Genomic DNA, 57,671 nt, shown 5'->3' with positions numbered 1-57,671 from the left:
CCGCGCTGCCAGGCCAGGGTATCGCGCTGCGCCGCACGACTGCGCAGGAGCACCGGCTCCAGGGCAGCGGAACTGCCACCACCGATAGTGAGAAGCATATCGCCGGCAAAGAGCTGCTGAAATTCCGCATCTGTCATGAAATTCGTATCAGGCTCGGAGACGGTGTGAGCGGCCACATCCGAGGGCCGATACAACTGCCGGGGATTGATGACACTGACAATGCGCACACCATAACCTTCTTTCTCCAGCACTTCCCGAGCCGCAAATACCGGCAGCAGGACCATATCACCGGTCACAGCCAGGGTCACGGTGCCACGCTTGCCCGCCGATCCTTCGTACAGCACGGCGGCACCCTTACGCACTGCCGTACGGGCCTGGGCCATATCCAGATGCACCGGCAACGGGCTTTTTGAGGCAATGAGGATCATCACCTTGTTGACGCTGTTCACCGCATATTCATAGGCAGCCTGGATGACGTTGGCATCCGTGGGGTAAAGCAGGAATACATTGCCGTTGCGCATTTGCGCGGCAAAGTAGTTTTCGATTTCCGGACGTTGATGGGTCCAGCCGTTGCGCCCCTGTTCCAGTGCCCCTGCCGTGAACATGCAGACGGCAGAGGGCGTGGTACGACGCAGTTCCGCCATGGCCTGGCCTACGGTCTGCATGATCGGCCAGCCGTTGATGGCAAAGGATTCATAGGACAGCCACAGGGAACGACTGCCAAACAGCGCCAGTCCCGCCGCCAGTCCCGCACAGGCATCCTCGTTGAGGGGTTCATAAACCTGCCCGCCCGGCTGCTGGTTGTAGAGGGGGTCTTCCGTGGGGTGACGGATTTTCAGGGCGTCATTGATGTTTTTCATGGCCGAGGCTTCATTCCCATCGGCATTGCTCACCACAAAGCGCCGATCCTGCTGCCCTAGCCAGGCAACCAGAGCACCCATGGCGGTGGCGGGTACCGCCTGTTCGCCGACGGCAAAGTCCTGCAAAGGGAATTCACCCAGGCGGGCGATTTCCAGCACATGCTCAGTGACCGCCGTCTGTGCCGCAGGTCCACCCCCGGCGCGGGAGAAATTGTCGCGGACCAAAGCCCAGGCTTCCGGACTCAATGCGCGTTTTTCCAGGGCCGCCTTGATTTCCGGGGACTCGAAAGTGTCCTTGGGATACAGGTTATGGGATTTGGCTCCGGAAACATGCACCCCGGCACCCTTCAACTGTTTCAAAATGAATGCCGTGTGCCGACCCGTCAAAGCACCTTGCGCCGCCTTGGCCGCGCCACTGAGCACAGCCTCCATGAAAGCCATCCGTTGTCCGAAGGAAAAGCGCGTGGAGTCGACATAGGCGCCTTCCTGCCCGGCATCATCATAGTCCTTGGCATCGATCAGGATGACCTCATCAAAATCATGGGCTCGCCAGTAGGCCACCATTTCTTCATTGCTCATCAAGGAAACCATGGAATGATGTTCCTGACTGAAGCCGTTCCAGACCAGGATGGGTAGGTAATTGGTCACCTGGGGATAGGCAAAATGGAAATGTTTCATGGAACTCAGCACATAGGGCTCACCAAAACCGCCATCACCGATGGTCACCGGAAACAGGGTGCCCGGATGCAGCAGTGCGCCAGCCATGGCAAAGTGCTGCCCCTGTCCCAGCGGTCCGGCGGGCGCCAGCAGACCCGGGATGGCACCGGACAGATGACCGAGCAGGCCATGCTGTTCGCGGAAACGCGCCATCATGTCGTTCATGTTGTGAATGCCCATGGCTTCGAGGGAGCTGTCGAGGAACATGGCACTGTAAAAGCCCGGAGCATGATGCCCAACTTCAGTGACAATGTTGGTATGCCCGAGCATGACCATGGCGGCATAGGCCTCGGCACTGGAAGCAAAGCCTCCCGGGTGACCGGAAGACTTGGCCGTACATACTTGCAAGGTACAGTAGCGCAGGGCATCCGCCAGCAGCAGCGACTGATATACGGCTTCCCGAGCCTGAGGATTGGTAACGCCCTTCTGACCCGCAGCAATGGCCGATGCTTTGCCATACTGATCAAAATCCGGCCAGTTTTCACCAAAGTAGAGCATCCCCGCACAAAAATCCGGGGCGTTGGCGGGCAAATCCTGTTGCTGGGTCATAACGGCGTTCCTATAGAGATCAAAATTGTTTCCACTCTAAGCAGGATCACTGGAATCCGCAATAGCATTGGCTTTTTGTCTACCCCATTGTTCGACCAGGAAGCGTGCCGATCAACGCCGTTACTGGGCCTTGCCGGATTGCAGCCGGAAAGACTATCAGATCAATCCTCGTCTTCACCCTCATCGCCTACCCGGCGCTCCCCCTTCAGGGCAATATTGAGATTTTTCAGCTTGCGGTACAGGTGCGTACGTTCAAGACCGACCACTTCGGCGGTACGGGCAATATTCCAGTCATTCCGCGCCAGATGATATTCGAGAAAGGCGCGCTCGAAGCGTTCCCGGGCGCGTTTCAGGGTGCCGCCAAAATCTTCTTCATCAAAGCTGCTGTTGGCAAGGGCCATCCGGTTATCCAGACCGAGGGCACCCTCGATTTCCTCGGCACTGATTTCCGGGCCTTCCGCCAGAATCAGCAGGCGCTCGACCAGATTTTGCAGCTCGCGGATGTTACCGGGCCAAGGATAATGGTTGAGCACATCCATGGAATCGGGGGAGAAGCGCCGCCCGGGCAGGCCATCCCGTGCCCCATAAAAATGCACAAACTCTTCAATAAGTACGGGAATGTCCGGGGTTCTGGCCGCCAGTGGCGGGACGCGCAGGGGCAGGGCACTGAGGCGGTAGTAGAGATCACTGCGAAACTGGCCGTTTTGTACCGCCTGGGACAAATCCTGGGCACTGCCGGCAATGACGCGCACATCCACGGGAATCGGGGTGGTTCCGCCCACCCGGATGATGCGCTTTTCCTGCAGGGCCGAGAACAGGCGGGCCTGGGTTTCCAGATCCATATCGGCAATTTCGTCAATGAACAAGGTGCCGCCGTGCGCCACCTCCAGACGGCCACGAATCAGCTTGCCTTGGGTTTCGTTACCAAACAGCTCAATGGCCACATTGGGTCGGGCAATGGCCGCCGCCCGCAGGTCCACAAAAGGCCCCTGGGCCCGGCGACTTTGCCGGTGCAGATAGCGCGCCGCGACTTCCTTGCCGCTGCCAGCCTCACCCAGTAACAGGGCCCAGGAATCCACGGCAGCAACCCGGGTGAGTTGTTCACGAAACTGACGGATGGCGGTACTCTCACCGCTGGGCCGATCCACCCAGCCGGTTTGCGCGCGCAGATCGCGGTTTTCCCGCTGCAGACGGCTCGCCTCCAGGGCATGGGCCACGGTCAGCAGGGTTTTGTCCAGAGATAGGGGTTTTTCGACAAAATCATAGGCACCCAGCTTGGTGGCCTGCACCGCCGTTTCGATGGTGGCGTGGCCGGACATCATGACCACCGGCTGCTCCAGACCTGCGTCCGCCCAGCGCCGCAACAAGGTAATCCCATCTTCGCCCGGCATCCAGATATCAAGGAGCACCAGATCGACCATCTGGTCGCGCAAAAACGTCTCGGCAGCGGCGGCACTGCCCGCCGTTTCTACCTGATAGCCCTCATCTTCGAGAATATCTGCCAGGGTCTGGCAGATATCGGGTTCATCATCGACGATCAGAATCTTCAATCTTGCCGCTTCCATGCCACCTCCAGAAAATCCAGCTCAAACCAGGGGAAAATCCATTACAATGCGTGCGCCACCATTAAGGCCCTGATTGTCGGCCACAATCACGCCACCATGTTCTTCGACAATGCGACGGACAATGGCCAGCCCCAAACCTGAGCCTTTGACCTTGCTGGTCACATAGGGCTCAAAAACTCTTGCCAGCAGATCGGCGGGAAAACCGGGACCATCATCACTCACGCTCAACTCTAGCATCTTTGCTGGACCGCTGTCCGTCAAGCCGGTATGAATCACAATATGTTTGCCTGTCGCCGGGGTTTCTTCCTTGCCTTGCAGGGCGTCCAGGGCATTGCGCAGTAAATTGTTGAGAATCTGTCGCAGACGGTGCACGTCAGCCCGGACCGGCGGCAAATCCGCCCCCAGTTCGGCACGGATTTCTATACCATTCTCCTGGCCACGATAGAGGTCCATGACATCCAGAATCAACTGATTGATATCCAGCGGCCGCATTTCGATTTGCGGTTGCCGGGCATATTCGGAAAAGGCATCTACCAGCACTTTCAGGGCATCCACCTGATGAATGATGGTGCGTGTCGCCCGATCCAGGGTTTCTCCTTCGTCGCCCAGTTTTTCCAAGTACTTGCGCCGCAGCCTTTCGGCGGAAAGCTGGATGGGGGTCAGGGGATTTTTGATTTCATGGGCCAGGCGCCGGGCCACTTCGCTCCAGGCAGCGCTGCGCTGGGCAGAAACCAGGGTGCTGATGTCATCAAAAACCACGACAAAGCCCTTGCTGCCGGCGTCATCGGAAAATTGTGCACCATGCACAATCAGGGTTTGCGGACCATCGCTACGCTCCAATTGCAGCTCTTTCTGCATGGCGCTGCGCGGATGTTCCACCCACTCCGTCACCAGCTTCCAGAGGGGTTCGAGAATAGCCCCGTCCTGCAGTTCCGCCAGAGCACTGCCCCTGGCTAAATCTTCCTGCAAAATCTGGGCGGCGGCGGCATTCACCTCAGCCAGACAGTTTTCGCCATCAAAAGTAAGAATTCCGCTGGAGAGCTGGCCCAGCATGGTTTCCAGATAAAGGCGACGCTGTTCGGCCTGTTCCTGGGCGGCGGCAGCCTGCTGCTTGGCCCGGGCGAGTTGCCGGGTCATATTGTTGAAGGAGTGCAACAACACACCTAACTCATCCTGGCTGGCAATGGTCTGCAGGGGGATGAACTCGCCCCGGGCCACCGCCTGGGTACCCGCCGCCAGCCGGGCAATGGGTGCGGTCAGGCGCCGCGCCAGATGCAGGCCCATCCACACCGCAGAGAGCACCGCCAACAGGAGGGCCACGGCGAGACTGAGCTGAAAGGCCGTTTTCATGGGCTCACGCATCAGCATCAGTTGATGATATCGGGTATACGCCACCTGCACGGCTTCTGCTGCCTTGGTGAGTTGCTCCGGAATGGGCTGTTCGACATAGAGCATCCGGTTACTTTGCCCCAGATGGGGACTGAGCACCGGAATCAGCGCCTTGACCAGTAAACTGCCATCCGCTTCGGGTTCAATGTTGGCCGTGGGTCGGCCTTCTTCCATAGCCAGGATTTCCTGACGCGGCAAGCGTGGCGCCAGGGACAGGTTATTACTGCTGGTGGCAATAATCCGGTTGTCGCTAGAAAACAGGGTCACGCTGCTCAAATGGTATTGATCCCGCAGAGCAATGACGGTGAGGATGGCATTACTGTCCGATTCACCCACCAGCGCCTGGGCAATACTTTCGGCTGCCAGCAGCGTCGAATTGCGATACCGGTCAATGCCCGCCTTGGCCACATTCAGTGCCTGGTCCAGGGCGCTTTGCACAGCGGAACTGAACCAGGAATCGACGCCCCGGTTCAGATACTGCCAGGAAAACCCGAACACCACGGCGGCGGGCAGAAAACTGAGCAGGGTAATAATCACCACCAGACGGGTAGCCAGCTGACTACCCACCTCCCCGCGCCGCAGCCGAATCAGCAGCGCCACCACCGACACCAGTACCAGAATCAGTAAAAAGAGCACAATACCTGCTGAAATCACCAGCATGGGCACAAAATAACGGCTTAACGGCCCACCAGCACTGGTGAAAAAGTTGATCGCCAGAAAACCCAAAATGGCCAGAAGGAGTAAAATAGCTCCCCAGCGGGGACCCACCCGCTGCTTTTCCGGTGCCGCTCCGGCATTGAGGGCACGCAACCAGTTTCTCAGCTTGAAAGGGGGGCGCTGACGATCCATGGGGACTCCAGTTTCCAATGATCCAGAAGGGCGCGCAGGCGCAGCGGGAGCGGCAAGGCCTGAATATCCACATAAACCCGCAGGGCCACCTGGCCCCGCGCCGCACCCTGCTGCAAAGGCAGGATAAAGTCATGAATCTGTTCTAAAACACGGACCAGATCTTGCCAGTGATGGAAGAGGCGGAGCGCACCCGCGCCATTGCTCAAGGCATATTCATTGGTGAGCGGATAATAATGTATCTGCCAGCGCTCTTCCTTTTGGGCATGGGTTCCCAGCCCGGAAATGAAAGAAAAGGGCTCCGGCTCCCGCCATTGTACCTTGATGACCCAGATGATGGTCTGCCCCTGATCGAGGATGTCCTGCAGCAAGGCTTCCTTGCTGATCTGCACCTGGGCACTGATATTGACCCGGTTCATTTCCGGGATGGCCTGCAAATGTTTCACGTGAAACGCGGTGTCCGCCAACGCCCAGCCGGGGCCAAGGCAAAAAAACAAGCCCAGAACAAGGCTTGACCAGAAAGCTCGGTTCCCCCTGGCTGCGGTCCTTCCCCGGGCCATAGCGACAGCCGGCGAAAAAATCATTCGGCTTTTACCAGCAGTGCATAGTAAAAACCATCCATATCCTGCTGACCGGGCAAGTGCTGGCCGGTGAGGGGATGGTACTGCTGGCGGGCATCCTCGTGTCGCTCCAGAAAAGCGCGAATCTGCAGCAAATTTTCTTCCGGCAGAATCGAACAGGTCGCATATAGCAGACGCCCACCCGGACGCAGACAAGTCCACAAGGCGTCGAGGAGCTGGCGTTGCTGGGCTACGGCATGCACTACATCCTCTTCCTGCCGTCGCAGGCGGATATCGGGATGGCGGCGAATCACGCCAATACCCGTACAGGGAGCATCCAGAAGAATGGCGTCATAGAACTCGCCATTCCACCAACTCTGCGGCTCTCCAGCATCGGCTACCTGTAAGTGAGCAATAGCGCCTTGCCGGTAGAGCGCTTCCCGCACCCTCTGCAAACGCTCTGCAGAGCGATCCAGGGCATCCAGGCGGCGCGCGCCCACTGCCCAGAGATGGGCAGTTTTTCCGCCAGGGGCCGCGCAGGCATCCAGCACCCGCTCCTCACTCTGGGGTGCCAGTATATGAGCAGCCATCTGGGCGGCCGCATCCTGAACAGCCACCCAGCCAGCATCCCAGCCCGGTAGGGTGGCGACCGGAATACTTTCGGGCAGACAGAGGGCGGCTTCACTCCATTCGACCCCCCGACAGGACAAACCCTGGGCTGCAAGCGCCTCGCGATAATCTTCTGGACTGATCCGCAGGGTATTCACCCGCAACCAGAGCGGGGCCGGTTGATTATTGGCGGCGGCAATCTCCGGCCATTCCTCAGGGTAGGCCGCGCGCAGGCGTGCCGCCAGCCAGGCTGGATGACCCAGATCTGGATCGGCCAGCTGCCTTTCCAGGGCCTCGCGCTCACGCAGAAAGCGCCGCAGGACGGCATTCATCAATCCCTTGGCCCAGGATTTCTGCAGCGTTTCGACCATCTCTACCCAGTCGTTCACCACCGCAAAAGCGGGTCGTTGACCATGGCGCAATTCAAAGAGCGCCAGATGCAGCAGGAATCCCAGATCGCGGTCTTCTTCGCGCCAGCTTTTGCGCAGCAACAAGCCCGATAATTTTTGTAGTAACAGATATTCCCGCAAGGTCCCCAATACCAGCCACTGCAAGGTCGCCCGCTCCGGGCCACTGACCGGGCTTCCGGCCAGCGCCTGGTCAACTTTTTCGCCTTCATCCACAGCCGCCAGCACCTGAATGGCGGTGCGCCGCAGCAATGTCCCATCGGCCATACCGGTATTACGTTTCGGCGTTGTTTTTTTACTCATCCTAACGATTCTCCCCTGCTGGGATGATAGCCTCGGATAAAATCACCCGCCGCGAGCTTCCCTTTACCCGCCGGTTGCAAGAGCAATAATTCGAGCTGCCCTTTCCCGCAGGCTACCCGGAGGCTCTCCTTGTGAATGGCGGTAATACTTCCGGGGGGCAGGTCTGCCGGCTCGTCCAGAGGCCGCGCCTGCCAGACGCGCAGACTTTTTTCACGGAACTGGGTGTGGGCCACAGGGCTGGGATTGAAGGCGCGGATTTGCCGATCTAGTTGTGTGGCGGGCAACTGCCAGTCCAGCAAAGCTTCTTCTTTTTTGAGTTTACGGGCATAAGTCATCCGGCTTTCATCCTGCTGGACCGCCACGGAACGGCCCGCCCAGAGATCATCCAGCGCCTGGCGGAGGGCGGTCTTACCCAGCACGGCCAAGCGGTCATGGAGACTGGTCGCCGTGTCATCGGGATGTATGGGGCAAGTCAGCACATGCCGCACCGGTCCGGAATCCAGTCCGGCCTCCATCTGCATGATGGCCACGCCAGTTTCCGTATCTCCGGCGGCAATGGCCCGGGCGATGGGCGCCGCACCCCGCCAGGCGGGCAGGATACTGGCGTGGACATTGAGAGCACCGAAACGCGGAACATCGAGAATGGCCTGGGGCAGAATCTGTCCATAGGCCACCACAATCAAAAGATCCGGCTGCAAGCTGCGCAGCAGTTCCAGAGATTCCGGAGTTTTGCAGGACTCCGGCTGGAATACCGGGATACCGGCCTCCCGGGCCAGCTGCTTGACCGGACTTTCCTGCAAATGACGGCCACGCCCGGCGGGACGATCTGGCTGGGTGAACACCCCCACCAGGGTTTCCGGTCCGGCCAGCAATTCCTCCAGGATCATACGGGCGAATGCCGGAGTCCCCGCAAATACCAGGCGCTTACTCACTTTGCCGCGCTCGCTTTTCCGCCTTGCGGCGGATCAGATTCTGTTTAAGACGTGAGAGATGATCCACGAACAGGGTGCCGTTCAGATGATCAATCTCATGCTGTATGCACACAGCCAGCAAGCCATCCGCCTCCAGTTCAATGGTTTTTCCTTGCACTGTCAAAGCCCGCAGGGTGATTTTTTCCGCACGCCGGACCGTTTCCAGTACCCCCGGGACCGACAGGCAACCCTCTTTCATTTCTTCTTCACCACTGCGGGCGATAATTTCTGGATTTACCAGTACCATCAGATCATTGCGATTTTCCGAGACATCCACGACAATCAGTCGTTGTCCGGCCGCCACCTGGGGGGCGGCGAGACCGATACCCGGGGCGTCGTACATGGTTTCCGCCATGTCATCGGCGAGTTGCTGGACCTGTTTATCCACCCGGACGATGGGCTGCGCCATGTCCTTGAGGCGGGTATCGGGAAATTCGAGTATTTTCAGAAGGGACATATTACCACCAATTGATGTCAGGACTTTCCGGCAAAAAACGTATCTTGGACTAATACTATCCCTTGCGGAAGTCCAGTGGAGATCATTACATGCACAAACATAGATGGCGCACCCTTGTTTTCAGCCTCGGTATAAGCGCCCTGACCCCGGTCATAGCCCAGGCAGCACCTGCCAGCATACAACTGCGTACCCAGCAAACTTATACCGTCAAGCCCGGTGATACCCTATGGGGCATCGCTGGTCATTTTCTGGTACACCCCTGGCAGTGGCCGCAGATATGGCACAAGAATCCCTACATCAAAAATCCCAACCTGATTTACCCTGGCGATCGGATTGTGCTGCGCTATGGCGCCAATGGTGAGCCTGAGCTCAGCCTCGAATCACCCTTCAGCAGCGGCTCCCATTTTGTGGAACTGCGCCCGCAGATGACGTCAGAACCTGTACCTTCGGTGTCTACCGGCGAAGTCATGCCCTTTCTGGGCAGCCCCGGCGTCATCGCCAGTAAAAAAGACTTCGCCAAACTGCCCTATCTGGCAGCTGCGGCCAAGCAAAGGCCTACCTATGTGACCGGCAATACGCTGTACACCGTCGGATTGAAAAATGTCGCTGTTGGCAAACACTTCCAGATTGTCGCTCTGGGGCCGGAGTTATTCCAGGCCAAAACCCATCGCTCTTTGGGTTTTGCTCTGGAAGATCTGGGCGAAGTGACGGTCACCCAAAGCGGCCACCACGCGGCGGTGCAGATCACCAAAGTTCACCGGGAAATTGATCTGGGTGAACGCCTTGTGCCTATGGCTAAAACCGCTATCCCCCATTATTTTCCGAGCGCACCGCAACAATCCATAGAAGGACACATCATCGCGCAACTGGAGAGTAATCCGGCGCTCACCGTTGGTCAGGTCGTCGTCATCGATCAGGGCAGCGACAATGAACTCAAGCTCGGTAATATCCTGCAAATCCAGCGTGGCGGTGCGGTAGCGCGCAATGCCGTTACCGGCAAGCCCTTTGCCCTTCCCGCCCAGACCATCGGTAGCCTTATGGTTTTTCGTTTGTTCCCGCACGTATCTTATGCGGTGATCACTACGGCCAGTCGTGACATCACTGTGGGGGATGAAATCCACAGTCCCGGTCAGACTACTGCTTCTGCAGCAAAATAATGTCTGATGCGGCCTGGTTGGCGCTCTGCCGAATATCCGGTCTGGGACCCCTTCGGCAGCAGGCCTTACTGGCGCGTTTCACCACGGCCGCCGCCTGTTTTCAAACGGGTGCCAGTATGTTGCAGGACCTGAGCTTGTCGGCAAAACAAATTCAGGCCCTGCAAAAGGAACCTGAAGATTTGCTCACGGCTGCCGATTGCCGCTGGCTGAATAGTCCAGATACGGATTTATGTCGCTGGACGGATGCTGACTACCCGCCCTTGTTGCGACAAATCCCTGACCCACCACCACTCCTGTTTATCCGTGGTCAACGTTCCTGTCTGGGACAGCCCATGCTTGCCATTGTCGGCAGTCGTTCGGCCAGCGCGAGCGGGGCTATCACGGCGGAGGCTTTTGCCCGCAGTCTGGGAGAATCCGGCCTGTGCATTACCAGCGGTCTGGCCCTGGGCATTGATGCGGCAGCCCATCGCGGTGCTTTGGCCAGTGGCACCGTAGCAGTCCTGGGCACGGGCGCTGATCTGATTTATCCCCGCGCCAATCTGCAACTGGCCCATCGCCTCATCGAGCACGGCCTGATTATCAGCGAGCAAGCTCCTGAAACCGGTCCCCATAGCGGTCTTTTTCCGCGCCGCAATCGCATCATCAGCGGCCTCAGCCTGGGCGTACTCATTGTCGAGGCGGCCGAAAACAGCGGTTCGCTGATAACCGCCCGACTGGCCATGGAGCAGGGGCGAGAAGTGTTTGCAGTTCCAGGCTCAATTCATTCTCCTTTATCCAGAGGCCCCCATCGTCTGATTCGCGAAGGCGCCAAACTGGTGGAAAGTGCTGAGGACGTGCTCAGCGAGCTGGGTCCGCTTTATGGAGCCTTACGTCAGGCGCGGCCCGTTGCAGCTCCGGATAACTGGACACCTGAAGACCCCCGCCAGGCCCGGGTTTGGGCCGCTATGGACTTTGATCCGCTGAGCGCCGAAGAAATTGCCACGCGATGTGGATTGACGCTGGGCGAGCTTTCGGCCATCCTCTTGGAAATGGAAATATCAGGTTATCTTACGGCCAGCCCCGGCGGCCGGTTCTGTCGCCTCCCTCCGGTATCCTGAAGGCTCTGGCATGGAAGACGTTATAGACATTATCAGTTACCTACTGGACCATCTCGACGACGAGGATGACGACGTTATCGAAGATCATCTGCGTGCGGTGGGTTTTCCCGATGCGGATATTCAACGCGCCCTCGACTGGATGGAAGGTTTTGCCGTGGAAGAGCAGGACGACACCAGTCCCCGGGCCTTGCGCGCCTATCATCCCTATGAACTGCAGAATCTTTCCGTAGCGGCGCGGGGGCAACTGCACGACTGGGAGCGCCTCGGCGTGATCAATGGCGCCATGCGGGAACGCATCATTGATCGCTTGCTGGCCCTCGATCTTGAGGATATGGATATGGAAACCCTCGACTGGGTAGCCTTCATGGTCATGGCCAATGATCCTGGCCCTGAAGCCTATTGGGTGGATGCCTTGTTGGATACCGACGGAACCCGGATACTGCACTGATCTATGGCTCATCAACTCGTCATCGTTGAATCTCCCGCCAAAGCCAAAACCATCCAGAAATATCTGGGGGATGATTTTGAGGTGCTGGCTTCCTATGGACACGTTCGCGATCTGCGCCCCAAAGAAGGGGCTGTTGATCCCGAACATGATTTTGCCATGCGCTACGAAGCCATTGAACGCAATGAAAGGCATGTAGAAGCCATCATCAAGGCACTGCGCAAAGCCGACAAGCTCTGGCTCGCCACTGACCCGGACCGCGAAGGTGAGGCGATTTCCTGGCACCTGGTCGAGCTTCTGCGGGAACGCCAGCAACTGGGTAAAAAGCCGGCGCAGCGCGTGGTTTTCCACGAAATTACCAAAAAGGCCGTTCAGGAAGCCATCGCCAATCCCCGCGAAATTGCCATGGACCTGGTCAACGCCCAACAGGCCCGCCGCGCCCTGGATTATCTGGTGGGCTTCAATTTATCGCCGTTGCTGTGGCGCAAGGTGCGTCCCGGTCTTTCAGCCGGGCGTGTACAAAGTGCGGCCCTGCGCTTGATCTGCGAACGGGAAGATGAAATTGAAGCGTTTGTCAGCCAGGAATACTGGACCATTGCGGCACGCCTGCAACACCAGGACAGCGACTTTGCCGGCCGGCTGACCCACTGGCAGCAGAAAAAACTCGAACAGTTTGATATCACCCGGGAGGAGCAGGCCGAAAGCATGCGCCAGGAGATGGAAGCCGACATCCTGCGGCAACCCCTGCAGGTGCGTGAAGTCGAGCGTAAAAATCGCCAGCGTCAGCCTGCGGCGCCATTTACCACTTCCACCCTGCAGCAGGAAGCCTCGCGCAAGCTCGGTTTCAATGCCAGCCGGACCATGCGCGTAGCCCAGCAATTGTATGAAGGCATCAATATCGGCAGCGAAACCGTCGGCCTCATCAGTTACATGCGTACTGATGCTGTCAATCTTTCAGAAGAAGCCATTACCGAGATTCGCGGATTCATCGGCCATCAGTACGGGGATGAATTTGTCCCCGAAAGCCCGCGTCGCTACAAAACCAAAACCAAAAATGCCCAGGAAGCCCATGAAGCCGTGCGCCCCACGGATATCACCCGCACCCCCGACAAACTGCAAAACATTCTCGACAAGGATCTCTGGCGCCTGTATGACCTGATCTGGAAACGCAGTGTGGCCTGTCAAATGGCCGCCGCCCGTCTGGACATGGTCGCCGTGGATATGGATGCCGGCACCCACTGGACCTTGCGCGCCAATGGTTCCACCGTTACTTTTCCAGGATTCATGGCGGTGTATCAGGAAGGTAAGGACGAGAACGACGAAGACGATAACCATCGGCTTTTACCACCCCTGAAAAAAGGCGATCAACCCCAGGTACATGGCATTGATCCGGAACAGCATTTTACCGAGCCGCCGCCGCGCTACAGTGATGCTACCCTGGTGAAAACCCTGGAGGCCCATGGCATTGGTCGGCCTTCCACTTACGCCAGTATTATTCAGACCTTGCAGAATCGCGAATATGTGGAAACCGAGCAGCGCCGTTTTCGTCCCACCGATCTTGGTCGGGTAGTCGGCCGTTTTCTCTCCAACCACTTTGAACGCTATGTGGATTATAATTTTACGGCGGGCATGGAAGACCAACTGGATGCCATCTCCCGAGGGGAAAAACAGTGGCAGCCGGTGCTCAACGAATTTTGGGGCCCCTTTCGCGCCTTGCTGGACGAAAAAGCCAGCGTCAGCCGCGCCGAAGCGACCAGCGAGGCCCTGGATGAAGCTTGTCCCCAATGCGGCAAGCCCCTTTTCCTGAAGCTTGGTCGGCATGGTCGTTTTGTGGCCTGTTCCGGTTATCCTGATTGTAATTACACCCGCCCTGTGGACGGGCCTCGTGAAGCTCCCGAGCCGGTGGGCCGAGACTGTCCGGACTGTGGTAAGCCTCTGGTTTACAAGACAGGACGCTATGGACGATTTATTTCATGCAGTGGTTATCCCGAATGCAAGCATATTGAACCTCTGACCCAACCAAAATCTTCCGGTGTCGCTTGCTCTCTCTGTGGCGAAGGTGAGCTGGTGGAAAAACGCAGCCGTTATGGCAAGGTGTTTTATTCCTGCAACACCTATCCTAAATGTACGTATGCTGTTTGGGGTCCACCCGTTGCCAAAGCCTGCCCGCGTTGTGCTTGGCCCATCATGATCGAAAAAAGTGGCAAGCGGCTGGGCGAACAACTTGCCTGCCCACAGCCTGAATGTGGGTTTCATTTTCAGGTGACGGCGAGCGAAGCCGAAATCGCCGACCTCCTGGCAAATTACACCCCCCCGCCGCCCCGGGAAAAACGTGCCACGCCCGCAAAAAAAACAGCACCAGCACGTAAAGCTCCCAAGAAAGCGGCGAAAAGTACTGCCAAGGAAACCAGCACCACTACCGGGGCCAAAAAATCGGCCTCACGAAAATCGGCAAAGACGACAGCCACCACCGAAAAGGACAAATCCGCAAATCCCGCGCCACGGAAGCGCGCCAGCAAAAAAGTAACCAGCGCATGACTTACGTTGTCACCGAAAACTGTATCCAATGCAAATATACGGACTGTGCCGAAGTGTGTCCCGTCGAGTGTTTTCATGAAGGACCCAATTTTCTGGTCATTGATCCCGACGAATGTATTGACTGTGCCGCATGTATTCCCGAGTGTCCGGCCGATGCCATTTTTGCCGAAGATGAAGTCCCCGAAGACCAACGGGATTTCACCGCCATCAATGCCGAGCTGACCAAAAAATGGCCCGTTATTTTACGCAAGAAAAGCGCCCTGCCCGATGCCGAGGCCTGGAACGGGAAGACCGACAAACGACCCCTTCTGAAAGAGGCGTAAACAGACCCCATGAAATGTTTCACGTGAAACATGTCAGCCAAAATACCTGACCAAGACCATCCTGCACCAGCCCCTCTCCGTATAAGTGGGGGTGTATTTACGCTCTCGGTACTGGAACTGGACCAACAGGATCCCGCCTTGCTGAAGGCACGCATTGATGAAGAACATCGTCGCCACCCTTCAGCAGTCGCTTTTCACCAGTCCTCACCTTTAGTGCTGGACCTTCGCGCCACTCCCGAAGCTGGTGCCCTGACAGAAATCATCACCGTCCTCCGGGAATCAGGATGGTTGCCCGTAGGCATACGCAATGCCTCGGCTACGCAACAGGCACTAGCCCTATCACTGCATTTGCCCCTATTAAGGGGACAAGCGCAGGCATCACCCGCAGAGGCACCCGCCCAAAATATCTCTCCGCCAGCCGATGTGCGAGGCGGATTGCTGATTGATCATCCCGTGCGCAGCGGCCAACGTAATTATGCCCGCAACGGCGATCTGGTTTGTTTGGCGACGGTCAATGCCGGTGCGGAAATCATTGCCGACCGCAATATTCACGTCTATGGACCGCTCCGGGGCCGCGCTCTTGCGGGCGTTAATGGCGATGAAAATGCCCGTATTTTCTGTATGTCCCTGGAGGCGGAACTCGTCTCCATTGCCGGTTTGTACCGGACCCTGGAACGCGACCATCCCCTCTGGGGAAAAGCCGCACAGATTTACAGCCGGGATGAGCAACTGCATATTACCCCCTTAAATTCATAATGATCGGGAGAAACAAACGTGGCCAAAATAATTGTCATCACATCCGGCAAAGGTGGGGTAGGTAAAACCACCACCAGCGCAGCTTTTGCCAGCGGTCTGGCCTTGCGCGGCTTTAAAACCGTGGTCATCGATTTTGATGTGGGTTTGCGTAATCTCGATTTGATCATGGGTTGTGAGCGCCGGGTGGTGTACGATCTCATCAATGTCATTCAGGGTGAAGCCAAACTCCAGCAAGCCCTAATCAAAGACAAGCACTGCGAAAACCTCTATGTGCTCCCCACCTCGCAAACCCGGGACAAGGACGCACTCACCGTGGAAGGCGTCACCAAGGTCATGGACGAACTGCGTCAGGACTTTGACTATGTGGTATGCGATTCTCCGGCAGGTATTGAATCCGGCGCGCTCATGGCCCTGTATCATGCGGATGAAGCCATTGTCGTGACCAACCCCGAAGTTTCTTCCGTACGCGACTCCGACCGTATCCTTGGAATTCTGGCCGCACGCTCCCGCCGCGCCGAACAGGGCGAAGAGCCGGTCAAGGAGCACTTGCTTCTCACCCGCTATTCACCCAAACGGGTGGAAGAGGGAGAAATGCTCTCGTTGGAGGACGTCAAGGAATTGTTACGTACGCCGCTGCTGGGGGTCATTCCAGAATCAGAAGTCATACTACAAGCCTCCAATCAGGGGATTCCCGCCGTCCATATGGGCAATACCGATGTAGCAGAAGCCTACAAGGATGTGGTCGCCCGCTTCCTTGGTGAAGAAAAACCCCTCCGATTTATTCAGGCTCCGAAAGTGGGGTTTTTCAAGAAACTGTTTGGAGGCTGATATGTCCATATTAGATTATATTCTCGGTTCCCGTAAAAAAACGGCCAATGTGGCCAAAGACCGTTTAAAGCTCATTCTTGCCCATGAAAGAGAGGAAGGGGGCCCTGATTTTTTGCCCGCCCTGCAAGAAGAATTACTGACGGTGATTGCCAAATATATTCCAGTAGATAAAAACAACATCAAGGTCAGCATGGAAAGAAAAGGTGACTTTGAAGTTCTGGAGCTGAATATTCTCTTTCCTGACCAGCATTAAGAAATTTGCACTAAACAAGTTGGCCTGCATGGCAAGTGCCAAACAAATAGTTTACCCGCAGTCCGCATGAAAAGCTGGCAGGCCAAACCTGCTTAAAATCTCTTTTAAAACCAAGGAGTCATCATGAACGATGCATCTAAAAAACCGATTGAATTGGTAGCCACCACAACTGCAAAAAAAGCAAAAAAATCTGACACGAACTCGCGGCGCCAATTCTTGCAAGCAATGGCTGTAGCATCAGCAGGCGTCGCACTACCTGGTGTGGCTCTGGCAGAAACAGCAAAACCTGTGTTAGACCAATCGCCCGAACCCGTTAACATTGATACACCAGAGGCAGCACTGGCCGCTTTGATGGACGGTAACCGCCGCTTCAGGTCCGGGAAAATGGTTTCCTGCAAGGCACCCATCGGTGTGCTGCTGGAAGAAACTGTCAACAGACAAACACCCTTTGCAGCAGTCCTTTCCTGCTCAGACTCCAGAGTGCCTATTGAGTCCATATTTGATCAGGAATTGGGACGCGTTTTCGTTGCCCGCGTTGCTGGCAATATCGCGACCCCGGAAATGGTAGCCAGCCTCGAGTATGGTGTGGCCGTCCTTGGCACCAAGTTGATCATGGTAATCGGTCATAGTAACTGCGGGGCAGTCAAGTCGGCAATGACAGATTTCGATGCGCCCGGTCAAATCACTTCACTCTATCAATTTATCCGTCCAGCAATCCAGGAGTCTGGCCAGCATCTTGGTGCAGCCATCCATGATAACGCGAGAATTCAAGCAAAACTGCTGGCGAAATCCTCACCTCTCCTAGCGAAAAGCATTTCCGAGGGTACTCTTCGAATCGTCCCTGCTTACTACAGCCTCGCCACGGGTGAAGTAACGGTTCTCAAAGCCTAAAGAAGCACCCTTTTCCAGACCAGCATTGATTTTGAATATGGTGGTACCACTACAATTTCAGGAGAGAGTCTCATGCGGATGGTCAATGCGTATCTCAATGTCATCCAGAATAATTACTTCCAGTTTCAAGGACGGATGCATCGGGCGGAGTTCTGGTGGTTTGCCCTGATGAATTTTTTGGTCGCTCTGGGTATAATTATCATCATTATCATGTTACTCAAGATGAAAAATACCGGTATCATCCTTTTGGGTATTTATTATCTGGCATTATTGCTACCAACCCTGGGTGCCCAGGTCAGAAGATTGCATGATATTGGCCTGTCAGGATGGTGGCTGCTTATCGGACTGGTGCCCTATGTAGGCGGCATTGCCTTGCTGATCATGGAAATTTTACCGTCAAAGCCGAGCGGTGAAAAATATGGTCCCTATCATGATTCCGTAGCTTAATTGGTCCTAGCTCCTTTTCGAAAAAAGTCACATTAAACTATATTTCCAGCCTGCGCTTACACACAGGCTGGATAAATTGCAATATCAGCGCAACAAAATTTGAACGCCATACTTCCTATGCGCGCAAATGATCCAGCCACTGGCTCGAAATCCGTTCCAGCAAGCGATTCTGACTTTGTCTGGCGGTAAGATTATCCAGATCCACCCAGGCTAAGGGTTGGTCCTGGCCGGCGCAGGAAAATACCGCTTTGGTGCGTTTGCCGGTTTCCGGATCAATTTGCCACTGCAAACATTGGGCGCAGACGCCTTTAAGCATACACTGCATGGGGCTGCCTACCGTGGCTACCGCTTCCAGGTCTGCGCGGAAGAAATGACCCAGAGTTCCCTTCAGTGCTTGCTGGAAACCCTTCAGCAAACCGGTGGAGCCCATGACCATCAGGCGATCCACCTGCGCGAGTGAAAGCCCGAATGTTAACGCCTGTTGACCAGGTAGTTCACCGGCACCGTAAGCCCGTAATAACTCGACCATATCACTGGCTTCCACGCTCAGGTCCTGGGGGCGATGGCTCTCGATGAGAGGACCGCTACCCGTACACCAGATAATCTGATCGGCCGCCTCTTCCAGTTCTGCCTGATTATCCAGTTCGCTGGCCTTTCCCAGGGCGGCGACATACAGAACCCGATTACCCGCAGCACGCAGCGCGGGACCGATATCCAGCATGACCGCAGCACCCCAGCGTCCCGCCACCACCAGAATGGTTTTATCCTGGGGAATATCGGTGGGGGCGCCGGTGGGGCCCATCAAAATCAGAGGATCTCCCGGCTCCAGACTGCCCACCAAACGCGGACCCGTCCCCCACTGCAAGACCATCAGGCGAATGGCATCACCCTCCACGCCGGCGCCACTGACCGTCAAGACGGGTATCTGCAAACGGGTGCCCTGGAGCACCGGGCTATGCGTCTCAAAAGTCTGCAGGCGGAAAAACTGACCCGGACGGAAATTGCGTGCGGCCAGGGGTGCCTTGATCCACATTTCCGTCACCGCCGGATTACTGCGGTCCACGCGCAGTACCCGCATGCTCAGAAGATCCCGGAGGGATTCCTGAAAGGCGTCCAGTCCTTCTGCACCCTTCGGAGCAAGGACGGCCAGGCTTTGCATGACCTGGGGATAACTAGCCTTGGCGGAAGCAATAGCCTTGACGACACTGCCATGAAATACCGGGTGGGTATCGCCGATAAAGCTGACCCGATGGGATTGCGCATCGGTATAGGACGTAAATGGTCCGGATTCTGGTGCTTTGCAGTGTTCGGCCACCTGCACCGCTTGCAGGGCACTCTTGCCGTGGGCCACATGGGTCTGGAAGTGATCGCCGTCCAGTTGCAAAGTGCCGGGATATTCCCTTTCGTAAATGGTGTTGGGGACAGTCCCTGCCGCAATGAACACGGCCCGGGCGGACAAGCGGACTTCCTGATCACTGCTCAACCAACGGCCTTCGGCCTCGCGCATCTGCCGGAAAACCATCTGGGCAATGTGCCCATAGCCATCCAGTTCCGCCCGCAATGGGTCCAGACCTTCGGCGTAGTACAGCCCTTCTTCCATGGCCTTGATCAGTTCTTCATGATTGCGGGTATAGGCCGGAGACTGGCGCATACCCTTGCGATAGGCCAGGGTGACCCCACCCCAGGACTGAATCAGCGGCACAAAATCCGGAGCTTCTCCGGCTGTCTGGGCCCGCGTCCGTTCTTCACGGACCAAACGCCCGTGGGCGAGAAACTCTTCCATAATTTCCGTATCCTCGGCAGAAAGTCCGGCGCGCATTTTCTCTTCGCCCAGGCGCTGGCACATCTGTTCATAGCGGTCCAGGACTTTTTCCACCTGACGGATGTAATAGGCCTGCACTTCGGTGGCCGTATCCACTGCGGTGAGTCCACCGCCAATGACCACGGCGGGCAGACGCACCTGCAAATTGGCGAGGCTGCTCTTTTTTCCGGCACCGGTCAGTTGCAGAGCCATGAGGAAATCGCTGGCCTGACGCATGCCCCGCGCCAGACTTTCTCCCATGGGCACCACCCTGGGCAAACCCGCACCAGTGGCAATACACACATGATCAAAACCCAGCGACCAGGCATCTTCCAGGGTGATGGTACCGCCCAGACGCACGCCACCGAAGATCTGAAAGCCAGGACGCCGCGCCAAGGTCAGATAAATGAGTTTGAGAAAGTTCTTGTCCCAGCGCACCGTGATGCCATATTCGGCTACACCGCCAAAACCCAGCAAAATCCGGTCATCCAGATCTTCCTGCAAGGTGTTCCAGTCACGAATGGGTGCGCTCAGCCAGGCCTCGGGGAGGGGTTCGATTTTCAGGCCGTCAATACCCACCACGGCGCAGCCTTCCTGAAGCAGATGATGGGCCATGGTGAAGCCCGCCGGGCCCATGCCCGCCACCAGCACCTTGCGGCCATTGTAAGGTTGTGCAGCAAATTGTACGGCCCGCAGAGGATTCCAGCGGGTCAGCAAATCATAAATCTCAATGCCCCAGGGCAAATTCAGAACATCCGTAAGAATCCGGGTTTCAATCTGGGGAATATTGACGGGATCCTGCTTCTGATACACACAGGCTTTCATGCAGTCATTACAAATCCGGTGGCCGGTGGCCGGAACCATGGGGTTGTCCACCATGGCCATGGCCAGTGCAGCGAGGTTCAGGCCATCGCGCTTGAGTATCTGCATTTCCGAGATTTTTTCTTCGAGAGGGCAGCCCGTCAGCGTCACGCCCAGGGGATCGACCTTCAGACCCAGTTCCGGGACGCCCTTTTTCTCAGGAAAACCCCGGGAACAGAAATCACCATCATGATCGTGGCAATACAGACAATAATGGACTTCACTCTGGACACTGCGCGAGTCCATGCGTAAATCCGTCAGATGGAAGCTGTCGCGGCGACGCAGGGTACCATCCGGCGCCACGTAGGGAGCTCCCGGTACCTGATCCAGTTTTTTCAGGGGCACGAGGGCTTCATGGTCCACCCGTTGCGGCAGCCTGAAACTCGACCAGCCCGTCACCGCCAAGGCTGCCTGGGGATTCTGCAAAATCAGGGCACACCATTGGGTCAGGCGCTGTATGTCCTCGGCATGGACGCTTTCATCCTGGAGCCATTGTTCGCCGAGTCGGGAAATCGCCCATTCCCGGTCTTCCTCGGGCCAGGCCCGTTGGCGAATCTGACTATCCAGCCACTGATCCAGATCGGCAAAGGTTTCGGGAAATTCGCCCCGATAGCGACGGGCGCGGCGCAGCACAAAATGTTTTTTGAAATCCATGACCACATCATGGCTGCGGGTTTGCGCCTGCAATTCGGAGACTTCTTTCTCCAGGCTGAACAGGCCGGCAATGAACTTTTCCAGATGGGGGGCGAGCTGCAGCAGGAATTCGCTTTGTTCCTTGCTGGCCGGGAGCACACCCTGGGCACGGTAGGTGCACAGCGCATCGGCCAGCTCCGGGTCAGAAGCCTTGAGATTCTGCAGAAACACCTGATCGAGGCGGGCAATCCCCGCATCTGTAAAAAGTTCTTTATATTCAAAACCTACTAGATTCAGCACCCTATTCTCCCATTCGCGCAGGCCCAAATAGGTGGCCCACTTTCATCAAACTGTCACATTTTGCTGGCATTATAGACCCATGTCACGTTTTCAGGATGATTTTATGCCTCAATACCGCAGTATTTTCCTGTCCGATGTTCACCTCGGTACCCGAGGCTGTCAGGCAGAAAGTCTGCTGGACTTTCTGCGCCATAATTCCTGTGAGCAATTATATCTGGTGGGCGACATCATTGATTTATGGCGCCTCAAGATTCGCTGGTACTGGCCGCGCAGCCACAACACGGTGGTACAGAAAATTCTGCGTCTCGCCCGTTCCGGGGTCAGTGTCCGATATATTCGGGGTAACCATGATCCCGTCTATGAACTGCTCTCCGATTATGTCCAGCGCCAGGATGAGATTATTTCCCTGGGCGACATAGCCATTCTCCGTGAAACCGTCCATGAAACGGCCGACGGGAAAAAGCTCTGGGTCATTCATGGTGATCAGTTTGATGCGGCCATGCGCTATGCCACCTGGCTGATCCATCTGGGCGATCATGGTTATACCCTGCTGCTTTGGTTCAATCGCTTGCTGCAAGGCTTGTTCCGCCGCCTGGGTCTGCGTCGCCACTGGTCCCTGAGCGCCTACATCAAATATCGCGTCAAAAAAGCCGTACAATTTATCAATGACTATGAACATCTGCTGGCCGAAGAAACGGCCCGGCGGGGTTATGCCGGGGTCATTTGCGGCCACATTCACCATGCCGAACAGAAAACCATTGATGGCATCCTGTATTACAATGATGGTGACTGGGTGGAAAGCTGTACGGCGCTGGTAGAACACATGGACGGCCAGATGGAAATCATTCACTGGCCGGTCGTGCTGCGTTTTGATCAGGATGTAGCAGCCTGATCAAAACCGTTACTGGACTAGATGTCCAGTCGGGAAACAAAACGGGCGTTCTCTTCGATAAAACGCCGCCGCGGTTCTACGGCATCCCCCATCAACATGGAAAACACTTCATCAGCGGCAATGGCATCTTCCACATCGACCCGAACCAGTCGGCGGTTTTCGGCATTCATAGTGGTTTCCCAGAGCTGCTCCGGGTTCATTTCACCCAGACCTTTGTAGCGCTGTATTTCCACCCCCTTGCGGGCATCAGCCAGGAGCCAGTCCATGGCCTCGCGAAAACGCTCCACGGAGCGAATTTTTTCGCCTCTTTTGATCTGCGCGCCCGGGGACATTTGGCCTTCAATATTGCGGGCATATTCCGCGAGCTGACGATATTCACCGCCCGCAAAAAAATCCTGGTCAAAAAATCGGACTTCCTGACTGCCATGATGTTCCCGACGAATCACCAGCCGCAAGGCATCTCCCTCACCGATTTTCTCGACTAGATAATGTTCGGCGGGCAGGGCTGTGGCACTGAGCGCCGCGTGCAGCGCCTGGGCAAACTGTTTCCAGTCTTCTTCACTGGCCGACGCGCCATGGATCGGAGCCAGAGTGGCCAATGCCCAGAGGAGGGTTGACGGATAACGTCTTTCCAGACGCTGTACCAAAGCTTCAATGTTCTGGTACTGGCGCATCATGCCCGCGAGTTGCTCGGGACTGACCGCCTCCGTTTCAGCAGCGGGATGAAATTCCGCACCGTGCATGGCCATTTCCCGCAAATAGGCCGCCAGTTCCATATCATCCTTGATATAGCGTTCGTCCTTGCCTTTTTTGACCTTGTAAAGCGGGGGTTGGGCAATATAAATATGCCCATGCTCCACCAGATCGGCCATCTGCCGGTAGAAAAAAGTCAGCAGCAGGGTGCGGATGTGACTGCCATCCACATCCGCGTCCGTCATGATGATGACGCGATGATAGCGTAATTTGGCGAGATCAAAATCTTCCTTGCCGATGCCAGTGCCCAGCGCCGTGATGAGCGTACCGATTTCATCGGAAGACAGCATTTTGTCAAAACGGGCGCGCTCGACGTTCAGGATTTTTCCCTTGAGCGGTAAAATGGCCTGATGACGACGATCCCGACCCTGTTTTGCCGAACCACCGGCGGAATCACCTTCCACCAGATAAATTTCGCAAAGTGCCGGGTCCTTTTCCTGGCAATCGGCGAGTTTGCCGGGAAGATTAGCAATATCCAGAGCGCCCTTGCGCCGGGTCAGCTCCCGGGCCTTACGGGCGGCCTCGCGGGCGCGTGCGGCTTCGACAATCTTTGCGGCGATGGCCTGGGCTTCCTTGGGGTGCTCATCCAGAAAAATCGTGAGGGCTTCCGCCATGGAGGATTCCACCACTGGTTTCACTTCGCTGGAAACCAGTTTATCCTTGGTCTGGGAGGAAAACTTGGGGTCCGGTACCTTGACCGAAAGCACAGCCGTCAATCCTTCCCGGGCATCATCTCCGGTGACGGAAACCTTGGCTTTGGCCAGGGTCCCTTCCCTTTCCATGTATTGATTCAGGGTCCGGGTCAAGGCCGCGCGAAAACCTGCCAGATGCGTACCTCCATCATTCTGGGGAATGTTGTTGGTGTAGCAGAGGACGGTTTCGTTGTAGCCTTCATTCCACTGCAAGGCCGCTTCCACCACAATACCTTCCCGTTCTCCGCTCAATGAGATGACATGGGGATGGATAGCGGTTTTACTGCGGTTGAGATGCTCCACAAAGGCGCGAATCCCACCATCGTAATGAAAAATCTCCTCACGGTTGACCCTTTCGTCGAGCAGGGTGATGTGCACCCCGGAATTTAAAAAAGCCAGTTCGCGTAACCGCTTGGCGAGGATTTCAAAATGGAACTGGGTGTCGGCAAAAACTTCCGGAGAAGGTTTGAAACGAATCACAGAACCATGTCGGCTGGAAGCTTCACCCCGGGCAATGGGAGCGAGGGGAGCCCCATCGGCATAGGACTGGGTCCAGACAAAACCATCGCGGTAGATGCGTAACTGGAGAGAACTCGACAGGGCATTGACCACGGAAACGCCCACCCCGTGCAAGCCCCCCGAGACCTTGTAGGAATTATCATCAAACTTACCGCCTGCGTGCAGTATCGTCATGATGACTTCGGCAGCGGAGCGCCCTTCTTCGGCATGTACGTCTACCGGAATACCGCGTCCGTTATCACTGACACTGACGGATTCGTCATCATGAATAGTCACCACAATGGTATCGCAATGTCCGGCCAGAGACTCGTCTATGGCGTTATCTACCACCTCAAAAACCATGTGATGCAAACCACTACCATCATCGGTATCGCCGATATACATGCCCGGGCGTTTGCGTACTGCTTCCAATCCTTTCAAAACCTGAATACTGGAAGAATCGTACTTATCCGTCATATGTCACATTCCTTTTCAAGCTGGCCATGGGCCAGATAAAACTGCTTGCCTGCCTGACCTACCGGTATTTGATTTGTTGCAGTAACCGCTGCAAAAACCTGTACTCCCAGCTGATTCAACTGTTCCATCCACCAGATTCTGGCCGATTGATCCAGTTCTGCGGCAAAATCATCTATCAATATCACCGGTAACTGATAACCGGATTCCTGGATCAAGCATAACTGGGCCATGCGAAAAGCCATTCCCATTACCCGCAACTGCCCGCGGGAAAGAATATCCAGTGCCAGTTTCTGGCGAACTCTGAAAACCAGATTGGCCCGGTGGGGACCACTATGGGTATAGCCCATTTCCCGATCCGATCCCTGATCGCGCAGCAGACTTTCCCGCAAGGTCAATCCCTCTTTCCAGCCGGCTTGTAAATGTAATTGCAAAGTATCTGTAGAACCTGACCATGCATTCCAAAGCCTTTGCAAATTTTCTGCCATACGCATCAGATAATCCTGACGCAGTTGCTGAATACGCTCTCCAGCCTCTGCTAAAGCCATATCCCAGGGATTTTGTCCATGCGGATGCTTCAACCAGGCATTACGCTGTGCCAGTGCCCGCCGATATTCCCGGAAAATCTGTCCGTAATGGGCATCCACATAATAAATGCCCCAATCCATGATCCGTCGGCGATCATCGGCACTTCCCGCTACAAAGTGGCTGTTTTCGCTATGCAGACTTTGCAGTGGCAATATATCCAGCAACTCCCAGGCCGAGTGGATGGACTCCCCATCATAACGTATTTCTCGCTCTTCGCCACGTCTGCGTAGGGCCAGAAAGTGATCGGGCATTCGGGCGCTGAGCAGGTATTCGTTATCCCCATCACGGAGCAGATTGCGCGGTCCATGCCGCCAGGTTTGCCCCGTACCGAGAATATGCAGGGCTTCCAGCACGGTACTTTTCCCGGCACCATTCGCACCTACCAACCAGTTCCAGTGGGTATGGGTTTGAAGTTGTAGATCCTCAATGCAGCGCAAGGAGCGGATTTGTAATGACTCCAGCGTCATGTTTTCAATACAATTGAGGAATGGATTACAAACGCACCGGCATCAGGATATAGAGAGGATTATCGGCATCCATGGGGGTGAAAACAGCGGCACTGTTCCCGTCCTTGACCCGCATCCGAATTTCGTCTTGGTTGAATATCTGAATGGTGTCGGTGAGATAGCGACTGTTGAAAGCAATATCGATCACTTCATTCTGATACTGGATAGTCAGTTCGATTTCGCCTTCTTCCTGCTCTTCATTGCGACTTCGCAAAATCATGAGATTTTCGGCCAGACGAACCTGTGTCGTTGGATTACGATCACTGACCAGTACTTCGCTTTGCTGTAAGGCACTTTTGAAACCCTGACGATCGAGAATGGCGAAAAATGGGTGTCCCTGGGGTATAACCCGACGATAATCTGGATATTTGGCGTCAATCAACTTGCAGGCAAACTGCTGCGAACCATCATCTAAAACAAAACTGGTATCCGAAAGAGAGAGTTGTATATCTCCTGAGTGAATAATGCGCAGTAATTCCATGACGGCCTTGCGTGGTAGAATGCATTGGAAGGTATCTCCTTCCAGGCTATTGGCGAAGGGCAAAGACATCATCGACAGGCGGTGTCCGTCAGTGGCTACCAGACGCATTTCCTGTTCCTGAATTTCCAGGAGGACGCCATTCAGAAAAACGCGGGCATCGTTTTGCGCCATGGTGTTAGCAGTGACTGCCAGTGCTTCCCGGAACTGGGCAGCATCGCAGTTTCCTTGGCAACGACTGCTATGGATATTGAGATAAGGAAATTGTTCAGCCGGTAAAACATGGAGTGTAAAACGACTTTTGACCGCTTTGAGCAGGAGTTTTTCACCCTCTTTGTGCAGTTCCAGTGGGGTATGTTCCGGTAAGGCCCGGCAGATGTCATAAAGTTTACGTGCTGGAACAGCACAGCTGCCTGGGTGATCGACGGGGTGATCCTTTTCGACACTTAGTTGGACTTCCTGGTCGGTGGCGATGAAGCGACAGTGTTGCTCAGTGGCTTCTATGAGTACGTGGGCCAATATGGGCTGCACTGGGCGACGGTCGGCAATATTAGCCATGTTTGCCAGTACCGGCAGGATATCTTCACGATCCATGGTGAGTTTCATCAGGAAATACTCCTTGCTGGTTTTATTAAATAAAATGCTTTCTTCTTTTTAACTGCTATTATTATTAAGGCCCGGAGAGCCTGTGGGAAACCGTTATATCTATTTGTTATATGCTGATTTTTCCAGATGTAAAAGAGTCTGTGAAGCTGTGGATAAAGGGGTATGATCGGGGATAAAAAAGGGCCGTGATTTTCATACATGATCAGCTCAGAACTTATCCCGGGGGTTTTCCACAGGTTAATCATTTTCTGACTCATGCGCCTAGAATCCGTAATAAGTTGTTATAATCTTCATTGAGTTGAGAGTCTTCGTGACGCAGTTTTTCAATCTGACGGCAGGCGTGCAGGACCGTGGTATGGTCGCGACCACCGAAGGCCTCGCCAATTTCCGGGAGACTGTGGTTGGTCAGTTCTTTCGTCAGTGACATCGCCACTTGACGAGGTCGGGCAATATTGCGACTGCGCCGTTTGGACTGCATGTCAGAACCCCGGATATGAAAATACTCAGCAACGACTTTCTGAATATTTTCCAGACTGACCATGCGTTTCTGAACATCGATCAGATCGCGCAGTGCTTCCCGGGCGGTGTCCAGATTATAGGGTTTATGGGTGAAGTTGACGTGCGCGACCACGCGTCGCAAAGCACCTTCCAGTTCCCGGACATGGGAGCGAATTTTCTCGGCGATGAAAAAAGCCACCTCTTCAGGAAGCTGGATGCCGATCTCTTCGGCCTTGCAAAGAACGATGGCCATGCGGGTTTCGAGATCGTGGGGCTGGATAGCTACTGTCAGTCCCCAGCCAAAACGGGATTGCAGGCGTTCTTCCAGATTCTCCACTTCCTTGGGGTAGCGATCGCAAGTGATGATGATCTGCCGGCCACCGTCAAAGAGAGCGTTGAAAGTATGGAAAAATTCTTCCTGGGTGCGATCCTTTCCGGCAAAAAACTGAATATCATCAATTAGTAAAGCATCCAGTTTACGATAGCGCTGCTTGAATTCATTAATGGTGTTATGTTGCAGAGACCGCACCATATCCATGATGAAACCCTCGGCGCTGACATACAGTACCTTGGCATCGCTGCTGCGCTGGAGAATCGCATTGCCGACAGCCTGCATGAGGTGGGTTTTCCCCAGACCGACACCCCCGTAAATGTATAAAGGATTATAGGATTTACCCGGATGTTCGGAAACCTGACGCGCGGCCGCCACGGCGAGTTGATTGGATTTGCCTTCGACATAGGACTGAAAGGAAAAACCCGGATTGAGGCGATTGCCGTTACGCGGATCGGTGCTGACCTGCGCCGGGCTGGCGGGGTTTTGTGGCTCTGTCAGCACGGCGGCAGCTGCTGTATCCAGATCAAAACGCAGCAGCATTCCCGGCGCCAGCTCGGCAAGAACGGCTTCGAGGAGGTCTAGAAGTCTTTCCCGCACCCATTGCATGACAAAAGGATTCGGCGCAAACAAATGAAACTCGTTTCCATGGAGTTCGCCGCGTAGAGGCCTTAACCAGGTGTTGAACTGCTGGGGCGTGGTTTGCTCTTGTAACTGCACACAGAGCGCATCCCAGAGGGCATCTCCATCGCGCAGGGCGGGTATCATTGAATCACGGCGCATACGTAACCTGGTCTAGTGCTGGGCGGCAAAATCGTGATGTTTAGACACGACAGTCAGTTGCAGCAGTATAGCCAAGTGACGCGATCTGCGCCAGTATATAGTTGCGTATTCCAGAATCTGTCGTCTGCAAAGATTGTTGACTTTTTATTTAATCATTAAAATGCTTTAAAAAATATAGAAGGTGATATTTTTTTTACAAGAAAATCACCTATATTTTTATTAATATTTTCAGGAGGAGATAATTTAATATGCGTTTTTACGATGATGCATTCCAAATGCAACAGTTATCTTTCTGATCTGGCAAGGAAAGAACTTTTATGATTACAGGTCCTGTTGTGATCACTGGAGCGGGGAGTGGAATTGGCCGGGCTCTGGCACTGGTATATGCCGAACCCGGTCGACCGATCTTGCTGCTGGGCCGCCGACAAAAGCCTCTTGACGTAACGGCAGAGCAGGCGCGGTCCCGAGGAGCAGTGGTGAGCGCAATCAGTGTGGATGTTTGTAATGCCCAGGCCCTCGATGGAATTGCTCGCGATTTTTCAGCAACTTTTGGTAATATCTCGATAGTCATTGCCAACGCGGGTATCAGTCATGGGACTTTGGCTTTGGAGCGGGCAGATCGTCCGGTGTTTGCTGAGATTATTACCACCAATCTTCTGGGGATGGATAATACCTGTACGGCTTTTCTCCCTTATTTGACGCTGGATAGTCGCATTGCCGGAATAGCCAGTGTGGCAGGTTTTCGAGGTTTACCTGGGGCTGCGGCCTACTCGGCATCCAAGGCGGGAGTCATTGCATATCTGGAGAGCCTGCGCCTGGAATTGAAAAATCGTGGAACAAAGGTTTCTTGCATCTCTCCTGGTTATATTGCCACGCCCATGACGGCGGAAAATCATTATCCCATGCCCTGGTTGATGGATCCCGATAAGGCTGCTCAAAAAATACGGCGGGCCATCGATCGTGGCCAGGCATGGTTGGTGGTTCCTTGGCAAATGGCCCTGGTCGGCATGATTCTTCGGCATTTGCCCGATTTCATTTATGATCGCATATTTACAGGCGTTGCTGGTAAAGCAAGAAAAGTAAAATGATCATGAGGAACGTCATATTTACGGCGGATACAATAAAATTCCTGAAAATCGTGAAGTAATAATAAGGTGATGCCTTGATTATTCGCCAACGTAAGTCGCCTAGAAAATATTTTGATCCTTTTTGTGAATTTCCCTGGTATATTTATTTGGTCTATAATAAGTATGTGTATGTATTAATTTAAAGGGAGATGGACGATGAGCAACACAGGAATATTGGTATGTAATGCTTCTACAGCCCGTTTTTTTCGGAATGAGGGTTGTGGAAAGGGCATGAATCTGGTTACGGACTGGGAGCATCCCGACAGCCGCAAGCACGAGGGAGATTTTATTACGGGCAGCGCGGGTCGTGTTCAGCAAAGTTATGGTCATGGTGCAAGGCCTGGCATCGAGTGGAAGACCAGTCCAAAGGAAACGGAAATGCAACATTTTGCTGCCGAACTAGTGGACTATCTGCAAAGATCACGCTTGGAAGCGGTTTTTGAAGAACTGATTATCGTTTCTCCTCCGCATTTCCTCGGGCTACTCCGGGAAAAACTGGATGATCCTACCCGTAAATTACTGCGGGAGACTCTGGACAAGGATTATACACAGGAAACCGTTTCTGCTCTGGTCGAGCATCTTGGCGATATGTTTTGTCGCAACTAGCACCACGCTCGTTCATTGGCGATCAGGGACATCCTGGTCCTCAGATGCTGGATCAGATCCTGGTCGCAGGCGTGCCCTTTGCGACCGTAGCGTAAAGCGCGGTAATTCACCTTCTTGTCATGGCTGTGATGCAGAGCAGAATAAGTTTTCCACAAACTGTTGATGATTGGCTTAGCCGCACTTTCTATGAAGAAGCTTTTGGTAATCTTCACAACTTTATGAATAAAAAAAGAAATAACACTTCAAAATAGGATAAAAACTGTTGCGTTTCTGAAACAGGGCAGTAAAATCCGGTGGCTGACATTTATATCCACAAAGTTATCCACAGGATCTAAAGGATGTACAATTTATAAAACCCCCTTGCGGGGGTTAGGAAAGCTGGTGGAACAGGGCTTTTCAGGCTGGTTGTAGACGGGGTTTCACCAACCACATCTGAATCAAACTCAAGAACATCTCCAGCAGGGCAATGGGACAAGACAGCGCTCCGCCAATCAGCACCAGCCAGACGAAAGCAGGATTCTGGTGGGTCAGGAACCAACCACTGAAATCTACCAGCATGGCAATGAAAGGCAGGATGATCAGGGTGTATTTGAGACGGTTGGGGAAACGTGACCTGCTGAAAATCCAGCCAGCGATCCAAAAAATAACGCCGAGGGTGGTGAGATGGATCATGCCATTTAGCAGCATGGTACTCAGGCTCATGCCCGTATCCACTTTAGCCACGGTTTTAACGTCCCCATAAGTCACCAGAGGCGGATTATGCAGCACCTTGCTCATGGCTACGCTATGACATTTCAGACAGTTTCCAGCAATCAGGGGTTTGATAGCCGCGTTGTAGTCGGCTTCTGTTTCGCCTGAGGCAATCCAGTGATTGACCGCCGCGACCATTTTCGGTTTATCAGCCGCTGACATGCCTGCGTAACCCATCATGCGCGGCAACACGCTTTGCAAGGTACTGGAACTGCGATTGCCATAATAGTGTTGGGCAACTGCTTGAACAGTTAGCCCATTTTTACCACCTACTGTAATGTATACATAGGCTTCTGCGACCAAAAGGCCCAACCCCACCAGGAAAATAAATCCCGTATGGACCAGTTTTTCTGATAGACTCAATTCCGGCAATTGCCGCATGTGTTTTTCCTCCATGAAGTATGTCGTTAGGATAGGATCTGCGTGGCAAATAAAAGCAATTTTCCTGCCGGTTTTGCGGGTTGTCCATGCATCCCCCGGTAGTTCTCAGTATTGGTGGTTCGGATCCCAGCGCGGGTGCCGGTATTCAGGCGGATCTGCTGACCCTTGCCAGTTTGGGCGTGCATGGCTGTACGGCCATTACCGCACTGACGGTGCAGGATTCCGTCAATGTCCAGTGCTTCAGTCTGGTGCCACCGGCAGAATGCTTGCAACAGGCCCAGGCCATTATGGACGATATCCCGGTGCGGGTGATCAAAATTGGCATGTTGGGATCTGCGCAAATGGCTGCTGCGCTGGCAGATTGGCTGGAGCAGTATCCAGATATTCCCGTGGTGTTGGATCCGGTCATGGCGGCTGGAGGGGGTACTTCCCTGGCGTTGGCGGGATTGCGTGAGACATTGATTCACGAGCTCCTGCCTAAAATCACCATCCTCACCCCCAACGCACCGGAGGCGCTGTTGCTGGCTGCCGTTCCGGATCTGGAAAGCGCTGCTGCGTGGCTCAACCAGCACGGTGCGACTTGGGTGCTGATCACCGGGGGGCATGGAGATACGCCGGAACTGGAAAACCGCCTGTATCATCACGGGCGCCAGCAGCAGATGTATGTACAGCAGTGGCTGCCACAGCATTATCATGGTTCGGGATGTACCTTGGCTTCGGCCATTGCTGCAGGGCTGGCCAAGGGGATAGAACTGCAGCAGGCGGTGCAGGAAGCCCTCGACTTTACCCACGCAGCCTTGCGTCAGGCCTATCCTCTGGGACGCGGTCAGTATTTTCCCCGACGCTTTTATCAGCGCGAAGCCACACAGGATGCCCATGAACAGGGATAAACATACCATCGCCGGTTTATATGTCATTACTGACGCGCATTGGATGCCGGAGCCGGTTTTTCTGGAAAAAGCCGAAGCGGCCTTGCGCGGCGGGGCGCGTATCCTCCAGTATCGGGATAAAGGGGATCCCCTGCGGGATGGACTGCGGCGACGCCAGCAGGCCAGCGCGCTTCGGGATTTGTGCGCGCAACACGATGCTCTGTTTGTGGTCAATGATGACCCGGAGCTGGCCCGGGCCGTGCAGGCGCCCGCTCTGCATGTGGGCGCAGAGGATGCCCCTGTGGCGGCTTTACGGCAGACTTTCGGTCCGCAACTGTGCATTGGCGTGTCCTGCTATGCCTCCCTGGACAAAGCCCGACAGGCGCTCCGGGATGGCGCCGATTATGTCGCTTTCGGCGCTTTTTTCCCTTCGCCCAGCAAACCCCAGGCAACACCGGTGGATCTGCAGGTTTTGCAACAGGCGCGGGCCGAGCTGGATATTCCCTTGGTCGCCATCGGCGGCATTACAGAGGATAATGGTAGCCAACTAATCGCCGCTGGTGCGAATGCCCTGGCGGTAATCTCCGGAGTGTTTGCTCCGGAGCAGACCGGGGCGGTAGAGCTGGCAGCCCGGCGCTTTGCAGCCTTGTTTGATGATTCAGGAAAGGAATCATAGGAGAAATGATGACACAGACTTCACACGATTTGTTTCAGGCAGCCCAGCAGTGTATTCCTGGGGGCGTGAATTCTCCGGTGCGCGCCTTTCGTGGTGTGGGTGGAGATCCGGTATTCATGGATCACGCCGAAGGGGCGTATTTTTGGGACGTGGAAGGCAAGCGCTACATTGACTATGTCGGCTCCTGGGGGCCGATGATTCTCGGACACAATCATCCCGAAGTTCGCGCTGCAGTGCATGCCCAGGTCGATAAGGGTCTGGGTTTTGGTGCCCCTACGGCCATTGAAGTGGATATGGCCGAGATGGTCTGTTCACTGGTTCCCGGCTTGGAGTCGGTGCGTATGACTTCCAGTGGTACCGAAGCGGTCATGACCGCCATCCGTTTGGCGCGAGGCTATACCGGGCGCGATAAAATCATCAAATTTGAAGGAAACTATCATGGACACAGCGATAGCCTGCTGGTGAAGGCCGGTTCCGGTGCGCTGACCCTGGGTCAGCCCTCCAGCGCCGGGATTCCTCGTGAGGTCAGTCAGGATACCCTGGTGCTTCCCTATAATGATCTTTCCGCCGTAGAAGCCATGATGCATCAATATGGCTTTGATATAGCCACCATCATTGTCGAGCCCGTCGCCGGGAATATGGGTTGCGTCCCGCCCGAGCCGGGTTTTCTGGAGGGGCTGCGAGCGCTCTGTGATCAGTACGAATGCGTGTTGATATTTGATGAAGTCATGACCGGTTTCCGGCTGGCTTTGGGGGGTGCCCAAAGTCTTTATGGGGTTCGTCCGGATTTGACGACTTTCGGTAAAATCATCGGAGGCGGATTACCGGTGGGAGCGGTAGGAGGGCCCCGCGACATCATGGAATATCTGGCTCCCAATGGTCCGGTGTATCAGGCGGGAACCCTGTCGGGAAATCCGGTGGCCATGGCGGCTGGTCTGCAGACCCTGCGCCTGTTGACCGCTCCCGGATTTCACGAACAACTGGCCCGGCAAACCCAAAAATTGTGCGCGGGCCTTGCCGAGCGCGCCGAGGCAGCTGGGATTCCTATGCAAATCAATCAGGTGCCAGCCATGTTCGGCTGGTTTTTCAGTGACGAGCCGGTCCGCAGTTTTGACGCGGTGATGCGTGCCGATAGTCAGCGCTATGCGCAATTTTTTCATGGCCTGCTGGCGCGAGGGGTTTATCTGGCCCCCAGCGCCTATGAAGCGGGCTTTGTTTCCGCCGCCCACGGTGATGCTGAAATTGCCGCCACCCTGGATGCGGCGGAACAGGTTCTGGCTGAGTTGAAGGAGAAGCAATGACGACCCTCTTTACCCGCATCATCCAGGGAGAAATCCCTGCCCAGAAACTGCTGGAAGACGAGCATTATCTGGCCTTTCTGGATATCCGCCCGGTACGCCCCGGACATACCCTGGTCATCCCCAAAAAAGAGCATGATTATCTATTTACCCTGGATGATCCCACCCTGGCAGGGCTGCTCCCCTTTGCTAAGCGGGTGGTCCCGGCCCTGGAAAAGGTTACGGGCTGCAAGCGGGTCGGGGTGATGGTCGCCGGTCTGGAAGTGCCCCACACCCATGTGCATCTGATTCCCATGAATGCCATTCCCGACCTGAATTTTGCCCATGCCAAGGACACTTCGGCGCAGGACCTGGCCGCCATGGGCGAGCAGATTCGCAGGGCGTTACAGGACTGAATATGCTGCGCGGCATTCTCTTGCTGGTTCTGATGCTGCTGTCGAGCAGCCATCTGGCTTGGGCCAAGGGCAAAAACTGTCCGGCCCAGGTCAATATCAATCAGGCCAATGCCGAGCAGTTGCGCTGTTTGAAAGGCGTGGGTAAAAAACGGGCGGCCGCCATTGTCGCTTTTCGTGAGGCTCACGGCCCCTTTCCGGGGCCCGCCGCTCTGGGTGCGGTGCTGAGCCCGAAAATCGTGGCCCGCCTGCGTCCCCAGATCATCACCCAGCCGGCAGATTGAGGCGGCCAGCGGCCAGCACCACAACCTGAGGGACTTACATCAGGATGATGTCGTACTGCTCCTGAGTGTAGGTGGCTTCGGCCTGAACCTTGATGGGGCGGCCGATGAATTCCTCCAGGGCGGCAAGACTGGTGCTTTCTTCGTCCAGCAGTTTGTCCATGACCATTTGTGAAGCGAGGACGACGAAGCGTTCGGCGGGATAGGCCCGGCTTTCCCGGACAATTTCCCGCAGAATTTCGTAGCAGATGGTTTCGGCGGTTTTGAGAAAACCCCGGCCGTGGCAGTAGGAGCAGGGTTCGCAGAGAGTTTGGCGAAGGCTTTCGCGGGTCCGCTTGCGTGTCATTTCCACCAGGCCAAGGGCCGAAATCTGGGTGATGTTACAACGGGTGCGATCATTCTGAATGGCTTTTTCCAGGGCCCGCTGCACCCGTCTTTTGTGCTCGTCATCATCCATGTCAATGAAATCAATGATGATCATTCCGCCGATATTGCGCAAGCGCATTTGTCGGGCGATGGCGGCGGCCGCTTCCAGATTGGTTTTGAAAATGGTGTCTTCCTGATTGCGCCGCCCGACAAAACCGCCGGTATTCACATCCACGGTGGTCAACGCCTCGGTCTGGTCGATAATCAGATAGGCGCCGGATTTGAGGGTGACCCGACTTTGCAGGGCTCTTTCGATTTCGTCTTCCACATTGTACAAATCAAAAAGAGGTCTTTCCCCGCTGTAATGTTCTATACGATCAGCGACTTCGGGAATGACACCCTGGCAAAAATGTAACGCCGCATCATAGGTTTCCCGGGAGTCGATACGCACCCGCTCGATATTGTCGGACATGACATCCCGCATCATGCGCATGGCGAGGTTGAGGTCCGTATGAATCTGGCAGGGTGCCGAATGGTTCTCCAGTTGCCGGCAGATGGAGCTCCACAAGCGCCGCAAAAAGTCAATGTCGCCAGCAAAATCCTGACGCTCAACGCCTTCGGAGAGGGTTCGGATAATATAGCCTCCCGCCTCAGCTCCAGGGATGACGGCTTTGAGTTCTTCCTTAAGACGGGTGCGTTCTTCCGGCGATTCAATGCGGGTGGAAACTCCAAGACGAGGAACAAAGGGCATATACACCAGATATCTTCCGGGCAGCGTGATGCGGGTGGTCAAGCGAGCCCCCTTGCTGCCGACGGGATCCTTGATGACTTGCACCAGCACTTCCTGACCTTCATGCAGCAGCGTACACACATTGCGAATTTCATGATGGCCGGGGCGGGTTTCGATATCGGTTTCACCCTGCAGTTCTTCGCTGTCATCCTGAATGTCGGCGGCGTGCAGAAAAGCCGTGCGATCCAGTCCGACGTCGACAAAAGCCGCTTGCATCCCCGGTAGTACCCGGCGGACCACGCCTTTGTAGATGTTTCCGACGAGGCCGCGATGACCGCTGCGTTCCACCTGCAGTTCCTGGAGGACGCCGTTATCTACCAGAGCAGCGCGGATCTCCTGGGGGGTAACATTAATGAGGAGTTCTTCGCTCATACAGAACCTGCCCATGCGGGCGTCAGTGCGGGGGGCGGCAAACCACAGCGAGACAAAAGTCGGGCCGTTTCAAAAAGGGGTAGGCCCATGACCCCGCTGAAAGAGCCCTGCAGGTTTTCCACGAAGATGGCACCAAGTCCCTGGATGGCATAGGCACCAGCCTTGTCGGCGGGTTCTCCACTGGCCCAGTAAGCCTGCATTTCCTGGTCGGTTAGCGCACGCAGCTGGACGCTGCTGCTCTGCAGGTGCGAATGAATCTGGCCATCCTGTACCAGGGCAATGGCTGTAAATACCTGATGCTCCCGACCACCAAGCTGTTCGTACATGGCATAAGCCGCCGCCGCATCCCGGGCTTTGCCAAAGGCCTGTTCCCCCAGAGCTATCACGGTGTCCGCCGCCAGTACCAGATCTTTGGGGTACGCTGTGGCCACCGCCAGGGCTTTGCTCCGCGCCAGGCGCTGCGCCAACACTTCTGGAGCCTCACCGGCGTGGGGTGTTTCATCCACATTGGCAATCTGCACCTCCGGGGCATAGCCCAGTTGTTGGAGTAGCGCCAGACGACGCGGCGAGGCAGATGCCAGAATCAGGCGACTCACGAAGTAGGACTGGTATTCACCAGGAGCAGTTCGGCACTGCCGGCTGGCAGGCCGGAACCCGTTGCCAGGGCCAGAGACTGATCCGGCACGCCATTGCGGCGCAGGCTGCGTAAAATACTTTCCGCACGCTGGGTAGCCACATTGGCACCAAGGGGCTGCGGCGCGACCCGGACCAGGATTTCCCGAACGTTACTTTGCTTGAGGATTCGGGAAATAGCCTGTAGGCGTTGCTCGCCATCCTGACTCAAACGGTTATCACTGCCGAATAGGCTGTCGGCGGGCATGCTGACATGGACCCCATCGCTGGCGGCCCGCACCTGGGCATACACGGTCAAGGCCTTACCATAGGACGGCAGAGCGGCATTACTGCTGCTGACGGAACTGCTGGGTGGTGGACTGACAGTGCTTTGCGGTTGTTTGGCGAGATTCGCCAAGTGTTGTTCTTCGGCCTGTAACATCTGTTTTTGCTGTTGGATTTCTGCCTGCAAATGCTGGGTTTGAGCACCCGTCATGGTTTTGCTGGCCAGCTGTTGACGCAGTTGGGCATATTCACTCTGCAGCGCCTGATGCTGTTTGCTCAGGGATTGCACCTGCTCCTGAAGCTTATGGAGACTGGTCTGCTGGTGGCTTCTTTGGCGTTGTGCCTGCAGCCCCGCCATGCGCGCGTCAAATATGGCTTTATCGACCTGAAATAATCTGGAATCTATTTGATCACGGGTCATCATTTGCAGCGTTTCGTGCAGGCGAGACAGTGTCTCGGGAGGAATGGCCGGACCGCTGCGCTGGGCATTGTGCAGGCGCTGCAAGGATTGTTGTAATACCCGGGTGGTCGCGAGATCGGCGCTGGCCAGCACCGGCCAGGTGATCAGCAGGGTGGCGGCAATCAGGGCATGGGCGCGCATTATTGGGACTCCTTGGCGATTTGGGCCTTGGTGGCGTCGATTTGCTGATGGGTCGAGGCGATCTGGCTTTGCAAATTGGCGATTTGACCTTGCAGTGCCTGGCGCTGGCTATCCTGGGGAGAAGCATTGAGGCGGGCCTGAATATTGTCGAGCAGGACTTTCGCCAGCAGGGTTTGGCGTTCGGCGAGGAGATATTCGCCCCGGGACTGGGCAGATTGCGCTGCGGCCAAGGCGCGCTTGGCGGGAACCAGCTCGCTGTCATTGACTGCCGGTGAAAGGGCCAGAATTCTTTCCCTTCCCGCCTGCACGGCAATGGCGTCGGAACTGCTCTGCTGGGGACTGACTTCCACCATCTGTGCACAGGCGCTCAGCCCGACACTCAGAAACAGGGCCAGCCCCGCCCGGATTACTAGAGGTTTTTTCCACAATAATTGCTTCACGTCAGCGTCACTCCTCTGCGCCACGATGATAAGGTAATCCAGCCTGAATGCTCCAGGCGCGGTATAACTGTTCGGCCACCACCACCCGCACTACCGGGTGCGCCATGGTCAGATGGGACAGGGACCACTGCCAGTCGGCGCGTAGATCGGGATCCAGTCCGTCCGGCCCGCCAATCCAGAAAGTCACATCGCGCCCCCCCAGAAACCAGCCATCCATCCGTTGTGCCAAAGCTTCACTACTGAGCATTCTGCCCCCGACTTCCAGGGCAACAATTTCGGAGCCTGCGGGTGTAGCATGGTGTAACCGCTCGCCTTCCTCTTTGCGCCAGCGCAGCGGATCTCCGCTTTTACCTCTTTTGGCCATGGGCAGGGCCAGCCACTCTACCCGACACTGCGGCGGCATTCTGGCGGTGTATTCTGCCACGCCACTATCTACCCAGGCAGGCATTTTGGTGCCGATAGCCAGAATCCGTAAACGCATGGTCAAAACCGCATGATGAATTCAGTGACGTTCTTTTTGACCGCGCAATTGCGGAAGTTCTCCCCAGAGGCGTTCCAATTGGTAAAAGTCACGAACTTCGGGGCGCATGACATGGACCACGACATCGCCCAGATCCACCAGGGCCCAGTCCCCTACGCTGAGCCCCTCCTTGCCCAGCGGACGAACTCCCTCTTCGCGCATGCGCGCCATGACGTGATCCGCCAGTGCCTTGAGATGACGGTCGGAAGTACCGGAGGCAATAATCAGATAGTCGGTGATATCCGTTTGTTGGCGGACGTCAATGGTTTTGATATCCAAGGCTTTGTGTTCATCAAGAACGGTCACGATCAAATCGCGGAGGTTTTCTGCTGTCGCCAAGTGCTAAGGTCCTTTATGTCGATTTACGGGCTTTGATAGAGCCCCTCGTGTTCAATATAATCCAATACTTCGTCGGGTAACAGAAAACGCGGACTTTGACCGTTGGCCAGCAGGCTGCGAATGCTGGTCGCGGATATCTCCAGAGCGGTGATAGTCTCAAAAAAAATGGCTCCGGCGGATTGCCGGCGCAGTTGCTGAATATCGTCGCAACGCCGCTGATAAAGGGTTTGGCGCAGCGCCTCAGGAAGTTCTGCCGCAGGCCAGCCGGGTCGTCCGGTGACGATCAGGTGCGTCAACTCGAGAATCTCCTGCCAGTCGCGCCAGGTATCAAAACGTAAGAAGGCATCCATGCCGATGACCATGGCCAGCAGGGCATCGGGCCGCTCCTGGCGCAGGCTGCGCAAAGTATCCACCGTATAGGATGGCCCCTCTCGATGGACTTCCCGATCACTGACCGTAAAACGGGGGTGGTGGGCGACGGCAATGCGGGTCATGGCCAGGCGATGCGGTGCAGCAGCCCATGGGCTCTTGCGATGGGGCGGATGCCCGGCGGGAATCAGCATGACTTCGGCAATTTTGAGGGCCTGTCGGACCTCTTCAACGGCACGTAGATGCCCGTAATGGATAGGATCGAAAGTCCCCCCCAAAATCACCAGATCATGGTTTCTGCTTCTGTTCATGCTCTGAATATAGCGAAGGGCGAAGGCGGGGGAAAGTCGGCCGGGAAGGGCGGCAGACAAAAAGCCCCTCCGGCGGCTATGATGGGGACGATGGTATAAGCGATCAGGAATCCAAGTGGGGAATTCAGTCAAGGCTAGTTTCGGACAGCGGGTGCAAGTGTGGGTAATTGTGGGCATGTTGCGCGGTGCCGCACTATTGCCCGCCACTTGGCGGGAGCAGTGGGGTGCGGTGCTGGGCGATGCAGCGCGATGGCTGTTGTCCCGCCCCCGACGGGTGGTTGCCGCCAATCTGGCCATTGCTTTTCCTGATTTATCTGATGCGCAGCGCCAGGCGCTGCTCTGTCAGCATTTTCGCGCCCTGGGCCAGGCGGCCCTGGAGCTTGGCCCTTTATGGTTCTGGCCCTTACCCCGCGCTTCGGGCCTGATTCGGGAAGTCATCGGGGTGGAGGCTGTGGATGCGGCTCTGGCCCAGGGGCGCGGAGTGATCCTCTTTACCGCCCACCTGGGGGCCTGGGAGGCTGCGGTGCAATATATTGGTCAGCGCTGGCCGGTGACGGTGCTCTACATGGAAACCCGTAATCCAGCGCTGAATCAATTGATGGCGACAGGCCGGGGGCGCAGCGGTGCCGACTTGACTGCCAAGGAAGAGGGCATCCGCCCCCTCTTGCAGGCTTTGCAGCGTCAACAGGTGGTGGGGATTTTGCCAGACCAAAATGTGGATCCCCGGGAAGGTGATTATGCACCATTTTTCGGGCGGCCGGCCTGTACTACCCCCCTGCTGGGACGTCTGGCTCAGCGTCGCCAGAGTCCGGTATTTGGTCTGTTTGCCTATCGCCTGCCCCGTGGGCAGGGATTTCGTCTGGAATTTGTGCCGATGCCCGAAAACTTTCCGGCCGGCGAAGCGGTGGCCGACGCCACGGCCATGAATACCGTGCTGGAAAGTGCCATTCGCAAGGCGCCGGAACAGTACTGGTGGGTCCATCGCCGTTTCAAGGACCAGCCGGAAGGTTGGGATTATCCTTATTGAAAGAGGTATCGGGAATTTATTTGCCGGGTCTTGAAAAATTTTTTGGGGGACCCCATTAAATGGGCATGGTGAGTAGGTCACCCTGATTGAGACAAGGAGATACCCATGGTTGATGAAAATGTGAAATCGGCCCCCCAGGCAATGCGTTCTGTAGATCCCGTTGAACAGTTTTTTGACTCTTTACTGCCCGGCGTTTTTCGTCAGGTAAATAACGGCAACCAGACAGCTGCCGCGAGAGCCCATATTGCCCGCATTGATATTCTGGATCGGGACAACGAGATTGTGATTCGTGCGGAAGTTCCTGGTATGGATAAGGAAAAGCTCGATGTGCAGGTGCATGGCAACCAGGTGTACATCAGCGGCAGCAAGGAAGAGAACAAGACGGAAGAAGAAGGTAAATATATTTATCGTGAACGTCGTTATGGAGAGTTTTCACGCACGGTACAACTACCTGTGGATGTGGATGCCAGCCAGAGCAAGGCGGCATACAAGGACGGTGTTCTGGAACTGGTTCTACCCAAGGCAGAATCCGCCAAAAGACGCAAAATCAGCGTAGAATAATGCTGCAGTAATATCCCTTCATAAATGGGTCGGCGCCTTATCCGGCCCATTTTTTATGGCTTACTTGCCAATACAGAAGCGTGAAAAAATCTCTCCGAGCAAGTCTTCTACATCGATTTTACCGGTGACCTGAGCCAGAGCATGGGCAGCTTCGCGCAGGCTTTGTGCCAGCAGTTCGGGGTGACCGGCGGCCTTTTGCAGGCATCCGGCTTCTGTCACCTTGTCTCCTGCCCGGGCGAGAGCCTCCACATGGCGTTCCCGCGCGCTGAAGGCCCAGACGTTGTGGTCCATACCCATCCGCACCATGATCTGCGCCCTGAGCTCAGCCATCCCCAGCCCTGTCAGAGCGGAAATGGCGCAGGCGCTGGCATCGGCAGGCGCTTCGGGGAGGGTGTCGACCAGATCCAGCTTGTTCCAGACGAGTAGCTTGGGGATACTGGGTAATTCGTCGAGAATAATCTGATCGTCCTGCTGCCAGCCCGTCTGGGCATCAGCGACCATTAATATCAGCTGGGCACTGTGGAGAATCTGCCGGGCACGGGCAATACCTTCGGTCTCTACCAGGTCATCAGAGTCGCGCAGCCCTGCCGTATCGATGAGTTCGATGGGCAGCCCGTCGAGCAGGATTTCCTCGCGCAGCAGATCCCGGGTGGTTCCCGGAACTGGGGTGACTATGGCGGCATCCCGTTGAGCCAAAGCATTCATCAGGCTGGATTTGCCCACATTGGGACGACCGGCAATAATCACCCGCCCGCCCCGGGCGAGGCGGGCGCCCTGCCCGGCTTGCAGCAGCAATTGTTGCAATTGCTGCTGTAAAGCGATGAGCCCCTCATGTATGGCTATATCGTGAGCAGCGCCGAGGTCTTCCTCGCTGAAGTCCAGACCGGCTTCGACCAGAGCAAGGAGCTGCAATAATTGGGCATGTATGGCCGCTACGGCATTGGAAAAAACGCCTTCCAGGCTGGCCGCAGCGGCGCGTACCTGGGCTTCACTGCGGGCATGGATGAGATCGGCTACCGCCTCGGCCTGGGCCAGATCCAGGCGCCCGTTGAGAAAGGCCCTCTCGGTGAATTCGCCGGGGCGTGCGGCCCTGGCTCCGTGTTTTACACATGCCTGCAACAACGCGGCCAGGGCCAGAGGACTACCGTGTCCCTGTAACTCCACCACGTCTTCTCCGGTGTAACTACGGGGCGCGGGAAAATAGAGGGTAATCCCGTGATCTATCACCAGTCCGTCCGGACTGTAAAAGCGCCGAAAATGGGCTTGTCGGGCTGGCCAGGGCTGGCTGCCGGAGGGTATTTGACCACAGAGGCTCTGGCCAATCTGCAAGGCCTCGGGACCGGAAAGGCGGATGATACCCACCCCGCCTTCTCCGGGCGGGGTGGCAATGGCGACAATGGTGTCTCCCTGTACATAGGACATCGCGGAACCCTGTTATGAAGGCCGGGTCGGGAGAGGCTCGGCCCGGCAATGCGCTGTTGCTGCCTAGTCCTTGGCCGCCATGATATGCCGGGTGATCAGATATTGCTGGCCAATGGACACGACGTTGTTGGTCAACCAGTAAAGCACCAAACCGGCCGGGAAAAAGGAGAAAAACACGGCGAAAATCACCGGGAGCGCCGACATGATTTTTTTCTGCATCGGATCGACGGGTGCGGGATTGAGACGCTGCTGGAAAAACATGGAAATGCCCATCAGCAGCGGCAGGATGTAGTAAGGGTCGGGCACTGACAGGTCGTGAATCCAGAGAATGAACGGCGCCTGACGCAGGGACACGCTTTCCACCAGGACCCAGTACAGGGCGATGAAAAAAGGCATTTGCAGCAGGATGGGTAGACAGCCTGCCATCGGATTGACCTTTTCCGTGCGGTAGAGCTCCATCATGGCGGCCCCGAGTTTCTGGCGATCATCTCCGCATTCTTTTTTCAGTTTTTCCAGTTTGGGCTGAAGCTTGCGCATATTGGCCATGGACCGGTAGCTGATGGCCGAGGGGTAAAAGAAAATCGCCTTGATGACAATGACCAGTAGAATGATGGCCAGACCCCAGTTACCGACCAGACCATGAAACCATTTGAGAACCAGATGCATGGGTTCGGCGATGACGGCAAACCAGCCATAGTCCACGGTCTGCTCCAGGCCCCGACCCAGAGCGGCCAGGCGACTCTGTTGTTTGGGGCCGAGGAACACCTGCTGGGTAATGTGGGTACTTTGCCCCGGCTCCAGGGTGGGCAGTGGCATGTTCACTCCGGCCACATAATCACTTCCTGAGGGGCGGGCATATACCTGCACATGAGCTTGCTCAGAAGGCAGGACCGCTGCCAGAAAGTAGTGGTCCATCATGCCGGCCCAGCCGGGGCCCGCTTCCTGACGAGGATGATCGCGCATGTCCCCAAAGCTGACTTCGCTGAAGTTACCGCTATGCATCAATACGGCGCCCGTAAAAATGGACATGAACATATGGCTTTCGGCGCGGTCGTTGCGCAGAATCTGGTCAAAATAACTGCCGTTCCAGGCCTGGGTACCAGTATTGGTGATCTCGATGTGCTCTTCCGCCAGGTAGCTGTCCGGCCGGAAAGTCCAGGTCTTGCGGACCGCCAAAGGCCCGGCCTTGCCTTTCAGGACCACGGTGCCGGCGTTAGCCGAATGCGGAGTTGCTTCAGCAAACTGGGGAATCAGTAACTGTCCATGACTACCGATAAAGCCGCTTTGCTGGGTGGTCAGTTTGGCCGGAGTGGTATCAAGAATAGGATAAGGCTTGGGATTGTTGGTGGCAGTAGCATAAGCGCGCAGGCCCAGATTCTGGATATCACCACCGTGAAGGCTGATCTGACCGGTAAAAACCCGGGTTGTAAAGGGCACCGTTGGACCATTGACCGGGGCGATAGCCTGAGTCACCGGCGCAGCACGGGGCGGTGTGGAAACGGTCGGGGCGGTCTGCGGCGTCGTGCTGGGGGTTACCGCCTTGCTGACTGTGCTGGGAGAGGATGGCACGGATTTCGGCGTATTTTGTTCTTGCCAGGCCTGAAACAACAAAAAAAAGACCACGGCCAGTGCAATGACAAGAAAGGTTTTCTGATTTTCCATGGAGCCCCAGTGTGTTTTTTAAGGAACAGGATCAACACCGCCTGCGTGCCAGGGATGGCAGCGGCCGATGCGTTTGATACCTAGCCAGGAACCTTTGGCAACGCCATAGCGTTCAATGGCCTGACAAGTATATTCAGAGCAGGTTGGATAAAAACGGCAATGATGACCCAGCAAGGGGCTGATGGCGTATTGATAGGTGCGAACCGCAATTATGGCGGCGCGACGCGCACTCATGTTTTCCTCAGCAGTTGCCGGAAATAAGCCCCCATGGCAGCCATGCTGAGCTTTTTCGCCCCGTTACGGGCGACAACCATGACGTCCAGCGCCGTCGAGCGTTGTTCTTGCAGGCGGAATGCTTCCCGCAAACGCCTTTTGACCCGATTACGCATTACGGCATTTCCGACCTTGCGGCTTACAGCCAGCCCCAGTCGTGGATGAGAAACGGTATTGGGGAGGGTATACATGATTAATTCGGGAAAAACTTTTTTGCGCCCCTGTTGGATGGTGCGCTGGATGAGCGCCTTCTGGCGGAGGCGATCCTCGCGGGTAAAGCGATGAGGATGCGCCTCCACCGGATGCATACGCTTACGGACAGAGACGTTGACGGCCCTTGGCGCGCCGACGTTTCAGAACAAGGCGTCCAGACTTGGTGGCCATACGGGCACGAAAGCCGTGAGTACGCTTGCGATGGGTAACGCTGGGTTGAAAAGTACGCTTCATTGGAACACTTCCTGCGGGTAAATCCTAAGGGCTGAGAAGATAAGGAGATGCTGGCCGAAAGTCAAGGCGTCGGGACGCGCTGGTTTTGTGATTTGCGCCACCGGTTCAGGAAAAGGAATGCTTGAGCAGCGCGCAAAATAATTTATTATATGCAACAAAGTTGCATATATAGGGAGCGAGAAGATGGGTGTTCGTTTGGGTAAGCTGCATTATTTATGGTTACTGGGTGGTTTTTTCCCTTTGTTAAATATTGCTCTCAACGAAAATGCAGAAGCCGAGGATCTGGGAACGGTGCGGCGAGAGACGTCAGCCGGCATGCCTATACAGTCTGGTCAGGCAACGACCATGAGCGCTACGAGTTATAGTCTGAATCAACAACAGATGGCGTTACTGGCGGGTCCAGGTGGCGCCAGCAGTGAAGCGGCTCTCGGTTTTTTGCCGGGAGTTTCTTATAACGCGCCGGACGCGCTCAATCTGGCCAATGTGCAAAACGCCGGTAAAGGCTTGCGGGTACGGGGTGAGACGGCTCAGCATGGCGCTGGTGATTTGCTTGATGGTTTGTCGCTGATAGCGGGATTTTCCGGGCCGGGTCAGTGGTTGGTAGATCAGGAGGATATCCAGTCCGTACAATTATTTCAGGGCGCTATTCCGCCCTCGCTGCCCAGTCCCGGGAGCTTGGCGGGAGTAGTAGATAGCCGGATTCTTTGGCCATTGCAGCAAAGTCGCTGGCTACTCAGTCAGAGCATCGGTAGCAAAGGATTTACTCGCAGTTTTCTGCGCTGGGATAGCGGGTCCTTGCCAGGAGGATCGCGGTTGTTTGTTTCGGGTTCTTTTACCCGGGCGGGTCAGTGGCGAGGCTGGGGGACGACTCCTGAAGGCCGAAGCAATATCGCTGTAGGCTGGCAGCAGGTTTATCAATCAGGATTGCTTCGGCTGTTTTTTGTGCATGAAGATTATCGCAGTGCCAACTATCGGCCTCTCAATTATTCTGAATCACTGGATTTACAGCGCTTTAATCGTCTGGCGTACAGTCGTGATCCGGTCAATAATCCCGCTGCTCCCGAAGCTGCGTTCTATCAAGGTTACAACCATCAGCACTTCGCCGACCATGCCCTCTTTTTGGAATGGCGCCAGCATCTGGGAAGTCTTGGGGAAATCCGCTTATCGCCTTACGGCATGCAGGAAGATGGGGAGTATTGGCGAGGAATAGTCCAAAGCGGAAAGAGCCTTGTGCAGCGTGCTGATCTCCATGCGTGGCGCTGGGGTCTACGCCTTGATTGGGAGAAGCAGTCCGGTGATTGGCGATGGCGCTCAGGTTACTGGCATGATGAAAAAATTTCGCCGCACCCGTTGACCAATAGTGCCTTATATCAGGCTACTGTCATGGGAGGATTGCAATTTCTGCGCTGGTCTCTGCTGAGTGCTCCCGATAGTCCGGAACGCTATGACAGCCTTTACCTGGAGCAAGACTGGCATCGAGGTCGGGTCAGCCTAGATTGGGGCGGGCGCTATTTTTGGGATACTCTTCCCGGATTGCAGGCTTATGATCCGCGTAATCTGACCAGCGATTCTCTGGCTCAGGCCCTGAATCAGGCTGCACTGATGCCGAGGCAATCGGTGCAAGGACGCACTCTGGGGACTTTTCTGCCATATATTGGCCTGCGCTGGCTTGTCAATGATCACTGGCTTTTGCGGGGCAATGCGGGTAGCAATGTGGCTTCCCCCGGCTTTGATTTGTGGCCGGCTTACCAGCAGAATCTCGCTGCTTTTCAACGCGCGGGGGTATCGATCCAGCATCTCTGGGATGCCCAGCGCCTCATTCGCAGTAATCAGGGAGATTTGTCCCTGCGTTGGGCGCTTGCTTCTGGCTATGTGGAGGCGCTGGGTTACTACGGCACTTTTCGCCATAAACCGGTATCGGTCTATGATCCTCTGTCTGGTTTAACCTATCCGCAAAATGTGGGAGACGGGCAGAGTTATGGCGCCAGTGTCAGTACCCAGTGGCGTCTCGATGGGCACTGGTTAATCGCCGCGAATAGTAGTTATACACGCAGTATTTTTTCCAAGAATCTCCAAGGCATGGGCGGCGTGCCCTTGCCAGTAAGCGGTTTACAAACGCCGGATACGCCGCTTTGGTCCGGCAACGCCCTTTTCCAGTATGCGCGCGATCAATGGCGTGCGACGGTGCAGGAAAAATATATCGGCCCGCGCTGGGCGGATAGTTTACACCGGGAAAGGATATCCGGTTATGTCCTGACTGACGTGAATCTGGGGCACACCTGGAAGGGCCGGCAGCAATCTGTAGATGTCGATTTATGGGTGTATAATCTGTTGCAAAACCGGGGTATTGGTCTGATCAGTACGGGCGGGTTGACCCTCGACAGTGGTGCCAGCTTTTATCCGCTGCCGGCGCGGACGGTAGTGTTGAGTCTGCGCTGGCATTACCACTGAAGACCTTACCCCTTTGCGCTTTAACGGATGATCGGCTTGTAGCGCAAACGGTGGGGTTTCGCCCCTTCTTCGCCCAGGCGGCGTTTTTTGTCGGCTTCATATTCATGATAATTACCGGCAAAAAATTCGACGTGTCCATCGCCTTCAAAAGCGATGATATGGGTGGCAATACGATCCAGAAACCAGCGGTCATGGGAGATCACCAGAACGCTGCCGGCAAACTCCAGGAGGGCATCTTCCAGGGCGCGCAAGGTTTCCACGTCCAGATCATTGGAGGGCTCATCGAGCAGCAGGACGTTACCGCCAGCTATCAGGGTTTTGGCGAGATGCAGGCGGCCGCGTTCACCGCCGGATAATTGCCCGACCAGTTTCTGCTGGTCGTTGCCCTTGAAGTTGAAGCGGCCACAATAGGCACGGGACTGAATCTCGAATTTGCCGACGGTGAGAATATCCAGACCCCCCGATATTTCTTCCCAGACGTTGTTTTTGGCCGCTAGGGCATCGCGGGACTGGTCCACATAAGCCATTTTTACCGTAGGGCCAATGTTGACCGTGCCGCTGTCAGCTTGTTCCTGACCGATGATCATCCGGAAAAAAGTGGATTTACCCGCGCCGTTGGGACCAATGACGCCGACTATGGCCCCCGGGGGAATCTTGAAACTCAGATTCTCAAACAGCAGGCGGTCGCCGAAGCCCTTGCTGACTTCGGTAAATTCAATGACCTCATTACCCAGTCTTTCGGCGACGGGAATGAATATTTCCGAGGTTTCGTTGCGGGTCTGATATTCATAAGAACTGAGCTCTTCAAAGCGGGCCAGGCGCGCCTTGCTTTTGCTTTGCCGCCCCTTGGTGTTCTGGCGCACCCATTCCAGCTCCTGCTGCATGGCTTTGATGCGCGAAGCTTCGCTGCGTGCCTCCTGTTCCAGGCGTTTTTCCTTTTGTTCCAGCCAGGCGGAGTAGTTGCCTTTATAAGGAAAGCCACGGCCGCGATCCAGTTCCAGAATCCATTCGGCGGCGTTGTCCAGAAAGTAACGGTCATGGGTGACGGCGACCACGGTGCCGCTGAAGCGTTGCAGATATTGCTCGAGCCAGTCCACCGACTCGGCATCGAGATGGTTGGTGGGTTCGTCGAGCAGGAGCATGTCGGGGCGGCTGATGAGCAGGCGACATAGGGCAATACGCCGCTTTTCGCCACCGGAAAGCGGTCCGACCAGGGCATCCCAGGGGGCCAGGCGCAGGGCATCTGCGGCTACTTCCATCTGCTGTTCGGCCTGGTGCCCATCACTAGCGGCGACTATGGCTTCCAGGCGGCCTTGCTCCGCAGCCAGGGCGTCAAAGTCGGCATCGGGTTCTGCGTAAGCCGCATACACGGCTTCCAGTTGTTGTTGGGCACCGAGGATATCACCCAGTCCTTCTTCCACGACCTGGCGGACGGTTTTGTTGGGGTCGACGTCGGGCTCTTGGGGAAGATAGCCAATTTTCAGGTTCGGCATGGGCAGGGCTTCCCCCTCAAACTCGCGATCCACACCGGCCATGATTTTCATCAGGGTGGATTTCCCTGATCCGTTCAAACCCAGCACGCCAATTTTCGCGCCGGGGAAAAAGGAGAGAGAGATGTCCTTGAGCAGTACGCGCTTAGGGGGAACGGTTTTGCTCAAATGATTCATGGTAAAAACATATTGCGCCATGGCTTTTTCCGTTTGCAGTCGTGGAGGGCTGGATCGTCGAGGAGTGTAACGCAGACCGGGACGCTTGTGGACTATCGGGGCAAGAATGCATCGGTAGTGCCCGGTTATAGCCCATTTGTTTAATCCGCCAGAGGGGTGTAACATTTTTGAGAATTATTTGTCAAAAAGTATAATATGAAAATTTTCGATTGAGTCTACATGGCAAGTCGTTCTACCTGAGGTAGTTCGTGGCGCTTATGCAGACGATATGGAGAGGATGATGAGTCTGACATCAGATAATACCGAGCTCGGCATGATGCTACCTCTGCGGAGCGCACTCAGCATTGCCGAATATCAGCAACTCATGGTTGCGGAATTTGGCGACCCTATGTTTGAGGATATTGCCTCCATGCTTTGCACCGGTGAGCATGGTGATGCGGTGATTCTGTCTTCAGATAGTTTGGATTCCGGTGCGCATTTTTATTTTGATGGCTGTGACTCTCAGGCGCTGGTTTTTCGTCTGAAGGGATCAATCGCTGCAGAGGATTATAAAAAGGCACTGATATTTATAGAAATGGGTGACTTTATCTATATGTTTTTTGCAGATATGAAATACGTATTTGAGGGCCGCTATCATTTTGATCTGCCCCGCATGATTTATCGAAGAGCTTCGCGGGGGGCCAAACGGGTACGGGTAGAGGGCGCCATCACTTTGCGCAAGATGGGTGGCGCAGAACAGGTGGGTCACCTGCATGATTTCAGTCCCAGTGGTGCCAGCTTCATGGCGCCCAAAGGTATTTATCAACCCGGTGAAAAGGTTCTGGCAGAATTTGCCATTGCGGATTGCGGCACCTGTGAAACGGTGGTGACCATTGTTCGTGTGCAAGAAGAAGGGGTGCCCGAAGGACAGTGCCTGGTGGGGATCCGTATGGCGCTGACAAAAGATCAAAAAAAGCGCGCAGAACATTTATATTTGTGTAAGAAAGCCGATGAAATCCAGAAGCGGCCTGATTACTCCAGAAATACGCGGATATTTTAACCGGCAATTCGGTAGGGCATCATTAGCGCGGGTTTTGGCGTTACAATTTGTTACCTATATGATATATAAGAAAAAACTTTCAATAGTTTCCTTCCAAAGCGTTCCCAATGGTTGTACAGTATGACGATCAGCGGTTCTTTATTTTCATAAAATCATAAGTGGCCATTTGTGCCGAGGCGTGGGGTAAACGAATAATCATGAATACTATAAAATCAGTGGTTAACCAGAATGAACAAAAATCAACAACAACGCAGCATATCGCGATTTCCGGATGGACCTGGATAATGCTGAAAGAGCTGGGCGTCTTTTATGGCGTGAGCCCGACAGAAGTGATTGAAAGCCTGGTGCTGGATGCGGTTTTATCCAAGCAGGGAAACAGTCAGGTTTTCTGCGCAGATGAGTAATATTCCCATCAAACCAGACAATCTGGTGCAATTTTTAGGGCTAAGCCGGGATGACCTCCGCCTGCTGGATCAACATTGGGGGCTGTTTGCCCAGGGCGCAGAAACCCTGGCCCGGGATTTCTATCATTATCTGTTTTCTCATCCGGCGACAGCTGCTACTTTCAGGGACTATTCGGAAGCGCAAATTGAAGCGCTAATTCAGCGTCAGGCTGAGCATGGCTATGGTTTGTTGCATAACCGCCTGGATGCTTCCTGGCAGATGGCCATGCAGCAATTGGGGGCAAAACATCATTATTTGGGTATTGATCCCGCCTGGTTAGCCGGGGCATATACCATTTACTGGCGGCACTGGCAGCCGGTACTGGAAAAATTTGTTCCGGCCCAGGATCGCTCTCAGCTGGGGCGTATTTTGATCAGCCTGTTGATGGGTGATCTGATGTGTCAATTGAGTGGTTACGCCCGGGCGTCGCGCGAAACCGATAGTGAGCGCAGTGCCGTTTTTGATGTTTTGCTGGATACGCTGGCCAGCACGCGCATGGAAAACAACACGGAAAATAGCAGCCTGTTGCAGGTGCTTTGCGAACGGTTACCTCGGAAAAGTCGCTACATCACGCTGGCGGGTTATTTTTTGTGTTCCCATCAAGGTCATGATGTTCTTACCCTGGAAGCTTCAGCAGGGATGCGGTTGGCAAAACCCACTTTATCCTTCGCTTCGGAAGATCCTTGCTGGGTAGCTCTCAAGCAAAATCAGATAGTGGTGCAGTTAACCGATGATCCATCAGCGCCCCAGTGGATTCAGCAGCTGCGGCCCCGGGTCAAAGAGCTGGTTTTTCTCCCTTTCGCGTCTGGTGATCTGCAAGGAGTAGGTTTCATTGGTGCCCGGGCGGAGGGCTATTTTCAGAGAATCGGTTCAGATTATTTTGAGGCTTTTGCCCATTTGGGAGAAATCGTTTTGCAGCTGCGTAATCGTATGCTGCGCGATCCCTTGACCAAGGTTCCCAATCGTCTGCTCTTCATGGATCGTCTGGAAATCGCCCGCCGTCAGGCCAGTCGGGAAGAATCTTTACTGGGCGTGGTCCTGCTCGATCTGGATGGTTTCAAGCCCGTTAATGATCGTTTTGGGCATGGTGCGGGCGATCGTTTGCTTGTTTCGATCACTCAGCGCATTCGTCAATGCTTACGTTCTGGCGACACCCTGGGCAGATTGGGTGGCGATGAGTTCGGTCTGCTTTTTCCCGCCCTCAGTTCTCTCGATGATCTGGATATGGTCTGCGCACGTATTTTGGAAGCTGTGCGCAAGCCCCTTGAAATGGATGGCGAACGAGTGAATGTCAGCGCGAGCCTCGGCGTGACCATTTATCCCCTGGATGACGTGTCGGTGGAGACGCTTCTTGCCCATGCAGACTTGGCGCTTTACGCTGCCAAGAATCAGGGCGGGGATCAGCTCAGCCTGTATAGTCTGACGCTGGATGAGGCTGCACAAAATGCGGCCAAAATGCGCCGAACCCTGGAGAAGGGACTGCAGAACCATACGTTGGTTCTGTATTATCAGCCTATAATCAATAGTTTTGGCGGAGTGTCCGGAGTGGAGTCGCTGATTCGTATTCTCGATCCTGAACAAGGCTTGCTGGGGCCTGCGGCTTTCTGGGCTGGTCTGGATCACCACCGCTATGCCCGGGATCTGGGGATTTTTGTGATGGATGCGGCATTCCGGCAAGGCCAGACCTGGCAGCAGCAGGGGCTCTCCTTGCGCGTTTCCATTAATATCAGCGCCCATCACTTGCTGGATGCCCGTTTTTTGAGTGATCTGGAGGCAGCCTTGGCTAAATATCCTGGCTTAGCTCCTGAACAGATTGAAATTGAAATTACTGAATCTGCACCGCTTCATGATTTGTCTCAGGCGCAGGAGCGTCTGAATGCCTGTAATAGACTGGGCGTGCGCATAGCTCTGGATGATTTCGGGACGGGGAACGCCTCATTGACCTATCTTCAGCAATTGCCTGCGCAGTCGGTCAAATTGGACCAGAGTTTTGTGCGCGATATGATCAATGACCCCAAGGATTTGGCCATTGTGGCTGCGGTGATTACTGCCAGCCGGATGTTGGGACTGGACGTGATCGCAGAAGGGGTGGAAACAGAGGCCCACGCCAAGTTGCTGGCAAAAATGGGTTGTAGTCATTTGCAGGGCTATTTGTTTGCCAAACCCATGCCCGGAGAAGATATCCCCCTCTGGGTGCAGCGCTTCAAAGGATTGGGCTTGGGGCTGCCTAGTCATTCTTCCATTGATATTTTGCCAACTCTGCTGGAAGGTCATGCACAGCGTACGGAAAGTTTTCTCCAGGCCTTGTGTGAGCAAAATACCATTCCTCTGCACGTACTGGATGAGGATGCTGAGGACAAATGTCACCTGGGACGCTGGCTGAAGGGAGACGGATCCCTGCGCTTCGGTGATCTGCCCGAATTCTTGCCGATTTTGCAGCGTCACGAAAAAATCCACCAGCTGGCGCGGCAGGCCAAACATTTTCTGGACAACGGGGAGAAGGCCAAGGCCATGTCTTTGGGTTCTCTTTTGGAGCTTGAGAATGGCAAAATGATTGGTGAGTTGCGTGAACTTGTCTATGACGAAGGCGAGTTGCAAGCAGAAAATCATGCTTGCGGATGTGACGAGCGTTGAGACAAAAGCGTAAAAATCTCCGGGAGTCGGCGCGGCGCCATGGACAGACGGCGAAGGCCGCAATCCACCAATAATGGAGCGATTTCCGGCTCTCCGGCGGCTTCTCCGCAAATGGAAACCGGAACCTGACTGTCCCGGACGATTTTTCGACAGAGTTCCAATACCGCCGGATGCGCTGCATTCCCCAGGGGATCGAGCAGTGCGTTGCTGCGGTCGCTGGCCAGGGTGTATTGGGTCAGATCATTGCTGCCGATGGAGACAAAATCCGCGAGGCCATTAAAGCCATCCATGCACAAGGCCACTGCCGGAACTTCGGCCATGATGCCGAGGGGGACTGGCCAGCGATGGGCTTGTCCTGCAGCTTCCAGCGTGTAATGAGCCTGCTCAAGAATGCCCCGGGCTTTACGCAATTCTTCGGGATTGGTGACCATGGGCAACATGATCGAGAGTTGGTGGTTCCGACCAGCACGCAGCATGGCGCGCAGTTGCAGGGCAAAAATATCGGGAAAGGCGAGCAGCGCCCTCAGGCCGCGCCGGCCGAGGGCGGGGTTGGCTTCGTCTCCCAGGGGCATAAATCCTAAAGGTTTGTCGGCACCGGCATCGAGCGCCCGGACAATGATGGGCCGGCCCTGCATGGGAGCCATGACCTGGTTCAAGGCCCGGGTCTGGTTTTCTTCATCGGGCAGGGTTTGTTGATCGAGAAAAAAGAATTCCGTACGGAGCAGGCCGATACCCGTGGCCCCGAGGCGTCTGGCTGTTTCGGCTTCGGCGGCGCTGGCCACATTGGCCCAGAGTTCCAGATGGCTGTCATCGCTGAGGCTGATCTGGCCATAATTTCCCTGTTCCGGCAGCGTGTACCTGGTGGCATCGTGTTCAAGCAGTTTTTTCAGTGTCACAGGGTCAGGGTCCAGCCAGAACTCTCCGCTGCTGCCGTCCATGGCCACCGAGCGGGCGCTGGACAGGGCGGGATTGTCGGCGTTGATGATATAGGGAATCCCTGCGCCCCGGAGGAGGATGGCCGCGTGGGAGTGTGCGCTGCCATGGCGATCAATGACGCCCAGCACTTGCCGGGGATCGAGGTGGAGTGCGACGGAAGGCAGCAGTTCATCTACCAGTAAAATGGCCGGGGAACCAGGAGAAATGGCACTTTCCACAGCGATGCCCAGGGCCTGCAGGACACGCTGACCCAGGTCGCGCAAATCTGCTGCACGGGCGCGAACGATCGGATCGCTGAGAGTGTCCATGCGTGCTGCTGCCTCGGCAATGACTTGTGCCCAGGCTGGAGCCGCTTTCAGATGGTCTTCTTGGATGCGTTTGCGGGTTTTTTCCAGCAGGACGGGATCCTGCAGGAGCAGTGCCTGGGCGGCCACTATGGGGTGCTCACTGAGTTGCTGCTGGACCTGTTCCAGCGCCACTTGAAATTGCTGGAGAGATTTTGTGCTGTCGGGATCGTGGGTTTCGGGAACACGAGCCAGTAGGGCCTTCGGGATAAGGAGCGGCCCTTGGGCAAAACCAGCAACGGCACCCCCTGGGCGCGACGGGACTCTTGGCACGATCTGGTCTGCCGGCTTTTGTGCTGAGGGTGTTGCCAGGATCTGTGCTGCGGCGTCGAAAAAGGCGGCGGCATCGGCACCTGAAGTCTCCATAATGAGCTCGTCCCCCTGACGCAGGTCCAGGCCGAGCATGGCCGTCAGGCTGGTAGCAGAAGCCGCCTGTTCGGGGTGCCGGGCGGCGCGGATGCGGCTGGGCGTGGCTCTGGCCAGAGCGAGCTTGGCCAGAGCCGCTGCCGGGCGCAGATGCAAACCCGCCGGATCGGACAAGCGCAAGCGGCGCTGTAGTTCCGGAATTGCCGGGTGTTCCTGGGGAGGAGGCTGTTCAGTGCTGTTGCGATCAGAGGCGAGTTGTTGTTGCTTCATGCCCAGACCATTTTCGGCTTCCTGCCGCACGGCCGACAAAGGCGCTCCGCTGCTGGCGGCCAGAGCGGCTGCCATGGCCCCTTCCACAAAGGGCCCACTGCTCAGCTGCACCCGTTCTCTCAGGGAATCAGTCAGCAAGTCCAGGGCCATTTCCGTGCTCAGCAACGCACTCCCCATATCCATCAGGATCAAGGTTCCGGCGGGGCTGTCCAGCGCCTCAATGGCGGCCTGTATTGCCAGAACATCAGTGCCCAGTTCAGCGCCCTCCTCACCACTGCCTGCGGCAAGCGCCAGACGCAGATCCGCGCCGGTAACCTGACGGAGGAGGGTTGCGGTGGCCTCTGCTAGGTCACGGCTATGAGAGACCAGGACAATTCCTACGTTGGACATGCACCCGCCAGGCAGTTGAGCAGCAGACACGCCGAAGTCGCACCTGGATCGGCGTGCCCTATGGCGCGTTCGCCCAGATAACTGGCCCGGCCTTTGCGGGCAATCAGGGGAATGGTCGCGTCCCGGCCCTCCCGGGCTTTTTGCGTGGCCACGCCCATATCGGCTTCATTGGTCAAGGCGCGGATGGCAGGCTCCAAGGCATCAATCATGGTTTTGTCTCCCGCTTCGGCCTTGCCCAGCCGCTGGATGCCGACCAGCCCCGCCTGCAGGCATCGGGCCAGGGTGGCGTTGTCCAGTTCCTTCTGCTCCCCGGCTATTTTGCCGGCCTCTAGAAAAAAGCTGCCATACAGCGGTCCAGAAGCCCCACCCACCGTACTGATCAGGGTCATACCCACCAGTTTGAAGAGGCTGGCAGGCGTTTCCGGGGGATTGGCCTGGAGTTTTTCGCGGACCTTGGCAAAGCCCCGGGCCAGATTGCTGCCATGATCGCCATCGCCAATGGCCGCATCCAGAGCGTTCAGCTCAGCCAGATGGGATTGGAACTGTTCTTCGGCACAGGTGATCCACTGCATCAGGGAAGCAACTGCATAGGCCATATTTCCGCTCCTTTTTCAGCAACCCCAGCGCAGAGCGGGGGTACAGACCGGGGCATCCCAGTAGGTACGCATGGATTCATCCAAGCGCAGGAGGGTGATGGAAACCCCGGCCATATCCAGACTGGTCATGTAGGCGCCGACCAGTCTTCGCGACACCTTCAGACCATGCTGACTGGCCAGCTTTTCGGCAGCGCGATAGACAATATTCAATTCCAGTAGCGGGGTGGCGCCCAGCCCATTGATAAACAGCAGAACCTCATCGCCCCTTTTGAAGGGCAGATCCTCGATAATGGGCAGCATCAGCTTTTCCGTCAAGTTATCCGCCGGTTGCCAGGGAATGCGTTGCCGGCCCGGTTCGCCATGAATGCCAATACCGTATTCGATTTCATTTTCTCCCAGGGTAAAGCTGGGTTGTCCGGTTTCCGGATTGGTACAGGGGCTGAGTGCCAGCCCCATGGAGCGGGCAGAATCATTGATGGATGTACACAGTGCCGTGATGGCATTCAGGTTGGCGCCGGCTTCGGCGGCAGCGCCACAAATTTTTTCGGCCAGAACGGTGGCGCCCACTCCCCGCCTTCCCGCCGTGTACAAGGAGTCCTTGACGGCTACATCATCATCAATGACCACACTATGTATTTCAATGCCGTCGTTCTGTAACAGCTCTGCAGCCATTTGAAAGTTCAGCACATCACCCGTGTAATTTTTGACGATATGCAATATTCCCTGACCGCCATTTACCGCAGCTGAGGCTGCTTGGATCTGATCAGGGGTCGGGCTGGTAAAAATCGCACCGGGACAGGCGGCATCCAGCATTCCCCGACCCACAAAACCGGCATGCATGGGCTCATGTCCGGAGCCGCCGCCAGAAACCAAGGCCACTTTGCCGGTTTTGGGAGCATCGGCACGTAGCACATAATGGGGATTTTCATGGAGCTGAATCAGATCAGGGGCGGCCATGACCATACCTTGCAAAGCCTCGGTCACCACTTGATCGGGTTGGTTGATCAATGCTTTCATGCTTTATCTCTCCTCGGATTTTTCGGCGGCATCAATCTGGGATTTGACCTCATCCAGCGCCTTTTGCAGTTTTTCCGG

General features: G+C 55.6%; 52 protein-coding genes (1 of these 52 running past the window's edge). 23 read left to right on the top strand and 29 right to left on the bottom strand.

The window, feature by feature from the left end; all coding sequences use genetic code 11:
* The 7 genes from B1757_RS14445 to def all read right to left on the bottom strand — a co-directional run.
* Positions 1 to 2,126, bottom strand: partial view of a phosphoketolase family protein gene (locus B1757_RS14445; protein ID WP_101538988.1) — the 5' portion only. It extends 94 nt beyond the left edge of the window; only the first 2,126 of its 2,220 coding nucleotides appear in the window; its start codon is at positions 2,124 to 2,126; the stop codon falls past the left edge of the window.
* A 161-nt stretch (positions 2,127 to 2,287) separates the two neighbouring features.
* Positions 2,288 to 3,691, bottom strand: coding sequence for a sigma-54-dependent transcriptional regulator (locus B1757_RS14440; RefSeq protein WP_101538987.1), 1,404 nt, complete (start codon positions 3,689 to 3,691; stop codon positions 2,288 to 2,290).
* 21 nt (positions 3,692 to 3,712) lie between these two features.
* The gene (locus B1757_RS14435; protein WP_101538986.1) at positions 3,713 to 5,929 is read right to left on the bottom strand and encodes a sensor histidine kinase; all 2,217 of its coding nucleotides are present in this window, start codon (positions 5,927 to 5,929) and stop codon (positions 3,713 to 3,715) included.
* On the bottom strand, positions 5,899 to 6,372 hold the full coding sequence (locus tag B1757_RS14430; protein ID WP_253253883.1) for a DUF4390 domain-containing protein: 474 nt from the start codon (positions 6,370 to 6,372) through the stop codon (positions 5,899 to 5,901). Before B1757_RS14430 ends, B1757_RS14435 begins: the two co-directional genes overlap by 31 nt.
* A gap of 134 nt (positions 6,373 to 6,506) precedes the next feature.
* The gene (gene rsmB, locus B1757_RS14425; protein ID WP_101538984.1) at positions 6,507 to 7,805 is read right to left on the bottom strand and encodes a 16S rRNA (cytosine(967)-C(5))-methyltransferase RsmB; all 1,299 of its coding nucleotides are present in this window, start codon (positions 7,803 to 7,805) and stop codon (positions 6,507 to 6,509) included.
* A complete protein-coding gene (gene fmt / locus B1757_RS14420) occupies positions 7,802 to 8,737 on the bottom strand; it encodes a methionyl-tRNA formyltransferase (RefSeq protein ID WP_101538983.1) in 936 nt (311 codons plus the stop codon). Before fmt ends, rsmB begins: the two co-directional genes overlap by 4 nt.
* Positions 8,730 to 9,233: a peptide deformylase gene (gene def, locus B1757_RS14415; protein ID WP_101538982.1), complete on the bottom strand. Its 504-nt coding sequence runs from the start codon at positions 9,231 to 9,233 to the stop codon at positions 8,730 to 8,732. The genes fmt and def overlap by 8 nt, the downstream gene beginning before the upstream one ends.
* A gap of 89 nt (positions 9,234 to 9,322) precedes the next feature.
* Here def and B1757_RS14410 point away from each other — a divergent pair, with 89 nt between their 5' ends.
* The 10 genes from B1757_RS14410 to B1757_RS14365 all read left to right on the top strand — a co-directional run bounded on the left by B1757_RS14410 (position 9,323) and on the right by B1757_RS14365 (position 17,968).
* On the top strand, positions 9,323 to 10,390 hold the full coding sequence (locus tag B1757_RS14410; RefSeq protein WP_101538981.1) for a LysM peptidoglycan-binding domain-containing protein: 1,068 nt from the start codon (positions 9,323 to 9,325) through the stop codon (positions 10,388 to 10,390).
* Entirely contained in the window at positions 10,390 to 11,487 is a 1,098-nt protein-coding gene (dprA, locus tag B1757_RS14405; RefSeq protein WP_101538980.1) for a DNA-processing protein DprA, read from the top strand. Before B1757_RS14410 ends, dprA begins: the two co-directional genes overlap by 1 nt.
* Positions 11,488 to 11,497: 10 nt before the next feature.
* Positions 11,498 to 11,935: a Smg family protein gene (locus B1757_RS14400; RefSeq protein ID WP_101538979.1), complete on the top strand. Its 438-nt coding sequence runs from the start codon at positions 11,498 to 11,500 to the stop codon at positions 11,933 to 11,935.
* Between the two features lie 3 nt (positions 11,936 to 11,938).
* Complete coding sequence (gene topA, locus B1757_RS14395; RefSeq protein WP_101538978.1) at positions 11,939 to 14,470, top strand: type I DNA topoisomerase; 2,532 nt, start codon at positions 11,939 to 11,941, stop codon at positions 14,468 to 14,470.
* Positions 14,467 to 14,793, top strand: a complete 327-nt coding sequence (gene fdxA / locus B1757_RS14390) for a ferredoxin FdxA (protein ID WP_101538977.1) — start codon at positions 14,467 to 14,469, stop codon at positions 14,791 to 14,793. The genes topA and fdxA overlap by 4 nt, the downstream gene beginning before the upstream one ends.
* 30 nt (positions 14,794 to 14,823) lie before the next feature.
* Positions 14,824 to 15,549 (top strand): septum site-determining protein MinC, encoded by a 726-nt coding sequence (minC, locus tag B1757_RS14385; protein ID WP_101538976.1) that lies wholly within the window; start codon positions 14,824 to 14,826, stop codon positions 15,547 to 15,549.
* An 18-nt stretch (positions 15,550 to 15,567) separates the two neighbouring features.
* Complete coding sequence (gene minD, locus B1757_RS14380) at positions 15,568 to 16,377, top strand: septum site-determining protein MinD (protein ID WP_101538975.1); 810 nt, start codon at positions 15,568 to 15,570, stop codon at positions 16,375 to 16,377.
* Between the two features lies 1 nt (position 16,378).
* Entirely contained in the window at positions 16,379 to 16,630 is a 252-nt protein-coding gene (minE, locus tag B1757_RS14375) for a cell division topological specificity factor MinE (protein ID WP_010640915.1), read from the top strand.
* A gap of 123 nt (positions 16,631 to 16,753) precedes the next feature.
* Complete coding sequence (locus B1757_RS14370) at positions 16,754 to 17,521, top strand: carbonic anhydrase (protein WP_101538974.1); 768 nt, start codon at positions 16,754 to 16,756, stop codon at positions 17,519 to 17,521.
* 72 nt (positions 17,522 to 17,593) lie between these two features.
* Positions 17,594 to 17,968 carry a DUF805 domain-containing protein gene (locus B1757_RS14365; RefSeq protein ID WP_216360887.1) on the top strand — a complete coding sequence of 125 codons (375 nt, stop codon included), beginning with the start codon at positions 17,594 to 17,596 and terminating at the stop codon, positions 17,966 to 17,968.
* 115 nt (positions 17,969 to 18,083) lie between these two features.
* Here the strand turns inward: B1757_RS14365 and B1757_RS14360 are convergent, their stop codons facing one another.
* Complete coding sequence (locus B1757_RS14360; protein WP_101538973.1) at positions 18,084 to 21,563, bottom strand: FAD-dependent oxidoreductase; 3,480 nt, start codon at positions 21,561 to 21,563, stop codon at positions 18,084 to 18,086.
* A 103-nt stretch (positions 21,564 to 21,666) separates the two neighbouring features.
* Between B1757_RS14360 and B1757_RS14355 the strand changes: the two genes are divergently transcribed.
* The gene (locus B1757_RS14355; RefSeq protein ID WP_253253882.1) at positions 21,667 to 22,455 is read left to right on the top strand and encodes a UDP-2,3-diacylglucosamine diphosphatase; all 789 of its coding nucleotides are present in this window, start codon (positions 21,667 to 21,669) and stop codon (positions 22,453 to 22,455) included.
* Positions 22,456 to 22,472: 17 nt separating this feature from the next.
* Here B1757_RS14355 and gyrB read toward each other — a convergent pair whose 3' ends face one another.
* The 4 genes from gyrB to dnaA all read right to left on the bottom strand — a co-directional run bounded on the left by gyrB (position 22,473) and on the right by dnaA (position 28,662).
* The gene (gene gyrB / locus B1757_RS14350) at positions 22,473 to 24,875 is read right to left on the bottom strand and encodes a DNA topoisomerase (ATP-hydrolyzing) subunit B (protein WP_101538971.1); all 2,403 of its coding nucleotides are present in this window, start codon (positions 24,873 to 24,875) and stop codon (positions 22,473 to 22,475) included.
* Positions 24,872 to 25,927 (bottom strand): DNA replication/repair protein RecF, encoded by a 1,056-nt coding sequence (gene recF, locus B1757_RS14345; RefSeq protein WP_101538970.1) that lies wholly within the window; start codon positions 25,925 to 25,927, stop codon positions 24,872 to 24,874. Before recF ends, gyrB begins: the two co-directional genes overlap by 4 nt.
* Positions 25,928 to 25,952: 25 nt before the next feature.
* Entirely contained in the window at positions 25,953 to 27,050 is a 1,098-nt protein-coding gene (dnaN, locus tag B1757_RS14340; protein WP_101538969.1) for a DNA polymerase III subunit beta, read from the bottom strand.
* A gap of 253 nt (positions 27,051 to 27,303) precedes the next feature.
* The gene (gene dnaA / locus B1757_RS14330; RefSeq protein WP_101538967.1) at positions 27,304 to 28,662 is read right to left on the bottom strand and encodes a chromosomal replication initiator protein DnaA; all 1,359 of its coding nucleotides are present in this window, start codon (positions 28,660 to 28,662) and stop codon (positions 27,304 to 27,306) included.
* Positions 28,663 to 28,979: 317 nt separating this feature from the next.
* Between dnaA and B1757_RS14325 the strand changes: the two genes are divergently transcribed.
* Positions 28,980 to 29,750 carry an SDR family oxidoreductase gene (locus B1757_RS14325; RefSeq protein WP_172437741.1) on the top strand — a complete coding sequence of 257 codons (771 nt, stop codon included), beginning with the start codon at positions 28,980 to 28,982 and terminating at the stop codon, positions 29,748 to 29,750.
* 195 nt (positions 29,751 to 29,945) lie between these two features.
* On the top strand, positions 29,946 to 30,395 hold the full coding sequence (locus B1757_RS14320; RefSeq protein ID WP_101538966.1) for a host attachment protein: 450 nt from the start codon (positions 29,946 to 29,948) through the stop codon (positions 30,393 to 30,395).
* Between the two features lie 396 nt (positions 30,396 to 30,791).
* Here B1757_RS14320 and B1757_RS14315 read toward each other — a convergent pair whose 3' ends face one another.
* Positions 30,792 to 31,541 carry an Aq_1264-related membrane protein gene (locus B1757_RS14315; protein ID WP_253253881.1) on the bottom strand — a complete coding sequence of 250 codons (750 nt, stop codon included), beginning with the start codon at positions 31,539 to 31,541 and terminating at the stop codon, positions 30,792 to 30,794.
* 71 nt (positions 31,542 to 31,612) lie between these two features.
* On the opposite strand from B1757_RS14315, the gene thiD reads away from it, so the two are divergent.
* Genes thiD through B1757_RS14290 form a run of 5 tightly spaced genes read left to right on the top strand, consistent with a single transcriptional unit; the run spans position 31,613 to position 35,045 of the window.
* On the top strand, positions 31,613 to 32,416 hold the full coding sequence (gene thiD, locus B1757_RS14310) for a bifunctional hydroxymethylpyrimidine kinase/phosphomethylpyrimidine kinase (RefSeq protein WP_101538964.1): 804 nt from the start codon (positions 31,613 to 31,615) through the stop codon (positions 32,414 to 32,416).
* Entirely contained in the window at positions 32,403 to 33,071 is a 669-nt protein-coding gene (gene thiE / locus B1757_RS14305; protein ID WP_101538963.1) for a thiamine phosphate synthase, read from the top strand. Before thiD ends, thiE begins: the two co-directional genes overlap by 14 nt.
* A gap of 8 nt (positions 33,072 to 33,079) precedes the next feature.
* On the top strand, positions 33,080 to 34,372 hold the full coding sequence (gene hemL / locus B1757_RS14300) for a glutamate-1-semialdehyde 2,1-aminomutase (protein WP_101538962.1): 1,293 nt from the start codon (positions 33,080 to 33,082) through the stop codon (positions 34,370 to 34,372).
* Positions 34,369 to 34,764 carry an HIT family protein gene (locus B1757_RS14295; protein ID WP_101538961.1) on the top strand — a complete coding sequence of 132 codons (396 nt, stop codon included), beginning with the start codon at positions 34,369 to 34,371 and terminating at the stop codon, positions 34,762 to 34,764. Before hemL ends, B1757_RS14295 begins: the two co-directional genes overlap by 4 nt.
* Before the next feature lie 2 nt (positions 34,765 to 34,766).
* Positions 34,767 to 35,045, top strand: a complete 279-nt coding sequence (locus B1757_RS14290; protein ID WP_101538960.1) for a ComEA family DNA-binding protein — start codon at positions 34,767 to 34,769, stop codon at positions 35,043 to 35,045.
* Between the two features lie 34 nt (positions 35,046 to 35,079).
* On the opposite strand, the gene rng is transcribed toward B1757_RS14290, so the two are convergent.
* Genes rng through nadD form a run of 7 tightly spaced genes read right to left on the bottom strand, consistent with a single transcriptional unit; the run spans position 35,080 to position 40,047 of the window.
* Positions 35,080 to 36,570 (bottom strand): ribonuclease G, encoded by a 1,491-nt coding sequence (rng, locus tag B1757_RS14285; RefSeq protein WP_101538959.1) that lies wholly within the window; start codon positions 36,568 to 36,570, stop codon positions 35,080 to 35,082.
* On the bottom strand, positions 36,567 to 37,166 hold the full coding sequence (locus B1757_RS14280; RefSeq protein ID WP_101538958.1) for a Maf family protein: 600 nt from the start codon (positions 37,164 to 37,166) through the stop codon (positions 36,567 to 36,569). Before B1757_RS14280 ends, rng begins: the two co-directional genes overlap by 4 nt.
* The gene (locus B1757_RS14275; protein WP_101538957.1) at positions 37,163 to 38,068 is read right to left on the bottom strand and encodes a hypothetical protein; all 906 of its coding nucleotides are present in this window, start codon (positions 38,066 to 38,068) and stop codon (positions 37,163 to 37,165) included. Before B1757_RS14275 ends, B1757_RS14280 begins: the two co-directional genes overlap by 4 nt.
* Entirely contained in the window at positions 38,068 to 38,508 is a 441-nt protein-coding gene (locus B1757_RS14270) for a hypothetical protein (protein ID WP_253253880.1), read from the bottom strand. Before B1757_RS14270 ends, B1757_RS14275 begins: the two co-directional genes overlap by 1 nt.
* A 7-nt stretch (positions 38,509 to 38,515) precedes the next feature.
* Complete coding sequence (gene rlmH, locus B1757_RS14265) at positions 38,516 to 38,989, bottom strand: 23S rRNA (pseudouridine(1915)-N(3))-methyltransferase RlmH (protein WP_101538956.1); 474 nt, start codon at positions 38,987 to 38,989, stop codon at positions 38,516 to 38,518.
* Positions 38,990 to 39,010: 21 nt separating this feature from the next.
* Positions 39,011 to 39,367, bottom strand: coding sequence for a ribosome silencing factor (gene rsfS / locus B1757_RS14260; RefSeq protein WP_101538955.1), 357 nt, complete (start codon positions 39,365 to 39,367; stop codon positions 39,011 to 39,013).
* A 23-nt stretch (positions 39,368 to 39,390) separates the two neighbouring features.
* Positions 39,391 to 40,047, bottom strand: a complete 657-nt coding sequence (gene nadD, locus B1757_RS14255; protein ID WP_101539031.1) for a nicotinate-nucleotide adenylyltransferase — start codon at positions 40,045 to 40,047, stop codon at positions 39,391 to 39,393.
* Positions 40,048 to 40,162: 115 nt separating this feature from the next.
* Here nadD and B1757_RS14250 point away from each other — a divergent pair, with 115 nt between their 5' ends.
* Both B1757_RS14250 and B1757_RS14245 read left to right on the top strand, forming a co-directional pair.
* Entirely contained in the window at positions 40,163 to 41,074 is a 912-nt protein-coding gene (locus tag B1757_RS14250; protein WP_253253879.1) for a lysophospholipid acyltransferase family protein, read from the top strand.
* Between the two features lie 105 nt (positions 41,075 to 41,179).
* Positions 41,180 to 41,635 carry an Hsp20/alpha crystallin family protein gene (locus B1757_RS14245; RefSeq protein WP_101538954.1) on the top strand — a complete coding sequence of 152 codons (456 nt, stop codon included), beginning with the start codon at positions 41,180 to 41,182 and terminating at the stop codon, positions 41,633 to 41,635.
* A gap of 60 nt (positions 41,636 to 41,695) precedes the next feature.
* Here B1757_RS14245 and mnmE read toward each other — a convergent pair whose 3' ends face one another.
* The 5 genes from mnmE to rpmH all read right to left on the bottom strand — a co-directional run bounded on the left by mnmE (position 41,696) and on the right by rpmH (position 45,439).
* Positions 41,696 to 43,057: a tRNA uridine-5-carboxymethylaminomethyl(34) synthesis GTPase MnmE gene (gene mnmE / locus B1757_RS14240; protein WP_101538953.1), complete on the bottom strand. Its 1,362-nt coding sequence runs from the start codon at positions 43,055 to 43,057 to the stop codon at positions 41,696 to 41,698.
* Positions 43,058 to 43,120: 63 nt separating this feature from the next.
* Positions 43,121 to 44,719 carry a membrane protein insertase YidC gene (gene yidC / locus B1757_RS14235; protein ID WP_101538952.1) on the bottom strand — a complete coding sequence of 533 codons (1,599 nt, stop codon included), beginning with the start codon at positions 44,717 to 44,719 and terminating at the stop codon, positions 43,121 to 43,123.
* A gap of 18 nt (positions 44,720 to 44,737) precedes the next feature.
* Positions 44,738 to 44,953, bottom strand: coding sequence for a membrane protein insertion efficiency factor YidD (yidD, locus tag B1757_RS14230; RefSeq protein WP_101538951.1), 216 nt, complete (start codon positions 44,951 to 44,953; stop codon positions 44,738 to 44,740).
* The gene (gene rnpA, locus B1757_RS14225) at positions 44,950 to 45,300 is read right to left on the bottom strand and encodes a ribonuclease P protein component (protein WP_101538950.1); all 351 of its coding nucleotides are present in this window, start codon (positions 45,298 to 45,300) and stop codon (positions 44,950 to 44,952) included. The genes yidD and rnpA overlap by 4 nt, the downstream gene beginning before the upstream one ends.
* Before the next feature lie 4 nt (positions 45,301 to 45,304).
* Entirely contained in the window at positions 45,305 to 45,439 is a 135-nt protein-coding gene (gene rpmH, locus B1757_RS14220) for a 50S ribosomal protein L34 (protein WP_101538949.1), read from the bottom strand.
* Between the two features lie 183 nt (positions 45,440 to 45,622).
* On the opposite strand from rpmH, the gene B1757_RS14215 reads away from it, so the two are divergent.
* The gene (locus B1757_RS14215; RefSeq protein WP_101538948.1) at positions 45,623 to 47,890 is read left to right on the top strand and encodes a TonB-dependent receptor; all 2,268 of its coding nucleotides are present in this window, start codon (positions 45,623 to 45,625) and stop codon (positions 47,888 to 47,890) included.
* Between the two features lie 20 nt (positions 47,891 to 47,910).
* Here the strand turns inward: B1757_RS14215 and ettA are convergent, their stop codons facing one another.
* Positions 47,911 to 49,578, bottom strand: coding sequence for an energy-dependent translational throttle protein EttA (gene ettA / locus B1757_RS14210; RefSeq protein WP_101538947.1), 1,668 nt, complete (start codon positions 49,576 to 49,578; stop codon positions 47,911 to 47,913).
* A 259-nt stretch (positions 49,579 to 49,837) separates the two neighbouring features.
* Between ettA and B1757_RS14205 the strand changes: the two genes are divergently transcribed.
* Together B1757_RS14205 and B1757_RS14200 are read left to right on the top strand one after the other, a co-directional pair.
* Positions 49,838 to 50,596 carry a PilZ domain-containing protein gene (locus B1757_RS14205; protein WP_101538946.1) on the top strand — a complete coding sequence of 253 codons (759 nt, stop codon included), beginning with the start codon at positions 49,838 to 49,840 and terminating at the stop codon, positions 50,594 to 50,596.
* 396 nt (positions 50,597 to 50,992) lie between these two features.
* Positions 50,993 to 53,674, top strand: a complete 2,682-nt coding sequence (locus tag B1757_RS14200) for an EAL domain-containing protein (RefSeq protein WP_101538945.1) — start codon at positions 50,993 to 50,995, stop codon at positions 53,672 to 53,674.
* Here B1757_RS14200 and dhaM read toward each other — a convergent pair.
* Genes dhaM through dhaK form a run of 3 tightly spaced genes read right to left on the bottom strand, consistent with a single transcriptional unit; the run spans position 53,647 to position 57,593 of the window.
* Positions 53,647 to 55,980: a dihydroxyacetone kinase phosphoryl donor subunit DhaM gene (gene dhaM, locus B1757_RS14195; RefSeq protein WP_101538944.1), complete on the bottom strand. Its 2,334-nt coding sequence runs from the start codon at positions 55,978 to 55,980 to the stop codon at positions 53,647 to 53,649. The genes B1757_RS14200 and dhaM overlap by 28 nt on opposite strands.
* Positions 55,968 to 56,576 carry a dihydroxyacetone kinase subunit DhaL gene (gene dhaL / locus B1757_RS14190; RefSeq protein ID WP_101538943.1) on the bottom strand — a complete coding sequence of 203 codons (609 nt, stop codon included), beginning with the start codon at positions 56,574 to 56,576 and terminating at the stop codon, positions 55,968 to 55,970. The genes dhaM and dhaL overlap by 13 nt, the downstream gene beginning before the upstream one ends.
* 15 nt (positions 56,577 to 56,591) lie before the next feature.
* Positions 56,592 to 57,593 (bottom strand): dihydroxyacetone kinase subunit DhaK, encoded by a 1,002-nt coding sequence (gene dhaK / locus B1757_RS14185; protein ID WP_101538942.1) that lies wholly within the window; start codon positions 57,591 to 57,593, stop codon positions 56,592 to 56,594.
* Positions 57,594 to 57,671 lie beyond the last annotated feature (78 nt).

It is taken from the genome of Acidithiobacillus marinus, assembly GCF_002847505.1.
GTDB lineage: Bacteria > Pseudomonadota > Gammaproteobacteria > Acidithiobacillales > Acidithiobacillaceae > Acidithiobacillus > Acidithiobacillus marinus.
The sequence above is the reverse complement of the archived record's forward strand: the minus strand, read 5'-3'. Positions and strand labels throughout refer to the sequence as shown.

Excerpts from the sequence above, each read along its gene's own strand:
- B1757_RS14440 (WP_101538987.1), bottom strand. The coding sequence starts at position 3,691 with ATGGAAGCGGCAAGATTGAAGATTCTGATCGTCGATGATGAACCCGAT.
- B1757_RS14435 (WP_101538986.1), bottom strand. The coding sequence starts at position 5,929 with ATGGATCGTCAGCGCCCCCCTTTCAAGCTGAGAAACTGGTTGCGTGCC.
- rsmB (WP_101538984.1), bottom strand. The coding sequence starts at position 7,805 with ATGAGTAAAAAAACAACGCCGAAACGTAATACCGGTATGGCCGATGGG.
- def (WP_101538982.1), bottom strand. The coding sequence starts at position 9,233 with ATGTCCCTTCTGAAAATACTCGAATTTCCCGATACCCGCCTCAAGGAC.
- B1757_RS14410 (WP_101538981.1), top strand. The coding sequence starts at position 9,323 with ATGCACAAACATAGATGGCGCACCCTTGTTTTCAGCCTCGGTATAAGC.
- dprA (WP_101538980.1), top strand. The coding sequence starts at position 10,390 with ATGTCTGATGCGGCCTGGTTGGCGCTCTGCCGAATATCCGGTCTGGGA.
- B1757_RS14400 (WP_101538979.1), top strand. The coding sequence starts at position 11,498 with ATGGAAGACGTTATAGACATTATCAGTTACCTACTGGACCATCTCGAC.
- topA (WP_101538978.1), top strand. The coding sequence starts at position 11,939 with ATGGCTCATCAACTCGTCATCGTTGAATCTCCCGCCAAAGCCAAAACC.
- fdxA (WP_101538977.1), top strand. The coding sequence starts at position 14,467 with ATGACTTACGTTGTCACCGAAAACTGTATCCAATGCAAATATACGGAC.
- minC (WP_101538976.1), top strand. The coding sequence starts at position 14,824 with ATGTCAGCCAAAATACCTGACCAAGACCATCCTGCACCAGCCCCTCTC.
- minE (WP_010640915.1), top strand. The coding sequence starts at position 16,379 with ATGTCCATATTAGATTATATTCTCGGTTCCCGTAAAAAAACGGCCAAT.
- B1757_RS14370 (WP_101538974.1), top strand. The coding sequence starts at position 16,754 with ATGAACGATGCATCTAAAAAACCGATTGAATTGGTAGCCACCACAACT.
- B1757_RS14365 (WP_216360887.1), top strand. The coding sequence starts at position 17,594 with ATGCGGATGGTCAATGCGTATCTCAATGTCATCCAGAATAATTACTTC.
- B1757_RS14355 (WP_253253882.1), top strand. The coding sequence starts at position 21,667 with ATGCCTCAATACCGCAGTATTTTCCTGTCCGATGTTCACCTCGGTACC.
- gyrB (WP_101538971.1), bottom strand. The coding sequence starts at position 24,875 with ATGACGGATAAGTACGATTCTTCCAGTATTCAGGTTTTGAAAGGATTG.
- recF (WP_101538970.1), bottom strand. The coding sequence starts at position 25,927 with ATGACGCTGGAGTCATTACAAATCCGCTCCTTGCGCTGCATTGAGGAT.
- dnaN (WP_101538969.1), bottom strand. The coding sequence starts at position 27,050 with ATGAAACTCACCATGGATCGTGAAGATATCCTGCCGGTACTGGCAAAC.
- dnaA (WP_101538967.1), bottom strand. The coding sequence starts at position 28,662 with ATGCGCCGTGATTCAATGATACCCGCCCTGCGCGATGGAGATGCCCTC.
- B1757_RS14325 (WP_172437741.1), top strand. The coding sequence starts at position 28,980 with ATGATTACAGGTCCTGTTGTGATCACTGGAGCGGGGAGTGGAATTGGC.
- B1757_RS14320 (WP_101538966.1), top strand. The coding sequence starts at position 29,946 with ATGAGCAACACAGGAATATTGGTATGTAATGCTTCTACAGCCCGTTTT.
- B1757_RS14315 (WP_253253881.1), bottom strand. The coding sequence starts at position 31,541 with ATGGAGGAAAAACACATGCGGCAATTGCCGGAATTGAGTCTATCAGAA.
- thiD (WP_101538964.1), top strand. The coding sequence starts at position 31,613 with ATGCATCCCCCGGTAGTTCTCAGTATTGGTGGTTCGGATCCCAGCGCG.
- thiE (WP_101538963.1), top strand. The coding sequence starts at position 32,403 with ATGAACAGGGATAAACATACCATCGCCGGTTTATATGTCATTACTGAC.
- hemL (WP_101538962.1), top strand. The coding sequence starts at position 33,080 with ATGACACAGACTTCACACGATTTGTTTCAGGCAGCCCAGCAGTGTATT.
- B1757_RS14295 (WP_101538961.1), top strand. The coding sequence starts at position 34,369 with ATGACGACCCTCTTTACCCGCATCATCCAGGGAGAAATCCCTGCCCAG.
- B1757_RS14290 (WP_101538960.1), top strand. The coding sequence starts at position 34,767 with ATGCTGCGCGGCATTCTCTTGCTGGTTCTGATGCTGCTGTCGAGCAGC.
- rng (WP_101538959.1), bottom strand. The coding sequence starts at position 36,570 with ATGAGCGAAGAACTCCTCATTAATGTTACCCCCCAGGAGATCCGCGCT.
- B1757_RS14275 (WP_101538957.1), bottom strand. The coding sequence starts at position 38,068 with ATGCGCGCCCATGCCCTGATTGCCGCCACCCTGCTGATCACCTGGCCG.
- rlmH (WP_101538956.1), bottom strand. The coding sequence starts at position 38,989 with ATGCGTTTACGGATTCTGGCTATCGGCACCAAAATGCCTGCCTGGGTA.
- nadD (WP_101539031.1), bottom strand. The coding sequence starts at position 40,047 with ATGAACAGAAGCAGAAACCATGATCTGGTGATTTTGGGGGGGACTTTC.
- B1757_RS14245 (WP_101538954.1), top strand. The coding sequence starts at position 41,180 with ATGGTTGATGAAAATGTGAAATCGGCCCCCCAGGCAATGCGTTCTGTA.
- mnmE (WP_101538953.1), bottom strand. The coding sequence starts at position 43,057 with ATGTCCTATGTACAGGGAGACACCATTGTCGCCATTGCCACCCCGCCC.
- yidC (WP_101538952.1), bottom strand. The coding sequence starts at position 44,719 with ATGGAAAATCAGAAAACCTTTCTTGTCATTGCACTGGCCGTGGTCTTT.
- yidD (WP_101538951.1), bottom strand. The coding sequence starts at position 44,953 with ATGAGTGCGCGTCGCGCCGCCATAATTGCGGTTCGCACCTATCAATAC.
- rnpA (WP_101538950.1), bottom strand. The coding sequence starts at position 45,300 with ATGCATCCGGTGGAGGCGCATCCTCATCGCTTTACCCGCGAGGATCGC.
- rpmH (WP_101538949.1), bottom strand. The coding sequence starts at position 45,439 with ATGAAGCGTACTTTTCAACCCAGCGTTACCCATCGCAAGCGTACTCAC.
- B1757_RS14215 (WP_101538948.1), top strand. The coding sequence starts at position 45,623 with ATGGGTGTTCGTTTGGGTAAGCTGCATTATTTATGGTTACTGGGTGGT.
- ettA (WP_101538947.1), bottom strand. The coding sequence starts at position 49,578 with ATGGCGCAATATGTTTTTACCATGAATCATTTGAGCAAAACCGTTCCC.
- B1757_RS14205 (WP_101538946.1), top strand. The coding sequence starts at position 49,838 with ATGAGTCTGACATCAGATAATACCGAGCTCGGCATGATGCTACCTCTG.
- B1757_RS14200 (WP_101538945.1), top strand. The coding sequence starts at position 50,993 with ATGAGTAATATTCCCATCAAACCAGACAATCTGGTGCAATTTTTAGGG.
- dhaM (WP_101538944.1), bottom strand. The coding sequence starts at position 55,980 with ATGTCCAACGTAGGAATTGTCCTGGTCTCTCATAGCCGTGACCTAGCA.
- dhaL (WP_101538943.1), bottom strand. The coding sequence starts at position 56,576 with ATGGCCTATGCAGTTGCTTCCCTGATGCAGTGGATCACCTGTGCCGAA.
- dhaK (WP_101538942.1), bottom strand. The coding sequence starts at position 57,593 with ATGAAAGCATTGATCAACCAACCCGATCAAGTGGTGACCGAGGCTTTG.